At 74.0% G+C, this 57,671-nt stretch carries 46 protein-coding genes, 1 pseudogene and 2 riboswitches (2 of these 49 running past the window's edge); of the genes and pseudogenes, 25 read left to right on the plus strand and 22 right to left on the minus strand.

Features of this window, described 5'->3' with window-relative positions; all coding sequences use genetic code 11:
• On the plus strand, positions 1–1,050 hold the 3' portion of the coding sequence (locus GA0070606_RS01125; protein WP_091094637.1) for a hypothetical protein. It extends 36 nt beyond the left edge of the window; only the last 1,050 of its 1,086 coding nucleotides appear in the window; its start codon lies beyond the left edge, outside the window; the stop codon is at positions 1,048–1,050.
• A 53-nt stretch (positions 1,051–1,103) separates the two neighbouring features.
• On the opposite strand, the gene GA0070606_RS33055 is transcribed toward GA0070606_RS01125, so the two are convergent.
• The gene (locus GA0070606_RS33055; RefSeq protein WP_141721913.1) at positions 1,104–1,340 is read right to left on the minus strand and encodes a BTAD domain-containing putative transcriptional regulator; all 237 of its coding nucleotides are present in this window, start codon (positions 1,338–1,340) and stop codon (positions 1,104–1,106) included.
• 129 nt (positions 1,341–1,469) lie between these two features.
• Between GA0070606_RS33055 and GA0070606_RS01135 the strand changes: the two genes are divergently transcribed.
• On the plus strand, positions 1,470–4,349 hold the full coding sequence (locus tag GA0070606_RS01135; protein ID WP_091094638.1) for an AAA family ATPase: 2,880 nt from the start codon (positions 1,470–1,472) through the stop codon (positions 4,347–4,349).
• A 177-nt stretch (positions 4,350–4,526) separates the two neighbouring features.
• On the opposite strand, the gene GA0070606_RS01140 is transcribed toward GA0070606_RS01135, so the two are convergent.
• Entirely contained in the window at positions 4,527–6,038 is a 1,512-nt protein-coding gene (locus tag GA0070606_RS01140; protein ID WP_141721493.1) for a hypothetical protein, read from the minus strand.
• 791 nt (positions 6,039–6,829) lie between these two features.
• Between GA0070606_RS01140 and GA0070606_RS33065 the strand changes: the two genes are divergently transcribed.
• Positions 6,830–7,096 (plus strand): hypothetical protein, encoded by a 267-nt coding sequence (locus tag GA0070606_RS33065; protein ID WP_245724520.1) that lies wholly within the window; start codon positions 6,830–6,832, stop codon positions 7,094–7,096.
• Positions 7,097–7,246: 150 nt separating this feature from the next.
• On the opposite strand, the gene GA0070606_RS01150 is transcribed toward GA0070606_RS33065, so the two are convergent.
• Both GA0070606_RS01150 and GA0070606_RS01155 read right to left on the minus strand, forming a co-directional pair.
• Entirely contained in the window at positions 7,247–7,705 is a 459-nt protein-coding gene (locus GA0070606_RS01150) for an iron chaperone (protein ID WP_091094640.1), read from the minus strand.
• Between the two features lie 121 nt (positions 7,706–7,826).
• Positions 7,827–8,282, minus strand: coding sequence for a carboxymuconolactone decarboxylase family protein (locus GA0070606_RS01155; protein ID WP_091094641.1), 456 nt, complete (start codon positions 8,280–8,282; stop codon positions 7,827–7,829).
• 163 nt (positions 8,283–8,445) lie between these two features.
• Here GA0070606_RS01155 and GA0070606_RS01160 point away from each other — a divergent pair, with 163 nt between their 5' ends.
• A complete protein-coding gene (locus tag GA0070606_RS01160; protein ID WP_245724521.1) occupies positions 8,446–10,692 on the plus strand; it encodes an ATP-binding protein in 2,247 nt (748 codons plus the stop codon).
• A gap of 105 nt (positions 10,693–10,797) precedes the next feature.
• Here GA0070606_RS01160 and GA0070606_RS01165 read toward each other — a convergent pair whose 3' ends face one another.
• A complete protein-coding gene (locus tag GA0070606_RS01165) occupies positions 10,798–12,030 on the minus strand; it encodes a trypsin-like serine peptidase (protein WP_091094642.1) in 1,233 nt (410 codons plus the stop codon).
• Positions 12,031–12,327: 297 nt separating this feature from the next.
• A complete protein-coding gene (locus GA0070606_RS01170) occupies positions 12,328–14,424 on the minus strand; it encodes a HelD family protein (protein ID WP_091094643.1) in 2,097 nt (698 codons plus the stop codon).
• 101 nt (positions 14,425–14,525) lie between these two features.
• On the opposite strand from GA0070606_RS01170, the gene GA0070606_RS01175 reads away from it, so the two are divergent.
• From GA0070606_RS01175 to GA0070606_RS01195, 5 genes are all read left to right on the plus strand, one after another.
• Entirely contained in the window at positions 14,526–15,173 is a 648-nt protein-coding gene (locus tag GA0070606_RS01175; protein WP_245724522.1) for a TetR/AcrR family transcriptional regulator, read from the plus strand.
• Between the two features lie 236 nt (positions 15,174–15,409).
• A complete protein-coding gene (locus GA0070606_RS01180; RefSeq protein ID WP_218106123.1) occupies positions 15,410–16,237 on the plus strand; it encodes a DUF72 domain-containing protein in 828 nt (275 codons plus the stop codon).
• 328 nt (positions 16,238–16,565) lie between these two features.
• Positions 16,566–17,408 carry a carbohydrate ABC transporter permease gene (locus GA0070606_RS01185; RefSeq protein WP_091094646.1) on the plus strand — a complete coding sequence of 281 codons (843 nt, stop codon included), beginning with the start codon at positions 16,566–16,568 and terminating at the stop codon, positions 17,406–17,408.
• Positions 17,405–18,235 (plus strand): carbohydrate ABC transporter permease, encoded by an 831-nt coding sequence (locus tag GA0070606_RS01190; RefSeq protein WP_091094647.1) that lies wholly within the window; start codon positions 17,405–17,407, stop codon positions 18,233–18,235. The genes GA0070606_RS01185 and GA0070606_RS01190 overlap by 4 nt, the downstream gene beginning before the upstream one ends.
• A gap of 20 nt (positions 18,236–18,255) precedes the next feature.
• Positions 18,256–19,665, plus strand: a complete 1,410-nt coding sequence (locus tag GA0070606_RS01195; RefSeq protein WP_091094648.1) for an ABC transporter substrate-binding protein — start codon at positions 18,256–18,258, stop codon at positions 19,663–19,665.
• Between the two features lie 74 nt (positions 19,666–19,739).
• Here GA0070606_RS01195 and GA0070606_RS01200 read toward each other — a convergent pair whose 3' ends face one another.
• The gene (locus tag GA0070606_RS01200) at positions 19,740–20,642 is read right to left on the minus strand and encodes a polysaccharide deacetylase family protein (protein WP_091094649.1); all 903 of its coding nucleotides are present in this window, start codon (positions 20,640–20,642) and stop codon (positions 19,740–19,742) included.
• A 52-nt stretch (positions 20,643–20,694) separates the two neighbouring features.
• Here GA0070606_RS01200 and GA0070606_RS01205 point away from each other — a divergent pair, with 52 nt between their 5' ends.
• Positions 20,695–21,060: a MerR family transcriptional regulator gene (locus tag GA0070606_RS01205; RefSeq protein WP_091094650.1), complete on the plus strand. Its 366-nt coding sequence runs from the start codon at positions 20,695–20,697 to the stop codon at positions 21,058–21,060.
• A gap of 70 nt (positions 21,061–21,130) precedes the next feature.
• Here the strand turns inward: GA0070606_RS01205 and GA0070606_RS01210 are convergent, their stop codons facing one another.
• Complete coding sequence (locus GA0070606_RS01210; RefSeq protein WP_091094651.1) at positions 21,131–21,616, minus strand: nucleoside deaminase; 486 nt, start codon at positions 21,614–21,616, stop codon at positions 21,131–21,133.
• 328 nt (positions 21,617–21,944) lie between these two features.
• Here GA0070606_RS01210 and GA0070606_RS01215 point away from each other — a divergent pair, with 328 nt between their 5' ends.
• The 8 genes from GA0070606_RS01215 (at position 21,945) to GA0070606_RS33645 (ending at position 30,291) form a co-directional block, all read left to right on the plus strand.
• Positions 21,945–22,652 (plus strand): GntR family transcriptional regulator, encoded by a 708-nt coding sequence (locus tag GA0070606_RS01215; protein ID WP_245724523.1) that lies wholly within the window; start codon positions 21,945–21,947, stop codon positions 22,650–22,652.
• Positions 22,653–22,792: 140 nt separating this feature from the next.
• Entirely contained in the window at positions 22,793–23,686 is an 894-nt protein-coding gene (locus GA0070606_RS01220) for a dihydrodipicolinate synthase family protein (RefSeq protein ID WP_091094652.1), read from the plus strand.
• Positions 23,686–24,687 carry a proline racemase family protein gene (locus GA0070606_RS01225; RefSeq protein ID WP_091094653.1) on the plus strand — a complete coding sequence of 334 codons (1,002 nt, stop codon included), beginning with the start codon at positions 23,686–23,688 and terminating at the stop codon, positions 24,685–24,687. The genes GA0070606_RS01220 and GA0070606_RS01225 overlap by 1 nt, the downstream gene beginning before the upstream one ends.
• Entirely contained in the window at positions 24,684–26,099 is a 1,416-nt protein-coding gene (locus tag GA0070606_RS01230) for an aldehyde dehydrogenase family protein (protein ID WP_245724524.1), read from the plus strand. Before GA0070606_RS01225 ends, GA0070606_RS01230 begins: the two co-directional genes overlap by 4 nt.
• Positions 26,096–27,511, plus strand: coding sequence for an aminopeptidase P family protein (locus GA0070606_RS01235; protein WP_218105921.1), 1,416 nt, complete (start codon positions 26,096–26,098; stop codon positions 27,509–27,511). Before GA0070606_RS01230 ends, GA0070606_RS01235 begins: the two co-directional genes overlap by 4 nt.
• On the plus strand, positions 27,508–28,650 hold the full coding sequence (locus GA0070606_RS01240) for an NAD(P)/FAD-dependent oxidoreductase (protein ID WP_218105923.1): 1,143 nt from the start codon (positions 27,508–27,510) through the stop codon (positions 28,648–28,650). Before GA0070606_RS01235 ends, GA0070606_RS01240 begins: the two co-directional genes overlap by 4 nt.
• Positions 28,637–28,891, plus strand: coding sequence for a (2Fe-2S)-binding protein (locus tag GA0070606_RS01245; RefSeq protein ID WP_091094655.1), 255 nt, complete (start codon positions 28,637–28,639; stop codon positions 28,889–28,891). Before GA0070606_RS01240 ends, GA0070606_RS01245 begins: the two co-directional genes overlap by 14 nt.
• Positions 28,888–30,291, plus strand: coding sequence for an FAD/NAD(P)-dependent oxidoreductase (locus tag GA0070606_RS33645; RefSeq protein WP_091094656.1), 1,404 nt, complete (start codon positions 28,888–28,890; stop codon positions 30,289–30,291). Before GA0070606_RS01245 ends, GA0070606_RS33645 begins: the two co-directional genes overlap by 4 nt.
• Positions 30,292–30,373: 82 nt before the next feature.
• Here the strand turns inward: GA0070606_RS33645 and GA0070606_RS01255 are convergent, their stop codons facing one another.
• The 5 genes from GA0070606_RS01255 to GA0070606_RS01280 form a co-directional block, all read right to left on the minus strand.
• Positions 30,374–31,744: an L-serine ammonia-lyase gene (locus GA0070606_RS01255; protein ID WP_091094657.1), complete on the minus strand. Its 1,371-nt coding sequence runs from the start codon at positions 31,742–31,744 to the stop codon at positions 30,374–30,376.
• A 140-nt stretch (positions 31,745–31,884) separates the two neighbouring features.
• Complete coding sequence (locus GA0070606_RS01260; RefSeq protein ID WP_176737185.1) at positions 31,885–32,751, minus strand: proline dehydrogenase family protein; 867 nt, start codon at positions 32,749–32,751, stop codon at positions 31,885–31,887.
• Between the two features lie 86 nt (positions 32,752–32,837).
• Positions 32,838–33,227 carry a glycine cleavage system protein GcvH gene (gene gcvH, locus GA0070606_RS01265; protein ID WP_091094659.1) on the minus strand — a complete coding sequence of 130 codons (390 nt, stop codon included), beginning with the start codon at positions 33,225–33,227 and terminating at the stop codon, positions 32,838–32,840.
• A gap of 416 nt (positions 33,228–33,643) precedes the next feature.
• Positions 33,644–33,737, minus strand: a riboswitch (glycine riboswitch).
• A riboswitch (glycine riboswitch) is annotated at positions 33,738–33,824 on the minus strand.
• A 90-nt stretch (positions 33,825–33,914) separates the two neighbouring features.
• On the minus strand, positions 33,915–34,871 hold the full coding sequence (locus tag GA0070606_RS01275; protein ID WP_091094661.1) for a LysR family transcriptional regulator: 957 nt from the start codon (positions 34,869–34,871) through the stop codon (positions 33,915–33,917).
• Between the two features lie 125 nt (positions 34,872–34,996).
• Positions 34,997–37,570, minus strand: a complete 2,574-nt coding sequence (locus tag GA0070606_RS01280) for a collagenase (protein ID WP_245724525.1) — start codon at positions 37,568–37,570, stop codon at positions 34,997–34,999.
• 269 nt (positions 37,571–37,839) lie between these two features.
• Between GA0070606_RS01280 and GA0070606_RS33940 the strand changes: the two are divergent.
• A pseudogene (locus tag GA0070606_RS33940) lies at positions 37,840–38,448 on the plus strand (response regulator transcription factor); the annotation flags it as partial.
• Between the two features lie 152 nt (positions 38,449–38,600).
• Here GA0070606_RS33940 and GA0070606_RS01290 read toward each other — a convergent pair.
• Complete coding sequence (locus GA0070606_RS01290; RefSeq protein ID WP_091094664.1) at positions 38,601–40,223, minus strand: L-lactate permease; 1,623 nt, start codon at positions 40,221–40,223, stop codon at positions 38,601–38,603.
• 435 nt (positions 40,224–40,658) lie between these two features.
• On the opposite strand from GA0070606_RS01290, the gene GA0070606_RS01295 reads away from it, so the two are divergent.
• Entirely contained in the window at positions 40,659–41,168 is a 510-nt protein-coding gene (locus GA0070606_RS01295) for a peptidoglycan-binding domain-containing protein (RefSeq protein ID WP_091094665.1), read from the plus strand.
• Positions 41,169–41,254: 86 nt separating this feature from the next.
• Here GA0070606_RS01295 and GA0070606_RS01300 read toward each other — a convergent pair whose 3' ends face one another.
• The 3 genes from GA0070606_RS01300 to GA0070606_RS01310 all read right to left on the minus strand — a co-directional run bounded on the left by GA0070606_RS01300 (position 41,255) and on the right by GA0070606_RS01310 (position 45,205).
• Positions 41,255–41,758 (minus strand): hypothetical protein, encoded by a 504-nt coding sequence (locus GA0070606_RS01300; protein ID WP_176737186.1) that lies wholly within the window; start codon positions 41,756–41,758, stop codon positions 41,255–41,257.
• A 239-nt stretch (positions 41,759–41,997) separates the two neighbouring features.
• Positions 41,998–43,374 carry an FAD-dependent oxidoreductase gene (locus GA0070606_RS01305; RefSeq protein ID WP_141721495.1) on the minus strand — a complete coding sequence of 459 codons (1,377 nt, stop codon included), beginning with the start codon at positions 43,372–43,374 and terminating at the stop codon, positions 41,998–42,000.
• 118 nt (positions 43,375–43,492) lie between these two features.
• Positions 43,493–45,205 (minus strand): glycoside hydrolase family 10-like protein, encoded by a 1,713-nt coding sequence (locus GA0070606_RS01310; protein WP_091094666.1) that lies wholly within the window; start codon positions 45,203–45,205, stop codon positions 43,493–43,495.
• 203 nt (positions 45,206–45,408) lie between these two features.
• Here GA0070606_RS01310 and GA0070606_RS01315 point away from each other — a divergent pair, with 203 nt between their 5' ends.
• Positions 45,409–46,656 carry a glycoside hydrolase family 16 protein gene (locus GA0070606_RS01315; RefSeq protein WP_091094667.1) on the plus strand — a complete coding sequence of 416 codons (1,248 nt, stop codon included), beginning with the start codon at positions 45,409–45,411 and terminating at the stop codon, positions 46,654–46,656.
• A 120-nt stretch (positions 46,657–46,776) separates the two neighbouring features.
• Here GA0070606_RS01315 and GA0070606_RS01320 read toward each other — a convergent pair whose 3' ends face one another.
• Positions 46,777–48,183, minus strand: coding sequence for an aminotransferase-like domain-containing protein (locus GA0070606_RS01320; protein WP_091094668.1), 1,407 nt, complete (start codon positions 48,181–48,183; stop codon positions 46,777–46,779).
• Between GA0070606_RS01320 and GA0070606_RS01325 the strand changes: the two genes are divergently transcribed.
• The gene (locus tag GA0070606_RS01325) at positions 48,182–49,174 is read left to right on the plus strand and encodes a DMT family transporter (protein WP_091094669.1); all 993 of its coding nucleotides are present in this window, start codon (positions 48,182–48,184) and stop codon (positions 49,172–49,174) included. The two genes, GA0070606_RS01320 and GA0070606_RS01325, sit on opposite strands and share 2 nt — an antisense overlap.
• Positions 49,175–49,492: 318 nt before the next feature.
• Positions 49,493–50,023, plus strand: coding sequence for an SRPBCC family protein (locus GA0070606_RS01330; RefSeq protein ID WP_091094670.1), 531 nt, complete (start codon positions 49,493–49,495; stop codon positions 50,021–50,023).
• Between the two features lie 278 nt (positions 50,024–50,301).
• Here GA0070606_RS01330 and GA0070606_RS01335 read toward each other — a convergent pair whose 3' ends face one another.
• A complete protein-coding gene (locus GA0070606_RS01335; RefSeq protein WP_245724527.1) occupies positions 50,302–51,714 on the minus strand; it encodes an MFS transporter in 1,413 nt (470 codons plus the stop codon).
• 85 nt (positions 51,715–51,799) lie between these two features.
• On the opposite strand from GA0070606_RS01335, the gene GA0070606_RS01340 reads away from it, so the two are divergent.
• On the plus strand, positions 51,800–52,405 hold the full coding sequence (locus GA0070606_RS01340; protein ID WP_245724528.1) for a TetR/AcrR family transcriptional regulator: 606 nt from the start codon (positions 51,800–51,802) through the stop codon (positions 52,403–52,405).
• A 249-nt stretch (positions 52,406–52,654) separates the two neighbouring features.
• Here the strand turns inward: GA0070606_RS01340 and GA0070606_RS01345 are convergent, their stop codons facing one another.
• Both GA0070606_RS01345 and mtnA read right to left on the minus strand, forming a co-directional pair.
• Entirely contained in the window at positions 52,655–54,613 is a 1,959-nt protein-coding gene (locus GA0070606_RS01345; protein ID WP_091094673.1) for a bifunctional aldolase/short-chain dehydrogenase, read from the minus strand.
• Between the two features lie 33 nt (positions 54,614–54,646).
• Entirely contained in the window at positions 54,647–55,660 is a 1,014-nt protein-coding gene (mtnA, locus tag GA0070606_RS01350) for an S-methyl-5-thioribose-1-phosphate isomerase (RefSeq protein WP_091094674.1), read from the minus strand.
• Between the two features lie 358 nt (positions 55,661–56,018).
• Here mtnA and GA0070606_RS01355 point away from each other — a divergent pair, with 358 nt between their 5' ends.
• Complete coding sequence (locus GA0070606_RS01355; protein WP_091094675.1) at positions 56,019–56,771, plus strand: SHOCT domain-containing protein; 753 nt, start codon at positions 56,019–56,021, stop codon at positions 56,769–56,771.
• Between the two features lie 185 nt (positions 56,772–56,956).
• Here GA0070606_RS01355 and GA0070606_RS01360 read toward each other — a convergent pair whose 3' ends face one another.
• Positions 56,957–57,671, minus strand: the 3' portion of a protein-coding gene (locus GA0070606_RS01360; protein ID WP_091094676.1) for a multidrug effflux MFS transporter. Its footprint extends 509 nt past the window's final position; only the last 715 of its 1,224 coding nucleotides appear in the window; the start codon falls outside the window, past its right edge; the stop codon is at positions 56,957–56,959.

Raw genomic sequence — 57,671 nt, forward strand, 5'->3', positions numbered from 1 at the left:
TTCGCCGCTCGTCTCGTCGCCACCGCCGCCGCCCCGCTCGATCCCGCGTCGGCGGACGCGCCGCAGGTGCTGCACTGGCCGGGGCGCCGGTTGCTGGTGCAGCGCGCAGACACCGAGCTGGCCGTCCGGGAGTTGGACGGGGACGGTACGGAGATCCGCTTCCCCGCGCCCTGGCCCCGCCGGTACGGCTCGACGGCGGTGTCGCCCACCGGGGACCTCGCCGTGTTCGCCGGCGTCCACGCCCTGCGGGCCGTGGACGCCACCGGAGCCGTGCGGTGGGAATTCCGGCACGCCTGCTGGTCGGCGGCCGTGTGCACCAGGGCCCACTCCTCCTTCGCCGAGTACGCCGACGACCACCACCACGGCCACGCCGACAGCGGCTCGGCGGCCTTCTCACCGGACGGCAAACTCCTCTGGGCCCACGTCCGCACCCTCGTCGGGCCGCGAGCCGAGGAGGAGTGGCTGATCCTCGATCCCGCCGACGGCCGGGTGCTGGCCCGCGCCGAGACGACGACCGTGGGATCCGGCTCGTTCCACCTGCCGCATCCGGACCCGGCCTACATGGGGCTCACCGTCCTCGCGGGCGAGGAGGACTCGCCGGTGCTGTGGGGGCACTGGGACGGCGCGACGCTCACCGTCCAGCATTTCGCCGAGGAGATCCTCCTCGGCGCGAGCCCGTCCGGGGAGCACTTCCTGACCACCGACACGGGGCAGTGGTCCCTCTACCTGCACCGGGCGCAGGACGGCGCCGAGCTGCGGCGGCTGGACGGCCAGGTGGCCGTGCCGCCTTCCTCCGACGAGGACGATCGCGTCCGGTGGGAGTTCGAGGCGGCGTTCCCGTACGACGACGCCGCCGTGGTCGGCACCGAGGACCACGGGAACGTCCCCCGCCACTGGCTTGTCGACCCGCGCGCGATGACGGTACGCGGCCGGATCGAATACCCCTTCTCCGTCGCGGGACCTCCCCGGTCGGCGGGGCCGGGCACCTGGTACACGGTCTCCGAGGACGGGACCCGCATCCACCTGTGGAGCCTCGCGCACCGAGGGTGAGTCGGCCGACGCGACCTGGGCGGGCGCGGTGTCAGGGGCGTGTCAGCCACGTGTCAGGCCGGGTGCCCATCGTTGTCCGCATGGACAGTTCGGTCCGAAATGGTCGTCAGCCGTAGCCCGTCGAGCCGGGTGACCGCCGCCCGGAACGCCGCGCTGTCGGGCAGGCCGACGTCCTGCATGGCGGCGCCGCGCCACAGTGCCAGGGTCTCCCGCAGCCGCCGTAGCCGCAGCGGATCCCCGTCGGCGCGGGCCCGGCCGACCAGATCCTGCCACGGGTGACGAGGGGGCAGCCAACTGTCGACGCCCGCACCGCGGCCGGCGCGGCGGCGTCACCCGATCCTCCGGCGGGCACGTCACGCAGGTGTCGGCGTGCGGACAGGCGCCCCGCCGAGGCGGCCTGGCTGTGTCATCATCCCGCCATGGACGGCTCCCTGGTCGGCCGCGACACGACCGTCGAGCAGGTGTGGCAGGCGTTGGTCGACGGGGCACCGGTGCTCCTGGAGGGGCCAAGCGGGATCGGCCGGACCGCCCTGTGGCGGGCTGTCGTCGCCCGCGCCGAGCGGGCCGGCTGGCTGCTGCTGACCAGCGCCCCGACCGAGGCCGAGACGGCGGTGCCGTACGCGGCGCTCGCCGACGTGCTGCGGCCGTTGGCCGACCAGGTGCCGGCCCTGCCCCGGCCCCAGCGGGTGGCCGCCGAGGTGGTGCTGCTGGTCGCCGAGCACGACGACATCGTCGACGAACGGGCCGTCGGCGCCGCCACCCGCTCACTGATCGAGGCCGCGGTGGCCGGCGACGTGCCGGTGCTGCTCGCCGTGGACGACGCGCCGTGGCTCGACCAGCCCAGTGAGCGCGCCCTGCGCTTCGCGCTGCGCCGCCTCAGCCGTCGGCCCGCCGTCCTGCTCACCCGCCGCACCGACGGCACCGGACCGCCCGACGTCCCGCTCACCCGCCGCACCGACGGCACCGGACCGCCCGACGTCCCGCTCACCCGCCGTTCCCACGACGCCGGACCGCCCGACGCCCCGCTCATCCGCCCCGACAACGCCGGACCGCCCGACGTTCCGCTCGGGCTGGAGGACGGCCACGTCGGCGGGCGGCCGGTCGTCCGCGTCGGTGTGCCGCCCCTGGACCCTGCGGCCCTGCACCGCATCGTGCGGACGCGGCTGGGCGGCACGCCGAGTCGCCCGCTGGTCGCCCGCATCGCCCGCGACGCCGGCGGTAGTCCGTTGCTCGCCGTCGAGCTCGCTCGTGCGGTGCTGCGGCTGCCCCGCCCACCGGCGCCGGACGCGGACCTGCCCGCACCGCCCTCGGCACGACACCTGCTCGCGCAGACCATGCTGACACTGCCCCGCCGCAGCCGCGACGCCGTGCGCCTGGCCGCCCTGCTGACCGTGCCCACGGTGGACGACCTGCGGGCCGCCGGCGTGCCGGCGGACGCGCTCGACCCCGCGGAGGAGTCGGGTCTGCTCACGGTCTCGACGCGGCGGATCAGCTTCGCCCACCCCCTGCACGCCGCCGCGGTGCGCGAGAGCATCCCGCCCGGCGTCCGGCGGCGGCTGCACCGCCTGCTGGCGGACGCCGTCGCCGACCCCGACGAACGCGCCCGCCAGCTCGCCCGCTGCGCCACGACAGCGGACGCCGCGGTCGCCGACGAGCTGGCCGCCGCGGCGGCGCGGCAGCGGGCCCGGGGCGCTCCGGCGGTCGCCGCCGACTGGTACGACCGCGCCGCGGACCTCACACCGCCAGCGGCCGGCGCGGACCGGGACCGCCGCCGCCTGGACGCGGTGCGGTGCCGCATCGACAGCGGCGACTACGCGGCGGCCGGCGTGGCGGCGGAGACCGCCGCCGAGCGGTCGACCGGCGCGGCCCACGCGGAGGCGCTGTTGCTGCGCGCCACGGTCGCCTGGTGCGTCGACGACCTCCCGACGGCGGTCGCCGTCGGGCAGCGGGCGGCGGCCGCCGCCGACGGCCCGCTGGCCGGACGCGTCCACGCGCACCTGACCCTGTTCCAGGACGCGCCGGAACCCGCCCGCCGGCACGCCGAGGCCGCCATCGCACACCTCGACGACACCGACGAGCACCGCCCGTTGCTGACCGCCGCGCTGTTGCTCCTGTTCTTCCACGAGGTACGCGCCGGCCTCCCGGCCCGCACCGGCCTGCTCGACCGGGCGCTGGCGCTGGAGGCCGGGGAACCCTCGTTCCTCGCCGGCTCGATCCCGGCGATCTGGTGGAAGGCCACCGACGACCACCATCGGGCGCGCCGGCGGCTGCACCGGATGCTCGACCTGGCCGTGGCGCGCGGCGACGAGCCGTGGCAGCACGAGATCCTCACCCACCTGGGCGAGGCGGAGTTGCAGGCCGGCCGGCTCGCCGCCGCCGCGACACACGTCGCCGCCGCACGCGACCTGGGCGAACAGCTCGGCACCGGCCTGGTGGGCGAGACCTGGCTGGCCGGCCTGCTGGACGCCGCTCGGGGACGACTCGCCGAGGCCGGCTCGGTGGCCGAGGCCGGGCTGCGCCGGGCCGACGAGCTGGGCGACGCCTGGAGTCGCCGCCTCCACCTTCAGCTCGCCGGATTCGTGGCGCTGTCCGCCGGCCGGATGGACGAGGCGGCGACGGCATACGGGAGGCTCGTCGCGGAACTCGACGGGTCGGGCATCGCCGAGCCGTTGGCGCAGCGCTTCGAGCCCGACTGGATCGAGGCCTGCGTCGGGGCCGGCGACCTGGAGGCCGCGCGGGCCGGTCTCGCCCGGCTCGCCGAGCGGCACGCCCGCCTCCCCCGACCCTGGACCACCCTCGGGCTCGCCCGCAGCCAGGTCCTGCTGCGGTGCGCGGTCGGAGACGACCCCTCCGCGGCCATCGCGGTGCTCGCCGACGCGCGGGCGAGCGTGCCGGGCGACGTGCTGCCGCTGGAGCGGGCCCGCTGTCTGCTGGTCGCCGGCCGGGCGTACCGCCGGTCGCGGCGGCGTCGGGAGGCCCGCGACGCCCTCGACGCGGCGGCCGCCGAGTTCACCGGCCTGGGTGCGGTGGCCTTCGCGGAGCAGGCCCACGCCGAACTGGACCGCACCGGCCGGCGTTCGCCCACCCCCACCGCGCTGACCGCCACCGAGGAGCGCGTTGCCCGACTCGCCGCCCAGGGCCGGACCAACCGGGACATCGCCAGCACGCTGTTCATCAGCCCGAAGACCGTCGAGGCCAACCTCGCCCGGGTCTACCGGAAACTGGCGATCTCCAGCCGCGCCGAGCTGGGCGCGACGATGGGCCGGCCGACCGGGCCTCCCGGGTCACTTCCCCGCTGACGCCGCGCGCCGCGCCACCCGGCGACCCTGCCGGGCGCGGCGCGCGGACGACCCCGAACGGGTGCCCGCTCCCGTCGCGGCGTCGCCGTGGTCGTGCCCGTTCCCGTCGCGGCGTCGCCGTGGTCGTCCCGCTCCCGTCGCGGCGTCGCCGTGGTCGTGCCCGCTCCCGTCGCGGCGTCACCCGCCGGTGCACAGCGGCACGTCCGGCCGCACCTGCGAGCTCTTGTCGACCGTGAAGAGGACCTCGGTCTCCAGGTCGGCCTTGACCTTCGGCCGTCCGGGGATCCGTTGGCTGATCAGCTCGGCCAGCTCGCCGTCCAGGTTCAGGCCCACGCCGCTTCCGATCTTGATGACCCGGTCGACACGCTGGCAGCGGGCCAGCGGAGCTCCGAGCGCCGAGCCGTTGGTCACACCGATGGAGGCGCGCAACTTGACGTACGGTCCGGCGGCGACGCCGGGTATCCCGAAGCCGAGCACGAACCGGAACTCCGAGCCCACGACGAGACCGCTGGGCCCGATGGCGATCCCGCCGATCGAGTCGATCAGCGGGGTCGTGGTGGAGAACCTGGGCGCCACCGGTTCGTTCCCCGCCACCCCGACGGGGCCGTCCAACGCCCATTCGCCCTCGGCCGTGAGGGTGGAGTTGCGGCCGGTCAGCGCGGTCTCCAGGAAGAACTTCAGCTTGAGGATCACCACCATCGGAACGCCGCCGACCACGACCTGCCTGGGCGCCATGTCCACGGGCACCTCGAGGCGCACCTTCGCGTTGTCGCCCACGCCCTCGGCCACGCCGGCCTGCACCTTCACCCGCAGCGACTCGATGCCCCGGATGCTCGTACCCGCGTAGGAGGCCCTGCCGCCGGAGAGGGCGAGATCCGTGGCCAGGGTCAGCCTGGTGAACCTGAGCGTGATGTCCCCGCCGAACTTGAAGTTCTCGCCGCCGGCGTGGAACGCCGACAGGGTCAGTCCCCGCGCGTCCAGGGCGGTGCCGAGCTGCCACTTGCCGACGGTCACCCGGAGCTTGCTCCTGGCCGGTGGCGGCAGTTCCCCGGGCCGCGCCGCCTGGAGCCGCTGCCCGTGCCGGACGCCCGCCGCGAATCGGGTCCGCCCGCCGCCGGCGCGGGCCGGCACCGGTTCGGCGGCCGACGTCGCCGCCGCCGGGCGGACGTCGCGGTCCGCCTCGGCGAGCGTCCGCACGGTGCCGGGCAGGTCGGGGACCTCCTGCACGGTGACGCCGCCCAGGTCGACGTCGCCCGCGTCGATCGGGACGTCGAGCTTGACCGCGCCGTCCCGGATGACCTCGTGCAGTTGCACCGGCACGAGCGTCACCTCGACCTGGCCGCCCCTCCTCTGCTTCACCGCGACCCGCCCGACGGCGCGCGAGGTCAGGAACATGACCTCGCCGACGTCGAGGCGCTCCAGACCCGGCGCGTCGGCGTCGACGGTCCACACCAGACCGTCGCCGCTGACCGACCGGACGGCGGCGGCGCCACCCCCCACCACGACCACGTCCGGCTGGTACGTCAGGCCCGAGGGATCCTTCGCCGGTGCCTGGCCGAACCGGGCCACCAACTCCGGTGACGGCTCCCCGCTCCGCTCGGACTCCGGTGCCGTGCCCAGGCCGGGCGAACACCCGACGAGCACCGCGAGACAGCAGGCCGCGACGACGGCGCGTACCCGCGTTCTCACCCGCGACGGCCGCCGCGTGCCGGCGGATACCGCCGCGACTGCTGATCCTGGCCTCACGTGCTCCCCCTCTGCGACGGGACATGCTCAGGCGGCACCACCACACCGGCCGGCGCGCATCGACCGGGCAGAGGGCGGACCGGATCACCGTAGAGCGCCGGTGACGTGATGGAATCGGGGAATTCCCTACCGTGTTCGCCGGTGGTGGTACGTCCTTGGCGACTGAGGCATCGCCGGGGCGCGCGGCAGGATGGCCTTCACGGGCGCTGACGATCTTCAGTGTCGACGAGATCCGCCGCCTGCTCGCCCGACCGGCTGCGGAAGGTGCTGCTTGGGCCGAGGTGCGTACGCCTTCGGCGAGCCGGCCGGGGTCGGCGACGCCATGCTCCAGCGCGTAGTCGCAGATCTCGGTCCACGCCTCGCCGACGAGCGGGGTCGGCGGCGAGATCCCGGTAGGTGTACCTGCCGTCGGGAGGGTGGCCCGCCACCGCTCGGCGAACGCCCGCTGGCCCCGGCCCCCGCGGAACGGGCCGACGCCGCGGCGAACCGGCGGCGCGTCCTCGCCGCCGCCGAGCGGCTCTTCGCCGAGCGTGGGCCACAGATCTCCATGACGGACCTGGCCACCGCCGCCGGCGTCGGCCGCGCGACGCTCTACCGCCGCTATCCGGACGTCAGGGCGGTCGCCGTCGCCCTGCTTGACGTACCCGAACAGCGGATGCAGCAGCGGATGCTCTCCGGCCCGCCGCCCCTCGGGCCGGGCGCCGCGCCGGCGCCTCGAGGCGTTCTACGACGCCATGGTCGATCTGCTCGAGCAGCACCTGCCGTTGGCGCTCGGCGCCGAGCAGGGCGCCGCCCGCTTCGCGGCCGGGGCCTACGGCTTCTGGCGCACGTTCGTCCTGTCCCTGATCCGCGAGGCCGGCTGGCAGGACGACGCCCTCGCCGACGCCCTGCTCGCGCCGCTCTCCCCCGAGGTGTACCGGTACCAGCGCCACGATCGAGGTCGGACCGTCGCCGAGATCAAGTCGGCGCTCGCCCGCCTCGCGCACGTCCTGCCCGAATGAGGTCCGGCGCGGGCGGTCCGGACGCCGACGACACGGTGGCGGACGGCCGGCGCGGGCGGTCCGGACGCCGACGACACGGTGGCCGACGGCCGGCCCGCGCGCGGAAGGTCGGGACGGCTCGCCCGACGTTCCGCCGCACGGCGCCGGCGCTCAGCTCACCGCCTGCCTCACCAGGGCGCCGATCCTGGCCTCGACGTCGGCGCTCAGCTCGGTCAGCGCGAAGTAGGTCGGCCACATCGCGCCGTCGTCGAGGTTCGCCGCGTCGCTGAAGCCGAGCACCGCGTACCGCGTCTTGAACTTCCCGGCGCTCTGGAAGAAACAGACCACCTTGCCGTCGCGGGCGTAGGCCGGCATCCCGTACCACAGCTTGGCGGTGAGGACCGGCGCGTTGGCCTTCACCACCGCGTGCAGGCGCTCGGCGATCACGCGGTCGGACTCCGACATCTCGGCGATCTTCGCGAGGACGTCGCCCTCCGTGTCGGCCTTGGCGCCGCGCCGGGCGCTCTTCTTCAACTCCCTGGCGCGCTCCTTCATCGCGCTGCGCTCCTCGTCGGTGAAACCGTCGTACTTCTCGCCGGTGGTGTCGGTGGTCTTCGTCGTGGTCGACATGGCGACGTCCTTTCTGACGTGTGACTTCGGGTGATGCTGGTCGGTGGAGCCTGTTCGGGGCCGACTTCCGCCGGTCGTCCTCAGGGCCGGTCGGTCTCTTCGGCGGTGACCGGCGGCGGGGTCACCAGGTGCCGGCCTGCTGGCGGGTCGGCACGTTGAGCCGGTTGAAGGCGTTGGTGAGCGCGATGTTGAGCAGCAGCGCGGCCAACTCCTTCTGGTCGAAGTGCTTGGCGGCCATGTCCCACACCTGGTCCGGCACCGGGTCCGGCCGGTCGGCGAGCCGGGTCACGGCCTCGGTCAGGGCCAGCGCGGCGCGCTCCTCGTCGCTGAACCAGGGCGTCTCCCGCCAGGCGGCGACGGCGTGCACCTGGTCTGCGCTCACGCCGTGCTGGCGGGCCTGGTGCACGCCCCCGGCGACGCACGGGCCGCAACCGTTGATCTGGCTGGCCCGCAGGTGGCTCAGCGCCAGCAGCCCGCCGTCGACCCCGGCGCCCGCAACGGCCCTGTTGACCGCCATCAGGGCCGCCATCGCCTCCGGGACCAGTACCGCCGGGTTCGGCATGCGCTCGGTCGACATCGCCGCTCCTTCGTCGTGGGTGTTTCTGACCGGAGCCATCCGACCATCGGCGTGCCGGTGCCCGCGCCGTCCGTGGGACACCGTGGGACACGGACAAGCCGGTCCAGCAGCGCAGACGCACCGCCGATCCGTCCCGGTGGGCCGGGACGGTACGGTGTTGCGCGTGTCCAGCCCCCACGAGCGACTGGTGACCCAGCTCGCCCGGATCAAGGAGCTGAGCGGGCTCAGCCTGCGCGCCCTCGCCCGCCGGGCCGAGCTGAGCAGCTCGTCGCTGTCGCGTTACCTGACCGGTCAGCTCGTACCGCCGTGGGAGGCCGTCGTGGCGCTGTGCCGCACGGTGGGACGCGACCCCCGGTCGCTGCGCGCGCTGTGGGCCGAGGCGGCCAGGGCCGGCGCGGCGCCCGCCCCGCGCCGCAACGACCTGCCGGCCGACCTGTTCGACTTCACCGGTCGGGAGGCGGAGGCGGCGCTGGTCGAGGAGCTGCTGCGCAGCGCCGGCGCGGTCGCGGTCGACGGCATGGCCGGCGTGGGCAAGACCAGCCTGGCCGTGCACGTGGCCCACCGGCTCGCCCCCGCGTTCCCCGACGGCGGGCTCTATCTCGACCTGCACGGCTTCACCCCGGGCCAGGAGCCGCTGGAGCCGCCGGCCGCGCTGGGCCGGCTGCTCGCCGCGTTGGAGGTGACGCACCCGCCCGCCGGCGTCACCGAGCGCGCGGCGCTGTGGCGGTCGGAGCTGTCCCGTCGGCGGGTGCTCGTCGTGCTCGACAACGCGGCCGACGCGGAGCAGGTGCGCCCGCTGCTCCCCGGCGCCGGGAGGTCCGCGGTCCTGGTCACCAGCCGACACCGACTGGTGAGCCTGGACGGGATCCCCCCGGTGTCCCTGGAGCCGCTGACCGACGACGACGCGGCACGCCTGTTCGGCCGGGCGGCCGGGCTCGCGGCCGGCGAGGAGGACGCGGTCGGCCAGGTGCTGCGGCAGTGCGGCGGTCTCCCGCTGGCGCTGCGGATGGCGGGCGCGCGGCTTCGCCACCGCCCGGGCTGGACGGTCGCGGTGCTGGCCGAGCGGCTGCGCGACGCCCCCGGCCGCTTCGACTCGGTGTTCGGCATGTCGCTGCGGCAGCTCGACGGGATCGAGCGCCGCGTGTTCCGGCTGCTGGGCGTCCTGCCGGGTGCCGACTTCGACGCGTCCATGGTGGGCGCGCTCACCGACCTGCCGCCCGGCCCGGTGGGCGCGGCGCTGGAGGAGCTGGTCGACGCCCACCTGGTGCAGGAGCCCTCGCCCGGGCGGTACCGGATGCACGACCTGATCCGGCGGTACGCGGCGGACCTCGCCGCCGACGAGGAGCCACAGGCCGAGGCCGCTCTGCGCCGGGCCCTGGGGCACCTACTGGCGCAGGCGGTCGCCCACGACCGGACCCTGCCCTCGCCGCACCGCCCGGAGCCCGCGCCGGGAGATCCGGCGAAGGCCATGGCCTGGTTCGACCTGGAGTACGTCAACCTGGTGGCCTGCTTCGACGCGGCCGTGCGGCTCGGCGTGGACGAGGTGGTGGCCGAACTGCCGCAGGCGATGCGGGTCTGGTTCTTCCGGCACCGGGGCAGCGACGACCAGGCACGCATGCTCGAAGCGGCCGCCGCGGCCGCCGCACGTCTCGGCCACCACCAGCGACGGGCCGCGCTGCTGGCGGACCTCGGCTACGCCCGTGCCACCGCCGGGCGCCTCACCGAGGCCGTCGCCGCCTACGAGTCGGCGGAACGGTCGGGGCCGGACGACGAGACCGCGGCCGCGCTGGCGCTGCGCATCGGCCTCGCCCGCCGGGATCTCGGTGACCTGGAGACGGCACAGGCGTGCTTCCGGCGGGCACGCGACCTGTTCGAGGCGCTCGGGCGCCGTGCCGGGCAGTCCCAGGCGCTGGCCTTCGACGGATGGGTGACCCTCCGCCTCGGGCGGACCGGCGAGGCCGTCGACCTCGCCCGGGCGTCCCTTGCCCTGGCGGACGGGCCCGCGCGGATCACCGGGCTGGTCACCCTCGGCGTGGCGCTGGCACCGGACGATCCGGCGGAGTCGCTGCGGGCGCTGCACGAGGCGTTGCGGTTGTCCGAGCAGGACGATCTTCGGCACAACCAGGCGTGGTGCCACAACCACATCGGCGTCGCGCTGCGGATGACCGGTTCGCACGAGGAGGCGCTCGCACACCACCGGCGCGCCCTCGAGCTGCTGGAGCCGCTGGCCGAGGCCCAGCTGGAGCTCGACGTCCTGCGCACCCACGCCGAGACGTGCCGTGCGGCGGGTCGCCCCGACGAGGCGCTGACGTTGCTCGACCGGGCGATCGACATGGCGCGGGAACTGGGCCGGCCGCACGACGAGAAGCTCGCCCGCGCGGCGCGGGAGGCCGTGCGCGCCGCGCCCTGATCGGTCGCCTCGTCCGTACGCTGCGGGCCGCGGTGGCGCGCGGGATGCCGGTGGGGCCGCCGGGAGCGCGACGCGCACCCGGCGGCCCGGCGTGGTCGGCCGTCGTCAGCCGTTGTTGTCGATCAGGCTGGCGATCTGGTTGTAGATCAGGTGCGCCTTCGCGCCCTGGTTGGACGGGCAGCCGCCGAGGTGGTGCAGGGCGATCACCCGGTGGCTGGCGTTCAGCACCGGCGAGCCGGAGTTGCCGCCGGAGGTGTCACAGCTGTAGCTGATGTTCCAGGTGTTGTAGTTGGCGTTCTTGACCGTGCACGCCGCGCCGTTCTGGGTGTCCTCGAAGATCGACAGGCGCTTCGGGCGGCCGTCGCCGTGCCCAGGGATGTACATCCGGGTGCCGGTGGTGGTGGCGGTGGTCGCCAGGTAGAGCGTGCCGAAGCCCTGGATGCTGGTGAAGTTGTTCACCGAGTACAGGGTGTAGTCCAGCTCGTTGGACCCGCCGCTGCTCACCTTGTAGAGCGTCGCGCCGCTCACCTTGGTGCCGGCGCCGGGGTTGTTGCCGCCGCAGGTGGCGCACTGGTAGTTGAACTGCATCTCGCTGCCGCTGACGGCGGACTGCGTCGAGAAGCAGTGCTTGTTGGTCAGCATCCGGTTGGTGTTGCCGACCCGCCAGGTGGTGCACATCCCGCCGCCGCTGATCAGCAGCCGCGCCACGGCCCGGCCACGGGCGTACTCGGTGGGGTGGCTGCTCTGGTAGCAGACCACGTCGCGGCGGGCGTCGGTGCTGCACACGGACTGGGTGGAGAGGTTGTGCTGGGAGATCTCCGCGCGGTCGTAGCCACGCCAGAACCGGTCGATGGTCGCGGCGTTGCCACGGGAGGACCGGCTGCTGTGCAGGGTCACCACCGCGGTGTCGCCCTCCACGGACATCGCCCAGAAGCCCGGCAGCCCGTCGGTGGTGAAGTCCGAGCCGGTCGCCCGGTTCAGGTAGCGGTCGTACCGGTAGCTCTCCCGGCCGTCGGGGCTCGACACGGTGACGTAGTCGCCGTCGGCCAGCCGCAGGGAGCTGAAGTGCACCTTGACGTACGACGCGCCGGGGTGCCGGATGACCTGCGTCCGGCCGTCCCGGGCGTACGACAGCGCGCCGGCGGTGGTGCGCAGCTCGCCGACCGTGGTGACGCCCTCGGCCGCGAACTGCTCCGATTCGGGAGCCCGCTCGGAATGCGGAGCGACAGGTTGCACCGAGTGCGCCTCGGCGGCGGGTACCGACAGCAGGCTCATTCCGAGCGTGCAGGCGCCGATCGTGACCGCCGCCGTTCGCAGGCGGCGTAGGGCGTGTCTCATCGTCGCTCCCTCCCAGAAACCAGCACCCAGACGTGCTTTCAGCCTTCATACACGGGGAGCGAACACATGTAAATACATCGATACGCCGTCCGAGGTCCGGGACTCACCGGCCGGCACGGCGTCCGGGTCGGCTTCGGCGTCCGCGCCCCACGTCGGGACCCGCGCCGGGGACCGGCGCGGGGGGCCGGCGCGGGGGGCCGGCGCGGGGGGCCGGCGCGGGGGGCCGGCGCGGGGGGCCGACGCCCACGGCGACGCGGAACGCCCGCGCGCTGCTCCGCGAGCACCGGTCGGGACGAACTAACGGTAGGTCCGGTCGGCGGTCCCCGGAACGTTGGCGAGCAGCTCGGGCAGCGGCTGGGAATGCAGGACGTCCAGCCGCGAGACGGCCCGGGTGAGGACGACGTACAGCCGGTTGAGGCCGCGTGGCTCGGCGCGCACGATGTCGTCGGGTTCGACCACGATCACGTGGTCGAACTCCAGGCCCTTGGCGAGCACCGCGGGAAGCGCGGTCACCCTCCGGTCGGGGTGGCCCTCCTGGGTCGTGTCGACCTCGACGCCGGCGGCGCGCAGGGCCGTGACGAGCGTCGCGAGCAGTGCGTCGGTCGCGATCACGGCGATGGAGCCCGCCCGGTCGAGGGCGGCGTGAACGGTGGCGACGGTGGCGACCGCCAGGTCGGGCTCCTGCCGCACCCGCAGCGTGCCGTCGACGCGGACGGAGCGGGTCGGGGGTGCCGTGACGTGCAGCCCGGGCAGCAGCCTGTTGGCGAAGGCCAGCACCTCGGCGGGGACCCGGAAGCCCGTGGTGAGGGCTGTGACCGGGGAGTCGTGCTTGCCCAGGTGCGCCATCTGCTCGTGCCAGTCGCTCGCCGCCCAGGGGCTGGTGCCCTGCGCCAGGTCGCCGAGCACGGTCAGCGAGGCGTGCTGACTGCGTCGCGCGAGCACCCGGCACTGCATCGGGGAGAGATCCTGCGCCTCGTCGACCACGATGTGCCCGTGGCTCGCGGGGGGCTCGATCAGGCCGGCGATCTCGTCGAGCAGCACGTGGTCGGCGGCCGACCACCTCGCGCTTCGGACGCTGCGCGGCGGGCGCTGCCACAGGATCGTCTTCTGTTCGTCGGCGGTCAGGATGCCGTCGGCGGCGCGGGCGAGGGCTTCCGGGTCAGCGAGCAACGTGGCGAGCAGTTCCTCCGGGCGCACCTTCGGCCAGGCGTGGTCGAGTGCCGCCGCCACGGGACGGGCGCGGCCGATCTTCTGCGCCCACGTCTTGCCCGGGGTTTCGGCGCGCGTCTCCAGCTGCCGCTGCAGCAGGGCCACGATGCGCGCGCGCAACCGCTCGCGGCCGACGCCGTACGGCACGTCCTCGCCGCGGATCTCGACGACCTGGCGGGCCAGCGCGGTGGCCGAGATCCGCAGTCGGTACGAGCCGTCCGGCACCACGATCGACTCGGCCGGTTCGGTGATCTGGGCGTAGAGCGCCCGACGCAACACGGCCGCCATCCGCACGTCGTGCTTCACGCGGGCGGCCTCGTCGGTGTCCACCGTCGTGGGCGGGCGCTCGCTGAGCACCTCGTCGAGCGTGCGCTGCCGCACGTCCACCTCGCCCAGCGCCGGGAGCACTGCGGAGATGTAGTGCAGGAACGCTCGGTTCGGCCCCACCACCAGGACGCCGTGGCGCCTGAGTTGGCGGCGATGGGTGTAGAGCAGGTACGCCGCGCGGTGCAGGCCGACGGCCGTCTTCCCGGTGCCCGGCCCGCCCTGGACGCACAGCGAGCGGTCGAGGTCCGCGCGCACCATCTCGTCCTGCTCCGGCTGGATCGTGGCCACGATGTCACGCATTGGCCCGACGCGGGGGCGTTCGATCTCCGCGGTCAACAGTCGGCTCCTGACGCCGAGGTCCTCGCCGTGGTCCAGGCGCTCGTCCTCGAAGCCGGTGAGCTCCACGGGATGGCGGGTCGTCCAGCCGAACCGGCGTCGCGAGGCCACGCCCTGGCGGTCGTGGGCGCTGGCCCGGTAGAAGCGCGAGGACACCGGGGCCCGCCAGTCGATGACCAGCGGCTGGCCGCTCTCGTCGGTGATCCGCCGCCGACCGATGTGGTAGCTCTGGTCGCGGTGCTCGCCGGCGTCCGGCCCCGTGCCGAATCGCAGCCGGCCGAAGTAGAGCGGACTGTCGGGCTCCTCGGCCAGTTCCTTGGCGTGGCTCTTGAGCATCCGACCGAGTTGCTCGGCGGCGTACCCGTCCCCGGCCACCTGCTCGCCGGTGGCGACCCGCATCCGGGCGTGCTCCGTCATCCAGGCCAGCGCGCGCCGCGCGCGTCGCAGGAACGCCAACTCGTCGGCGAACTCGCGGTCGAGGTGGGCCGATTCGGTGTGCGGGGTGAGGGACGGCGATGACATTGGAACCCTTCGGAGGCACGCGCGGGCCGATATCTTAACCCGGTCACATTTCTAACCACGGCAGAATATTGACCCGGCGTCAGTCCTGGTACAGTCGACTCGTGGCAGACCCGGTGGGCTTGCGGGAACGCAAGCGGCAGCGCACGCACGACGCCGTGTCCGCCGCGGCGATATCGATGTTCCTGGAGCACGGCTTCGACCAGGTGTCCGTGGCCGAGATCGCGGCGGCCGCCGAAGTCTCCAAGCCCACCCTGTTCCGCTACTTCCGGTCCAAGGAAGACCTGGTCCTGCACCGCATCGCCGATCATCAGGGAGAGGCGGCGAGAGTGGTCCGGCAGCGGCCCGCGCGGCAGAGCCCCCTGACGGCGCTGCACGAGCACTTCCTGGCGGGCCTCGCGCGGCGGGACCCGGTGACCGGGCTCAACGACGACCCCGAAGTCCTCGCCTTCCACAACATGATCTTCTCGACGCCGAGCCTCGCCGCGCGGTTGAACGAGTACACCGTTCGCGACGAGGAGGCGCTGGCCGACGCGTTGCACCAGACCGCGCACATGCCCGACGTGCTCACGGCCCGGCTCGCCGCCGCCCAGATCATCGCGGCGCAACGCATCCTGGCCCGGGAGAACTGGCGCCGGCTGGCCGCCGGGGAGACGGCGGCCGGGTGGCACGACACGGCCCGGGCCGCGGCCGACACCGCCTACCGGCTGCTCGCCACGGGCCTGGGCCCGCTGTCGGCGGGGGCGACGTGACCAGGCACGGCCGCGAGTTCCGCTCCTGCCCCTACGACAAACTCGATCGACCGACCGTCCGCGTCGGCAGGCACCGGCCGGCGCCGTCTCCGCGTCTGCCCTGCCGAGATGTCCCGTCCTCGTCGACGGGGGCGCGCCGACGCGGTCGCCCGACCGGCTACCGTACCCGGGGCCGGTTCCCCGCGCCGGCCGAGAAGGGGTGGGAGGTTCGGATGCGCCTGCACGTGGGGTGCGCGATGTGGACGCACAGGTCGTGGCAGGGGCGCTTCCTGCCGCACCCGTTGCCGGCCCACGAGCGGCTGCGCGCCTACGCCGGCTGGTGCACCGCCGTCGAGGGAAACACCACCTTCTACGCGACCCCGACGCGGGAGACGGTGACGTCGTGGGCGCGGCAGACCGATCCGGCCTTCCGGTTCGTGCTAAAGCTGCCGAAGGTCGTCACGCACGAACGCCGGCTCGCCGGCGCCGACGAGGACCTGCGGGTCTTTCTCGACGCGATCGAGCCCCTCGGTCCGCGAGCCCACGCCCTCTGGGTCCAGTTGCCCGCCTCGTTCGGGCACACCGACGTCCCCGCGCTCGCCCGTTTCCTGCGCGGGCTCCCCACCGACCACCGCTACGCGGTGGAGGTCCGCCATCCGGCGTTCTTCGACGACGCCCGAGCGGCGCGGACGTTGGAGGGCGCGCTCGACGCGGTCGGCGCGGAGTGGGTCCCCTTCGACACCACCGCCTTCTTCCGCACCCCGCCGACCAGCGACGCGGAACGGGACGCGTGGAGCAGGAAGCCGCGTACGCCGCTGCGCAGCCGGGCGCTGACCGACCGGCCGATCGTCCGGTACCTCGGCCGGGACGACCCCGCGCGGACCGTCGAGGGCTGGCAGCCGTGGCTCGACGTGATGGTCGGCTGGCTGCGCGAGGGCCGCTCGCCGACGATGTTCGTGCACACCCCGGACAACGCCGACGCGCCCGACCTCGCCCGCCGGTTCCACGACGAGGTACGGGCGCGCCTGCCCGAGGTCGAGCCGCTGCCCGAGCCGATCCCGGTCGGGCCGTCGACGCTGTTCTGACGGACGCGGGCCGGCCCGGTCAGCGGCACCGACCAGCCCGGGCGTTCGCGGGGCCGGCGCCGCCAGCCGGGCGGCGTGGCCGCCGGTGGCGCCGACCACGGAGGCTCCCGCGACCGTCGCCTGAACAACGCCCGCTGCCGTCGCCGTCCGCCGACGAATCGCCGAGCGAATCATTTCGATCTTTCTATGTTGTTGATATTGTGCGGCGGTGCCTCCCCCTCGCACCGTCAGCGCGCCCCCGGTCCCCTCCCCGGCCGTTGGACCGGCGCGCGCCGTTCCTCGCCGAGGGCAGGGCGCACGCCTCGGCGAAGCCGGTCTCGCGTGGCTGATGCTGCTGCCCTCGGTGGCGATCTTCGCCCTGTTCGTGTTCTGGCCGCTCGGGCGCACCCTCTACCTGTCGGTGCACGGCAACGACATCTTCGGCGCCGCGTCGGAGTACGTCGGCGCGGCGCACTACCGGGACATGCTCTCCGGGGAGTTCGGCAGGGTGCTGGCGACGACCGCGCTGTTCACGCTCTTCTCGGTGGTGCCGGCCGTGCTGGGCGCGCTCTTCGTGGTGCTGCTGCTGGAGGCGCGCATCCGCGGGGTACGCGCGCTGCGGACCGCGTTCGCGCTGCCGTTCGCGTTCTCGGTGGCGACCGCGTCGGTCGTCTTCGCCGTCATCTACAACCCGGCGATCGGGGTGGCGAACGGCCTGCTCGGCTCCGTCGGGATCGACCGGGTCAACTGGCTCACCGATCCGTCGATCGCGCTGCCCGCCGTCTGCGCCGCCACGGTGTGGATGAACTTCGGCTACAACATCCTCGTCCTCTCCGCCGGGGTCTCGGCCATCTCCCCCGAGGTGGTCGAGGCGGCTCGGCTCGACGGCGCGACCGGCTGGCGGCTGGCCTCGCGGATCACCGTTCCGCTGCTCTCCCCGCAGCTGTTCTTCCTCGTCGTGGTGTCCACGATCCACGCGTTGCAGAGCTTCGGGCAGATCCACATCCTGACCAAGGGCGGCCCGGACCAGGCCACGACGACGCTGGTCTACTCGATCTACGAGAAGGCGTTCGCCTTCGGTTCCTCCGACTTCGGCGCGGCCAGCGCGCAGGCGGTCGTGCTGCTGGTCATCATGCTCGGCTGCACGGCCGTCCAGTTCGGCGTCCTCGAACGGCGGGTCCACTACCGATGAAGAAGCTCAGCCTCGGCCAGGTCGCCGTCTACGTCGTGCTCGGCCTGGCCGCGATCCCCGTACTGTTCCCGATCTACTACGGCTTCGTCGGCGCCGTCATGGGCCCCGGCGACCTGGCGACCTACCCGCCCGCGCTGGTACCCAGCGCGCTGCACTGGCAGAACGTCGGCGACGTGTTCCGCTCGGTGCCGCTGGGCCGCTTCTACGTGAACTCCGCCGTCCAGGCCGGGGTCATCACGGTGGCGCAGATCGTCACCAGCATCTTCGCCGCGTACGCCTTCGCGTTCCTCCGCCTGCCCGCGAAGGCGGCGACGTTCGGCCTGTTCCTCGCCACCCTCATGGTGCCGTGGGAAGCCATCATCATCCCCAACTACCTGGCCATCTCCGACTGGGGCCTGACGCGCGGCGGGCTGACCTACCTCGGCCTCGTGCTGCCGTTCCTCGCCTCGGCGTTCGGCACGTTCCTGTTGCGGCAGGCGTTCCTGCAGTTCCCGAGCGAACTGCGCGACGCCGCGGTGATCGACGGGTGCGGCCACTGGCGGCTGCTGTGGCGGGTCATCGTGCCCCTGTCCAGGCCGTCCATCGCGGCGGTCGGGGTCTACGTCTTCCTCTCGGCGTGGAACCAGTACTTCTGGCCGCTGATCCTGATCCGCGACACCGAGTTCCAGACGCTCCAGATCGGCATCTCCCAGCTCAACGACGCCGAGGCGGCTCAGCCGGGTCTCGTCCTCGCCGGCGTCGCGCTCTCCCTGCTCCCCACGCTGGCCGTCGTGATCTTCGGTCAGCGCTACATCGTCCGCGGGCTGACCGCCGGCGCGCTGCGTTGAACCTCGGAGAAGGAGAAGGAATGAGAAGACCTCTGCTCCGCCGCACCACGGCGACGCTCGTCGCCCTCGTGACCGCCGCCGCGCTCACGGCCTGCGGCGACTCCGGGTCCGGCACCGACGGCGGCGGCGACGCGCTCGACGCGCCGGGCGCCGAGGTGCTGGAGAAGGCCAACGGCAAGACCACGATCGAGTTCTGGCACGCGATGAAGGGGGCCAACGCCACCGCCGTCGACCAGCTCGTCGCCGACTTCAACGCCCAGAGCGGCGGCAAGGTCGAGGTCAGGGCGGTCTTTCAGGGAAGCTACGACGAGACGATCGCGAAGTACAAGGCCTCCGTCCAGCAGAAGAGCACCCCGGCCCTGGTCCAGATCTACGACATCGGCAGCCGCTTCATGGTCGACTCCGAGCAGGTCGTGCCGATGCACAGGTTCATCGAGAAGGACGGTTTCAACGCGGCCGACATCGAGCCGAACATCGCCAGCTACTACTCGGTCGACGGCAAGCTGTGGTCGATGCCGTTCAACTCCTCCACGCCGCTGCTGTATCTGAACAAGGAGGCGTTCGAGCGGGCCGGGCTCGACCCGACGAAGCCACCGAAGGACCTCACCGAGCTCGGCGAGCTGGCGAAGAAGCTGACGATCAAGGACGCCAGCGGCAAGACGGTCCAGTACGGCTTCAACGCCGCCATCTACGGGTGGCTGCTGGAGCAGCTGCTCGCCACCGACGGCAAGGAGTACTGCGACAACGGCAACGGGCGCAAGGGCCTGGCCACGAAGGTGCAGTTCGACCAGGAGACGGCCGTACGCGTCGCGCAGTGGTGGACGGACCTGGTCAAGGGCGGCTACGCCACGAACACCGGCCGCAAGACCGACGACGCCCAGGCGGCCTTCAAGGCGGGCACGGTCGCCATGCACCTGGAGTCGACCAGCGTGCTGCGCGGCTACGTCGACGCCGCGAAGGGCAAGTTCACCGTGCTCACCGCCCCGTACCCGAAGGTGAGCAGCTCGTCCACGGGCGGGCCGATCATCGGCGGCGCCTCCCTCTGGATCAACGGTGTCGGCCACAGCGCGGCGGAGAAGCGCGCCGCGTGGGAGTTCGTGAAGTTCGCGTCCACCCCGGTCCAGCAGGCGAAGTGGCACACCAGCACCGGGTACGTGCCGATCAACGCCAAGGCGCTCGACGAGCAGATCGACAAGGACTGGATGGCGAAGTTCCCCCAGTTCCGCACCGCGGTCGACCAGTTGCACGCGCTGCCGCCGTCGGTGGCGTCGGCCGGCTGTCTGCTCGGCGTGATGCCGCAGGCCCGCAAGGCGTCCGAGGACGGCCTCGAGGCGGCGATCGTCGGGAGCAAGCCGGCCGACCAGGCCATGAGGGACGCCGCGGCGAGCGTGCAGGGCGCCATCGACAGCTACAACAAGTCGGTCGGCTGACCGTCGCGCTCCGACGGGGAACGGGGGCCTGCTCCATTCCGAGCCGGCCCCCGTTCCCGCCACCGACCTTGGCGCTACGCGGCAGGCCGACCGGGTGTGACGGTGCGCCGGTAGTGCGCGGCGATCTCGTCGCTGGTCGTCAACCAGATGTCGGGTTGCGCCGCGAGGTACGCCAACGCCTGGTCCAGGTACCTGGCGCGGAACGGCTGACCGATCACGAACGGGTGCAGGGCCAGCGCCATGACGCGACCACTGTCCTGGGAGTCGGCGCGCAGCTGCTCGTACTGGTCTTTCACGATCTGGACGAATTCGGGCCCGGTGACGCCCTTGCCGAACAACAGGAGGTCGTTGAGTTCCACGGAGTACGGGACGCTGATCATGCCCGGCACGTTCAGCGGGTAGGGCTGGTCGTCGTTGGTCCAGTCCAGCAGGTAGCCCAGCCCCAGCTCGGCGAGGAGCGACGGCGTGTGGAACGTCTCGGTCAGCCCGGGCCCCATCCAGCCGCGCGGGCGCCGGCCGGTCGCGGCGGCGATCGTGTCGACGACGTCGGTGAGGAAGCGGCGTTCCTCGTCGAGGGACATCCCGGCCTGCAGGATCGAGTTGGTCCGCCCGTGCGCGAGCCAGGCCCAGTTCCGGCTCAGGCCGGCCTCGATGATCTGGGGATTGTGGTGCGCGACGGCCGAGTTCAGCAGCACGCTCGCCCGGATGCCGTGCCGGTCGAGGCTGTCGATGGTGCGCCAGACGCCGACGCGGGAGCCGTAGTCCCGCCAGCCGTAGTTCAGCGCATCGGGAACCAGGTCGGCGGTTCCCTGCCAGATGCTGGTGGACGGGCGGTCGATCAGGAAGTGCTCGACGTTCAGTCCGATGTAGGCGGCGATTCGGGCGCCACCGGGCCAGTCGATCCGTGGGCGTTCGGTGATCGGGCTGTAGGGGAAGAGCCGGTTCTCGACCGTGTCCGTCAGGGGCGTGTTCGTCATGCCGTCAACGTAAGATCTGACATCGGTGTCAGGTTCAAGTCCGGAGGATGCGATGCGGATCGGCGAACTCGCGCGGCGCACCGGGGTGAGCGAGCGGTCGCTGCGCTACTACGAGAAGCAGGGCCTGTTGACGGCCCACCGCACCCCCGGCGGCCAGCGCGACTTTCCCGAGCAGGCGGTCGACCGGGTCATCCGCATCCAGGAGCTGTTCGCCGCCGGCCTGCACAGCAAGCGGATCGCCCGGCTGCTCCCGTGCATGCGCGACGCCGACGGCCGCCCTTCGGCGATCGCCACGCCGCAGTTGGTCGTCGAGCTGACCGCCGAACGCGACCGCATCGACCGGATGATCACGGAACTCGTCAGCTCCCGCGAGGTGCTCGACGACGTGATCAACACGGCGTCGCAGGGCCACCGGTAGGCGGGCCGGTCACGCCAGGAAAGTCACGGCAACGCTGTTCCTGCCGCTGACGGTGCCGCCCGGCGCGCGATCACCGCGTGCGGGCGAAGCGCTGCCGTTGCAGCGACCTGACCTCGGCCGCCAACTCGTCGACCGGCCCGTCGACGCGGGCACCCGGCACGATCTCGGTGACCGGCAACGCGGCGACGGGAGCGGGTGGCACGCCCCATTCCCGCAGCCAGCCCTGAAGCTGCGCCGACGACGCGGCGTAGACGATACGGCCGAGACCGACCCAGCCGTGCGCCGCCGCGCACATCGGACAGTGCTCGCCGGAGGTGTACACGGTGGCCGCCGCGCGGTCGGCCAGGCTCATGTTCGCCGCGGCCCAGCGGGCGATCTCGAACTCCGGATGCCGGGTCTGGTCGCCGCCCTTCACCCGGTTGCGGTCCTCGAACAGCACGTCACCGGCGCCGTCGACCAGGACCGACCCGAACGGCTCGTCGCCGTCGGCAAGCGCCTCGGCGGCGAACTGGACACAGCGCCTCAGGTGGCGGACGTCGGTCTCCGAGATCGGCACCGCGGCAGCCTAACACCGTCGGTGAGCGCCAGGGGCTGCTCCGCGTGCCGCCGGAAGCCAGGCCGGCACGCCGTCACCCCTGCTCACCGGGCTCGGCCGGTGGCGTCCGTCGGGGTGTACGAGGCAAGCGTGAGCGCCGCACCGGGTAGGCTCCGGGATCGGCGTGCGCTGGCCGGGCGGCGGCGCCCGGCCAGCGTCTGACCCGCTGCGGCGCTCGACGCGCCGGACAGCGGCGCGGGCCGGGTCTGCGGTGGCGCGGGCGTACGGCGACGCGGGACGACGGTCCGAGAGGCGGGGCACCGGCTGACGAGCCGGGGGTGGAGTGGTTGTGACGGCCGACTGGCGGGCGGGCGACGTGCGCCCCACCACGCCCGGACCCGGGCTGGCGGCCCTGCAGAGCCGGCAGAGCCTGCGCGAGGAGGTGGCGCAGGCGCTGCGGGCGGCGATCGTGGCCGGCCAGCTCCGGCCCGGCACGACGTACTCGGCCCCGACCCTGGCGACCCAGTTCGGCGTCTCGCCGACCCCGGTGCGGGAGGCGATCCTCGACCTCGCCAAGGAGGGCCTGGTCACGATCGTCAAGAACAAGGGATTCCGCATCAGGTCCCTCTCGGAGCGGGAACTCGACGAGATCACGGAGATGCGGGAGCTGCTGGAGATTCCGGTGGTCGCCGGGCAGGTCGGCCGGCTCTCCGAGGCGCAGCTGCGGGAGCTGTCCGCCCTGGCGGAGGCGATCGTCACGGCGGCGGGTCGGGGCGACGTCGTGGCCTACATCGAGGCGGACAACGAGTTCCACCTCAGCCTGCTGCGCGCGGGCGGAAACCTGCGGCTGGTGGACACCGTGGCCGACCTGCGCAGCCGCACCCGGCTGTACGGGCTGGACGCGCTGGTCGAGAGCGGGCAACTGGTGGCGTCGGCGAACGAGCACGTCGAGCTCGCGAAGCTGCTCGCAGCGGGTGACCGGGAGGCGGTGGTCGACCTGATGCGGCGCCACCTGCGACACGTCCGGGGCATCTGGGCCGCGCGCCCCGAGCGGTAACGCCGGCCCGGGCGGTCCCGGACCACCGGGTGAGGACGGGGACCCCGGCGTCGTTCCGCCGATCTCACCGGCACCTTCCGCGGTCTTGACGGCGCCACCGTCCCTGCTACGGTGCTATGTAACATATTACTGGAGGTTGCATGGAGACCATGCCGTGGCGGGGCGTCCTGGTGGCGACCGCCCTGCCGTTGCGCCGCACCGACCTGGGCATCGACCACGACGCCTACGCCGCCCACGTCCGGTGGCTCGCCGACAACGGCTGCCACGGTGTCGTCCCCAACGGTTCCCTCGGGGAATACCAGGTGCTCAGCGCCGACGAACGGGCGGCCGTGGTGCGGACGGCGGTGCAGGCGGCACCGCCCGGCTTCGCGGTCGTCCCGGGCGTGTCCGCCTACGGCGCCGACGAGGCTCGGCGCTGGGCGGAGCAGGCCGCCGAGACGGGCTGCCCCGCGGTGATGCTGCTGCCGCCCACGGCCTACCGCGCGGACGACGCCGCGGTGGCGGCCCACTACCGCGAGGTCGCCAGGGCCGGCCTGCCGATCGTCGCCTACAACAATCCGCTCGACACCCGGGTGGACCTCACACCGGCCCTGCTGCGCCGCCTCCACGAGGATGGCCTGATCGTCGCGGTCAAGGAGTTCAGCGGCGACGTCCGCCGCGCGTACACGATCGCGGAACTCGCTCCCGGGCTCGACGTCCTGGCCGGCGCGGACGACGTGGCCCTCGAACTGCTGGTCGCCGGCGCGGTCGGCTGGATCGGCGGCTACCAGAACGCCGTCCCGGCCAGCTGCGTCCGCCTCTATCAGGCCGCGGTCTCCGGGGACCTGGCCGCCGCGACGCCGCTCTACCGCGCCCTGCACCCGCTGTTGCGGTGGGACTCCCGCACCGAGTTCGTCCAGGCGATCAAGCTGTCCATGGACGTGGCCGGCCGGCCCGGTGGCCCCACCCGCCCGCCCCGGCGACCGCTGTCGCCGGCGGACGCCGAGCACGTCCGCACGACCACCGAGCGCCTGATCGCGGCGGGGCACCGCTGATGCGCAGCAACCGCGTCATCCACGTGGTCGACTCGCACACGGAGGGGATGCCCACCCGGGTGGTGACCGGCGGCGTCCCGGTGCTCCCCGGCACCACCATGGCGCAGCGCCGGGAACACCTGATGACCCACCTCGACGACCTGCGGACCTTCCTGATGTACGAGCCCCGGGGCCACGCGGCGATGTCCGGAGCGATCCTGCAGCCGCCGACCCGGCCGGACGCCGACGTCGGCGTGGTCTACATCGAGGTTTCCGGCTGTCTGCCGATGTGCGGGCACGGCACCATCGGCGTGGCCACCGTGTTGGTCGAGACCGGCATGGTGACGGTCACCGAGCCGGTGACCACCGTCCGCCTGGACACCCCGGCCGGGCTGGTGGTGGCGTCGGTCGCGGTGACCGACGGCCGCGCCACCGCAGTCACGATCCGCAGCGTGCCCTCGTTCGTGGTCGAGCTGGACGCCACGGTGGCGATACCCGGGTACGGGCAGGTCCGTTACGACCTCGCCTACGGCGGCAACTTCTACGTCATCGTCGACCTGCCACAGCTGGGACTGCGCCTCGACCGGGCCGACCGGCAACGACTGCTGGACGTCGGCCTGGCGATCATGGCGGCGGTCGACGACCAGGACGCCCCGGTGCATCCGGAGCAGCCGGAGATCTCCGGCTGCCGTCACGTCCACCTGGTCGCCGAGGGGTCGACCGCGCAACTGTCCCGGCACGCCATGGTGATCCATCCGGGCTGGTTCGACCGCTCCCCCTGCGGGACCGGCACCTCCGCGCGGATGGCCCAGCTGCACGCCCGAGGGCTGCTCCCGCTGGGCCGGGACTTCGTCAACGAATCGCTGCTCGGCACCCGGTTCACCGGAAGGCTGGTCGACACCACCACCGTCGCGGGCCGGCCCGCGGTGGTGCCGACCATCACCGGTCGGGCGTGGCTCACCGGCACGGCACAGCACCTCCTCGACCCTGACGACCCCTTCCCGGCGGGATTCCTGTTGTGACTGACCTGATCCAGAGCCGTTCCCCGCAGAACCCCGACGACATCGTCGCGGAGCACGCCCCCGTCCCCGCGGACCGGGTGGCGGACCTGGCCGCCCGGGCCCGCGTGGCGCTGGCCGGATGGCGACGGGAGGGACCCGCCGGCCGCGCCCGCGCCCTGCGGCTGGCCTCGGAGCGGTTGCGCGCCCGCGCCGGCGCGATCGCCGACCTCGTCGTCCGGGAGGTGGGCAAGCCCGTGGCCGAGGCCCGCGCCGAGGTCGCCCGAGCCGCCGCGATCCTCGACTACTACGCGCAGTCCTGTTTCGCCGCCACCGGGCACCTGCTGCCGCCGTCCCTCCCGGCGGACCAGCCCGGCCTGCTGTACACCGAACGACGGCCCCGCGGCGTCGCGGGCCTGGTCACGCCCTGGAACTTCCCGGTGGCGATCCCACTGTGGAAGGCCGCCCCCGCCCTCGCCACCGGCAACGCGGTGCTCCTCAAGCCGTCCCCGGAGGCGCTGGCCTGCGGTGCGGCTGTGCGGGATTTGTTCGACGGGCTGCTTCCCGACGGGCTGCTGCAGGTCGTGCCGGGCGGCGCGGAGACGGGACAGGCCGTGGTCGGGGTGGCCGACGTCGTCTCGTTCACCGGGTCGGCGGCGGTGGGTGCGGAGATCGCCGTCGCCGCCGCCCGCGCCGGCGTGCCGGCGCAGGCGGAGATGGGCGGACAGAACGCCGCCGTGGTGCTGCCCGACGCCGACCTCGCCGCGACCGCCGCGATGCTCGCCGGCGCCGCCATGGGGTACGCCGGTCAGAAGTGCACCGCGACCAGACGGATCATCGTGGTCGGGGACGCCGCCCCGTTCACCGAGGCGCTGGTCGCCGCGGTGGCGGCGCTGCCGTGCGGCGACCCGGCGCGGGCCGACGTCGCCGTCGGCCCGGTCATCACCGCCGCCGCGCGCGACCGGGTCCGCGACGCCGTCGAGGCCGCCCGGTCCGGCGGCGGACGGGTCCTCACGCCCGGCGCGAGCGCGGGTGACGGCTTCTTCGTCGCGCCGGTGCTGCTCGACCGGGTCGACCCGGCCCATCCGGTGGCCCGGGAGGAGACGTTCGGGCCGCTGGCCACCGTCTTCGCCGTGCCGGACCTGGCCGCCGCCGTCGCGCTGGTCGACGACGTGCGGTACGGGTTGGTGACCTCGGTGCACGGTCGTGACGTCGGCCTGCTGCTCGAGGCGGCACGCGGCGTCGACACCGGGCTGATCCGGCTCAACGCCCCGACCACCGGGGTGGACTTCCACGCGCCGTTCGGCGGCGAGAAGGCCTCCAGCCACGGCCCGCGCGAGCAGGGGACCGCGGCGCTGGACTTCTACACCTCGCTGCGAACGGTCACGCTGGCCGCTCCCCCGCCCCCGCCCGCCCAAGCCGAGGAGTCCGTGTGAACCGCGCCGACCTGCACACCGGCAGCCACGACCTGCCGGTCAGCCCCGCCCTGGAGGCGTTCATGCTGTCTGGCTGGGCCGACAGCGAGCAGCACGACCTGCCCGTCGACGACGTCGCCGGCTGGGCCGCGGCCCGCCGGGCCCGGCTGCACGAGCGGTTCACCGGTGAGCGGCTGGTCGTCCCCGCCGGTGGCTACCGGCAGCGGTCCAACGACCAGAACTTCCGCTTCCGGCCGCACTCGGCGTACGTCTGGCTCACCGGCGACCAGTCCTCCGACGGGGTCCTGGTGATCGAGCCCGACGGCGACGCAACCCTCTACCTGCGACCCCGCTCCGACCGGCGCAGCGGAGAGTTCTTCCGGGACCGCGTGTACGGCGAACTGTGGGCCGGCCGACGTCCCACCCTCGGGGAGAGCCGCCGGCGGTTGGCGGTGCCGACCCGGCACGTAGCCGAACTGGCGACGGCCCTGTCCGGGCCGCGCGTGCCGACCCGGGTGCTGCGCGGCGTCGACGGGAGCGTGGACGCACTGCTCGCCGACGCGGCCGGGCCGGGCGACGCGGAGTTCGTTGCCGTGCTGGCCGAACTGCGGCTGGTCAAGGACGCGTGGGAGATCGATCAACTGGAACAGGCCGTGGCGATCACCACCCGCGGGTTCGAGGACGTGGTCCGGGCCCTGCCGACGGCGAAGCGGACCTCCGAACGGTTGCTGGAGGGGGTGTTCTGGCAGCGCGCCCGCCTGGAGGGCAACGACGTCGGCTACCACTCGATCGTGGCCGCCGGCGCGCACGCGGCGACGCTGCACTGGATCGACAACGACGGGCCGGTCCGCGACGGCGACCTGTTGCTGCTCGACGCGGGGGCGGAGACCCGGTCGCTGTACACGGCGGACATCACGCGGGTGCTGCCCGTGTCGGGCCGGTTCAGCCCGTTGCAGCGGGACCTGTACGAGCTGTGCCGACGCGCCAACGACGCCGCCCTGGAGTGCCTGAAGCCCGGTGCCGAGTTCCGGGCCTTCCACCGGGCCGCGATGACGGTCCTGGCGTACGGGCTCGCGGACCTCGGGGTACTGCCCTGCCCGCCGGAGCGGGCCCTGTCGGAGGAGTCCGGTCTGTACCGCCGGTGGACGCTGTGCGGCTCGGGTCACATGCTGGGCCTTGACGTGCACGACTGCGCCGCCGCCCGGGCCGGCAGCTACCTCGACGGACGGCTTGAGGCCGGGCACGTGCTCACGGTCGAGCCGGGCCTGTACTTCCAGCCGGACGACGAGCTGATCCCGGCCGAGTTGCGCGGGCTGGGCCTGCGCATCGAGGAGGACGTCCTGATCACCGAGGACGGGTACCGGCTGCTCTCCGACAACCTGCCGAGGCGCGCGGACGACGTCGAGGCGTGGATGCACCGGATCGCTTCGTGACCGCTGCGGACGTCGTCGTCGTCGGCGCCGGGATGACCGGCGTCGCCTGCGCGTACTACGCGGCCCGGGCCGGGCTGGTGGTGACCGTGGTCGACCGTGGCGGGGTCGCCGCGGGCACCACCGGCGCCGGCGAGGGCAACATCCTGGTCTCCGACAAGCCTCCCGGCCCGGAGCTGGCGCTCGCGCGCCGCTCCGCCGCACTGTGGCGGGAGCTGGGCGACGCCGTGGGCGGGGCGCGGATCGAGCTCGAGCACAAGGGTGGCCTGGTGGTGGCGGCCTCCCCGGCGGAGGACGCCGCGCTGCGGTCGTTCGCCGCCGGCCAGCGCGCCGCCGGTGTCGAGGCGCACGAGGTCGCCGCCGACGAGCTGTGCGACCACGAGCCGCATCTGGCGACCGACCTGGCCGGCGGGGTGCGCTACCCGCAGGACATGCAGGTGCAGCCGATGCTCGCCGCCGCCCATCTGCTGCGCGCGGCCCGGGTGAGGGTGCTGACCGGCACCCGGGTGGTCGGGCTGGACCGGGACACCGCCGGAGCGATCCGGGCCGTACGGACCGACCGGGGGCTGCTGCCCACGAGGGCGGTGGTCAACGCCGCCGGGGTCTGGGCCGGTGAGGTCGCCGCCCTGGCCGGCGTGGACCTGCCGATCCTCCCCCGGCGCGGCTTCGTCCTGGTCACCGAGCCGCTACCCGCGCTCGTCCGGCACAAGGTCTACGCCGCCGACTACGTCGCCAACGTCGGACGCAGCTCCACCGACCTCCAGGTCTCCCCGGTGGTCGAGGGCACCCGGGCCGGCACCGTCCTGATCGGATCCACCCGGGAACGGGTGGGATTCGATCCGGCCTTCTCGCTGCGGGCGCTGCGCGGGCTCGCGGCGGGGGCGGTGCGGCTGTTCCCGTTCCTCAAGTCGGTGTCGGCGATCCGCGCCTACCGGGGCTTCCGGCCGTACAGCCCCGACCACCTGCCGACCATCGGCGCCGACTCCCGGGTGCCGGGTCTGCACCACGCCGCCGGACACGAGGGGGCGGGCATCGGTCTCGCCCCGGCGACCGGTGAGGCCGTCGCGGCGTTGCTGACCGGCGCGCCGCCGCCGCTGGACCTACGACCGTTCGCACCGGAGCGTCACGATGTTCACCTTTGACGGCCGCCCGATCCCCGTCGACGGGGAGCAGACGATCGCCGCCGCCCTGCTCGCCGCAGGCATCCGCTCGTGGCGGCGCACCCGGGTCGAGGGCCGGCCGCGGGGGGCGTTCTGCGGGATAGGCGTGTGCTTCGACTGCCTGGTCCGGGTCAACGGCGTGCCGTCCCGGCGGGCGTGCCTGGTCACCGCCCGGCCCGGGGACGTGGTCGAGCCGCAGGACGAGGGGCGGGAGCGGGCATGACCGGGTACGACGTGGTGGTGGTCGGCGCCGGACCCGCCGGGCTGGCGGCGGCAGCCGGTGCCGCCGACGCCGGCTGCCGGGTGGTCGTGCTGGACGCCGGCCCGCGCCCGGGCGGGCAGTACTGGCGGCACCGGTCCGGCACGGACGGTCGGGGACACCAGGACTGGTCGACTTTCACCGGGCTGCGGGCCCGGCTGCGCCGGATCGAGTACCGCGCGGACGCCGCCGCCTGGTTCGTCGAGGGCCGCACCGGCCCCGCCGGCCCGCGCTTCACCGTGCACACCCGGGCGGGGGTCGTGCACGGTCGGCGGCTCGTCGTCGCCACCGGCGCCCACGACCGGGTCGTGCCGTTCCCCGGCTGGGACCTGCCCGGCGTGGTCACCGCCGGGGGCGCTCAGGCCCTGCTCAAGGGGCAGGGGGTGGTCTTCGCGCGGCGCGTCGTCGTGGCGGGCACCGGCCCGTTCCTGCTGCCGGTCGCGACCGGGCTCGCCGGGGCCGGCGGCACGGTGGTCGGCGTGTACGAGGCCAACGACCCGATCGGGTACGCGCGCCAGGTCCGCCACGTGCTCGGCGCGGCCGGCAAGCTCGCCGAGGCCGGCCGGTACGGGTGGCGGATGCTGCGGCACCGGGTGCCCTATCACCGGCGGAGGATGGTGATCGCGGCGCACGGCGGCGACCACCTGACCGGGGTGACCGTGGCGGCGGTCGATTCGCGCGGCGCCGTCGTGCCGGGCAGCGAGACCGAGGTGGAGTGCGACGGCCTCGCGGTCGGCTTCGGTTTCACCCCTCAGCTGGAGCTGGCGACGGCTCTCGGCTGCGCGACCCGGTTGGACGGCGACGGCAGCCTGGTGCTGGTCGTCGGCCCCGACCAGGCGACCTCCGTGCCGGGGGTGTACGCCGCCGGGGAGGTCACCGGGGTCGGCGGGGCCGAGCTGGCCCTGGTCGAGGGGCAGCTCGCCGGCGACGCCGTCGCCGCGTCCCTGGGCCGTCCGTCGCCCTGGCCCACCAGGCGGCGGAACCGGTTGCTGCGGGCCCGGCGTCGGCTGCGGCGGTTCACCGCGGCGCTGCACGCGGTGCATCCCGTACCGCCCTCCTGGCCGGACCTGTGCGGCGACGACACGCTGGTCTGCCGGTGCGAGGAGGTGCCGATCGGGGCGGTGCGGCGCGCGGTGCGGGAGTTGTCCGCCGGGGACGCCCGGGGCGCGAAGCTGTTGACCCGGGCCGGCATGGGCTGGTGCCAGGGACGGATCTGCGGCTACGCCACCGCCTGCCTGACCGCCCGGGAGGCCGCGCGCCCACCCGGCGTGACGGACCTGTCGGGGTACGCGTCCCGTCCGCTGGCGCAGCCGGTCACGCTCGGCGAACTGGCGGCCGGGGAGCCGGCCGGCGGCGCGGACTGAGCGTGCGACAGGCGGGGCCCCGGACGGGCGTACCGCGCGGGCCCCGACCGTCGCCGCCCGCGCTGACGGTGATCGTGCGCCCTCAGCACTCGATCACGTTGACGGCCAGGCCGCCGCGCGCCGTCTCCTTGTACTTCACCTTCATGTCCGCGCCCGTCTCCCGCATGGTCTTGATGACCTTGTCCAACGACACGTGATGCACCCCGTCACCACGCAACGCCAACCGGGCAGCCGTGATCGCCTTGATGCTAGCCACCGCGTTCCGCTCAATGCACGGGATCTGCACCAGCCCACCAACCGGATCACACGTCAACCCCAGGTTGTGCTCCATCCCGATCTCCGCCGCGTTCTCCACCTGCTCCGGCGTACCACCCAACGCCTCAGCCAACCCCGCCGCCGCCATCGAACACGCCGAACCCACCTCACCCTGACAACCCACCTCCGCACCCGAGATCGACGCGTTCTCCTTGAACAACACCCCGATCGCACCCGCCGCCAACAGAAACCGCACCACCCCCTCCTCCGACGCCCCCGGCACAAACCGCACGTAGTAGTGCAGCACCGCCGGAATGATCCCCGCCGCCCCGTTCGTCGGCGCCGTCACCACCCGCCCACCAGCCGCGTTCTCCTCGTTGACAGCCAGAGCGAACAACGTCACCCAGTCCATCGCCCGCAGCGGATCGGCGGGGTCGGACTCCATCGCCAGGCTGCGCCGCAACTCGGCGGCACGACGGCGGACCTTCAACCCGCCCGGGAGCACCCCGTCCCGCGAACAACCCCGCTCCACGCACTCCCGCATCACCCGCCAGATCTCCAACAGACCCGCCCGCACCTCACCCCCGCTGCGCCAGGACAACTCGTTGGCCAGCATCACGTCGCTGATCGACAACCCGGTCGCCGAGGTGACGCCGAGCAGTTGCGCGCCGGTGAGAAACGGATACCGCACCCGCGTGACATCCGACTTGATCCGGTCGACCCCGGCCGCCGCCTCATCCACCACGAACCCGCCACCGACCGAGTAGTACGTCCGCACCCGCAACTCCACACCCCGCTCGTCGAACGCCACGAACGTCATCCCGTTCGGATGAAACGGCAACGACCGACGCCGATGCAACACCAGATCCCGCTCCGGATCAAAGTCGACCTCGTGCACACCCAACAGCCACAACCGCCGCTCCGCCCGCACCCGCGCCACCCACGCGTCGACCCCATCGGTGTCCACCGTCTCCGGCGCCTCACCCGCCAACCCCAACAACACCGCCCGGTCACTACCGTGCCCACGCCCCGTCGCACCCAACGAACCGAACAACTCCACCTGCACCCGCACCGTGCCCGACAACAACCCGTCAGCCTTCAACCCCGCCACGAACGCACGCGCGGCCCGCATCGGCCCCACCGTGTGCGAACTCGACGGCCCGACACCGACACTGAAAAGATCGAAAACGCTGATCATGATGCCTGCTCCTGTCGCGGTTGCTGGTTGTCGCTGCCGGCGCGTGGGGACGTCTCCCCGCCCTTCCGAGGTGGTCGCGCCCCGGTCCGCCGGGGCGGGAGTCGCCCCTCGGCGTCCGCCCCGCCCCGGGCGGCCCGCGGTCAGTTCGCGGCGCCGGGCGCGAAGGATCGGGCCAGGAGCAGCAGGTTGGCGGGCTTCTCGGCGAGGCGGCGGGTGAAATAGCCGTACCAGTCGTGGCCGTAGGGCAGGTAGACCCGCATCCGGTGCCCCTCCCCCGCGAGCCGGGCCTGCTCGTTGGCGCGGATCCCGTAGAGCATCTGGAACTCGAAGTCGCCCGCGCCGCGGCCGTTGTCGCGAGCGAGGCGGATGGCGCTGTCGACCAGTCGCGGATCGTGGGTGGCGACCATCGGGTAGCCGTCTCCCGCCATGAGGACCCGCAGGCAGTGTTCGAAAGCGTCGTCCACCTGTCGTGATCGGACGTGCGCCACCGAGGCCGGCTCCGCGTAGGCCCCCTTCACCAGCCGGACCCGGCTGCCCGCGTACGCGAGGTCGCGGCAGTCGGAGACCGTGCGGTGCAGGCACGCCTGGAGGGCGACGCCCACCCACGGAAACTCCGCGCGCAGGTCGTGGAGCACGGCAAGCGTCGTGTCGACCGTGCTGTGGTCCTCCATGTCGATCGTCACGGCGCAGCCGGCTGCGGCTGCGGCGGCGCAGATGTCGCGGGTGAGCCGGTACGCGTGGTCGCGCCCGTCGACCGGCAGGGAGCCGCCCAGCGCGGAGAGCTTGACCGACGCCTCCGCGGACGCGGCCAGACCCGCCCTGCCCAACGACGCGAGCAGGGCCCGGTAGGTGTCGCGGACGCCCTCGGCCTGGCTGAGCGTCGTCGTGTCCTCCCCGAGGTGGTCGATCGTGACGTGCATCCCCGCCGCGGTGAGCCGCCGGGCCACGGCGACGACCTCGTCGTTCTCCTCACCCGCGACGAAGCGTCGCACCACCTGCCGGGTCATCGCGGATCCCGCCACGAGCCCGCGCAGACGGTCACTTCCCGCCGCATTCAGCAGCAGCCTGTTCGGCACGGCATGTCCTCTCTCGGTTACGGCGTCGGGGAACGGACGTCGTCGACGAGGGCGCGGTACTCGTCCGCCGTCATCAGCGGCGGCACGTCGGCCAGGCGGACCCGCAGCAGCCAGCCCTTCCCGTACGGGTCGGCGCCGATCAGGCCCGGGTCGGCGAGTACCTCGCGGTTGACGTCGACGACCTCTCCGCCGACCGGCAGGTACAGCTCGGCCACCGACTTCGTGGACTCGACCTCGCCGCAGACGTCGCCGGCCGCCAGGCGGCTGCCGGGCTCGGGCAGTTCCGCGTAGATGACGTCGCCGAGCGCCGCCGCCGCGTAGGCGGTGATCCCCACCGCTGCCGGCTCGATCGACTCGTCGACCCACTCGTGGTTCTCGCTGTACCGAAGGTGCGCCGGTACGTCCATGTCTCGTCTCCTCGGTGAACGGAATCGCGTCAGCGCGGGCGGCGAGCCGGCAGCGGGGCGCGTGCCATCGGCTCGCCGCCGTCTCGGACGGCGGCGAGCCGGCCGGCGGCGGCCCGGGCACGGGTGTGGGGGTGTCGGGGACGCGCGGGTCCGGCGCGGTGGGGACCGCGTGCCCGGGGTCGCTGTCGGTGCCGACGGCCTTCCACCGGTCGCGGCGTCCGCTCAGGGCGGGCGACGCGGTGTTCGGCGGCGGTCTCGCTGTCGTCGCGCGGCGGCATCGGCCAGCCGGCGGTGGCGGTGGACCGGGCTCCGATCGCCCGGTGCACGGTGTGCGGGAGTGGGTGGCGCAGAGTCGTCTGGCCCTGGTGCACGGAGGCGCTCCTCGTCCCGACGCGCGCGGCGTCGTACGGTCGGTTGCCTCCCGCTCTGTCATTGACCTGAGAGCTTCACCGCCGAGGGGCGGTTTGCACCGTGGGTGAGACGATCGGTCGTCTGCTTTCCAGAGTCCACCTCGCCTGTGCGGTAATGGTGCCTGAGAGTTTCTTGGGAGTTTGCTCCTTCGGCGCCCCGTTCCGGGGTCTCTCCCGCACAGGTTCGAACGGTGTCTATGTAGTTGTCGGCTGTCGGGGCAGACAGTAGGCGATCGGCGGAGACGCCGTCAACATCAACCACCGACCGCCCCGGTCGTCACACCACCGGGTGCGCGTGGGGGTGCTCCCGCCACCATCGGGCGAACACCGGGTTGTCGTGGACGTGCTCGAGGTAGGCCCGGGCGAGCGCCCGGAACAGGCCGGCGCTCTGCTCGTGCGTGAAGGCGTCCCGCCGCCAGACCACCGCGAGCCTCGCCACCTGCGGCTCGCCGTCGAGGGGAAGGACCTTCGTGCCGGGGGCCGGCGCCCAGGTCGGGTCGACCAGGCGGACGCCGTCGCCGGCCGCCACCAGCGGGTACGCCGCCCCGCTGGGCGCCTCGTAGCGGATCTTCGGTTCGAAGCCGGCGACGCGGCAGGCGCGACGGAACGAGGCGAGGGTGCCGTCGTCGGGCCCGGGCGGGCACACCCACGACTCCTCGCTGAGGTCGGCCAGCCGGACCGTCTCGCGCTCCGCGTGGCGGTGCGTCGCGGACAACGCGACGAAGATGGGGTACCGGGGCACCATCGTGCGGCTGGCGAGCGCGGCGCCGATAGGCAGGTCGAAGCCCTCCATGTTGCCCACCAGGGCGGCGTCCAGCTGACCGCGGGCGACCGCCTCGACCAGCAGGCGCGACGACGGCTCGATCTGCAGCGCGATCTCCGCGTGCGGGAACCCCTCGGCGAGCCGGGGCACGACACTGCTCAGGCAGGCGACGTGGACGGTGCCGACCCGCAGCAGCCCGGCGGCGCGGTGCTTGTCGGCGAAGTCGTCGACGAGCGCGTCGACCTCCGCCAGCACGACGCGGGCCCGCCTGAGCACCAGCTTGCCGAGTTCGGTCGGCTGGCTGCCGGTGCGACCGCGGACGAACAGCGCGCCTCCCACCACGTCCTCGATGCGGCGCAGCTGGGCCGTCAGTGCCGGCTGGGACAGGCCCAGCTGGGCGGCGGCCCGCGTCACGCTCCCCGCCTCGGCGACGGCACAGATCGCCCGCAGGTGCCGTACATCGATGTCCATGGCGAGGGATTATGCCGGCACCGGGGCGCGCCGCCCGCCGGCGTCGGCCCGGTCCGACGGCGCGGACGCGCCGCCCGGCGCCTGGCCGGGCGACGCGTCCTCTCGGGCAGGCTCGCGGTCGGGCGTCAGTAGCGGGCGCTGACGGTGGCTCCCGCGCAGGACGTCTTGCCGTAGAGGCTGACGTAGTGGTAGCCGGCGGACGGGTCGGTGACGGTCAGGGTCTCGGCGTTGCCGGCGCCGGTCGAGGATCGGGTGGCGTTGCCGGTCGTCGCCCAGGTGGAGGGGCTGTAGTACAGGTCGCAGTCGCCCGTCCCGCCGGCCACGCTGATCGTCATGGTGGTGACGCCGGAGGGCAGGTGGAGGTACAGGTAGTCGTAGTTGCCGGCCGTCGCCGAGCGGCCGCTGCGTTGACAGTCGCGGTCGAGCGCCCGGGTGTCGGCGCCGGCGCACTCCGGCAGCGCGCTTCCGCCGCCGGCCGCGACGGAGATCGTCTGTGCGGTGGTCGCGGTGGCCCCCTGGTCGTCGGTGACGGTCAGGGAGACGGTGTAGGTGCCGGCCGACGCATAGGTTCGCGTCGGGTTCGTCGCCGACGACGTGGTGCCGTCGCCGAAGCTCCACCGCCGGGCAGCGACGCTGCCGTCGACGTCGGTGGACCGGTCGGTGAAGGTCGCGGTGAGCCCGCTCGTCGTCGCCGTGAACGAGGCGGAGGGCGGCCGGTTGGTCGGGGGCGTCACGCCCCCGCAGTCGCCGGCCGCGCAGCGGGTCAGCCAGGCGTCGAAGTCGGCGTCGTAACGGGTGCCGATGGTGCTGGTGAGGTGGGTGCGCGCGGCGCCGAAGGCGCCCGACCGGTAGTGCCCCAGGACGGTCGTCACGTCGGAACGGTGCGCCTGGAGCATGTGGCGGACGGCCAGGTAGCCCCAGTTGTAGACGCGGGTCTGGTCGTTGCCGTACGTGGTGTCGAAGAGCGTACGCAGCGTGTAGGTGTGGTTGCCGGCCTGGTTCTGGGCGCTGGTGTAGGGCACGTTCCGGTACGAGTAGGAGACGTACTCGGCGAATCCCTCGATCCACCAGATGGTGGGCGTGGCGATGTTGGCGGCGAAGTCGCCGTACATGTTGAACCGGCCGTCGAGGTAGTGGGTGTACTCGTGGTTGAGGTTCCAGATCTGGAAGGTCGGCCGGACCCACTCCGCCTCGTACGCGATGAACCGGGCCTGGTTCGCGGCGTCCGACGGGTTCCCCTCCAGGTACATGCCGCCGTTGTTCGTGTCGATACCGTAGATCGCGCCCGCGTACGTCTGGTAGTCGGTGCTGGAGTCGAAGACGACGACCTCGATGTCGGAGTTGACGTCGCCCGGCACCGGGCCGCTGTCGGCCACGAGATCGTGGAAGTAGGCGTCCTGCCCCTTGAGGCTGGTGCAGGACTGGCTCAGTTCGGCGGCCGTCATGCTCTGGGCCACGATCCGGATCGAGGCGTTGCAGGTGTGGTTGATCGTCAGAACGGATCGGGTCAGCTGCGCGGCGAGGTCGCACGTGGCGTAGTGGGAGCAGTTGGCGGCGTCGTAGGCCTGGGTCATCTCCGCGACGCCCACCCACAGCGGCGCCGTCGGGCCGGTCATCCTGCTGCGCGAGAGCAGGGCCGACGCCATCGGTCGGACCGTCGCCCGCAGCGGCTCGTGCTGGAGGAAACGCGCCAGTTCGCGGCCCGCGTTCGACGTGAGGTAGCTCCGGTCGGTGCCGAGCAGGTCGGTGTGCGCGCTGGCGAAGTCGCGGAGGGTGGTGAGCACCGTCCGGTCGGCCTGCACCGCGGCCACGAACGCCGGCAGCTGGTGACCCCGGAACAGCACCGTGTAGACGTTGTTCACCGCGTTGAGCATGTGCCACGAGGCGGCGTAGGAGGAGTCGAAGTCGGTCAGCAGCCGCTTGACGACGTAGAGATGGCGGGCGTTCTCCTGGGCGCTGTCGACGAGGGTCACCGCCTCCGCCAGGGTCTCGCCGTTGGCGTCGGTGACGTCCCACGCGCGCGGGCTGGCGAAGAAGGCGTCGAGGGCCGCCCGGATCGCGGTTCGCAGCGTCGACCCGTACGACCCGACGGCGGGGTCGCACCACTGCACGTAGTAGCCGGCGCGCAGGTACAGCACGAGCTGCGTCATGCCGGTCGACGGGTTGCCGGGGTAGCTGGCGGCGCCGTCCCGGACGGCGTACGCGACGCTGACCATCTGCGCCTCGCGGAAGGCGGCGTGGGCGGCGTCTCCGGTGAGGCCGAACAGACCGTTGACGCAGTCGACGGTCGAGGCCTTGATCTGGCTCACCAGCGCGGCTCCCGTACGGCCGGTGAAGTCGGCGGCGTCGCACGCGGCGGCGGCCCGCGGTGAGCTGCCGTCCGACGGGCGGGTGCGGCGCTTCGGGGTGGCCGGGTGGTCGTAGTCGGCGCGGGCGGCGTCCTTCGCCGCCGGCTGCGGTGCCCGCTTGTGGACGGGCAGCGGTCTTCTGCTGACGTGGTCGTCGGCGTCGTCGCGTCGGGCGATCCCGTCGGAGGCCGCCGGTGGCGCCTGGTCGCTCGTCGTGGCCGGCCGGCCGGCCGGGGTCGGTGTGGTGGGGCCGGCGACGGCAGGTGGCGCCGCCACGGCGCAGGCCAGCGTGAGCGCCGTCAGGGCACCGCACAGCCTGGCCGTCGCTCGGCGCATCGGGTTTGTGGACACGCACACTCTCCTAAGGGGCGAGGGGACGCGCATGCCAACGAAGACGATTACGGCCTTCGATGGATGCTCGGGCGGTGGACGCTAGCCACGCCGCTCGGAGCACCACAACGGGCCCACAGCGGCCGGTCAGGTTCGCCGGTACTGGGCTTACCGGAGCCTGTCGGCGGGCCGCCACGATCAGCGGACACTATGGGCGTTCGCTATGAAAGCCCACCGTCCGTTCATGCGATCGTGCGAGGTGTTCACCGATGGGACACCGGACGGTAAGAATGGCGAGCATCCTGCTGATCGACGACGACCCCGGTTACCGGCGGCGGCTCGGCGACCGGTTGGCCCGGTTCGGTCACGTCGTCACGGACCTCGCGGTGCACCAGGCCGGACGAGCGTTGTCCGACCTGACCTGCCACACGCACCAGCGTCCGGACGTCGTACTGGTGGATCCCTTCGTCCCGGCCGTCGACGGACTCCTTCTGCTGCGCCTGCTGTGCATCAGTTCGCGTCGGCCCGTGCTGGTGCACGCCGCACGGCGTGACGACGACGAGATCGTGCGGGTGCTGCGCGCCGGAGCCGACGGGTACCTGCCCAAGCCCTGTCGGCCGCACGTGGTCGACGCCCGCGTCGGCGCCCTGCTGCGCCGCGTGCCGGCCGCACCTCCCCCGGCGCCCTCCGTGGTGGGCGGCCTCCGCGTCGACGTCGCCGGACGCAGCGTCACCCTCGGCGGTGAGCCCGTCATCCTGACGCGGGCCGAGTTCGATCTGCTGGCGTGCCTGGCCGAGCACCCGGGCAGGGTCGTGCCGCGGTCACAACTGCGCACGAGGGTGGGGCGCGGCGGATGCGCCTCGCCGGGCTCCATCGACGTCCTGGTGCACCGGCTGCGACGCAAGCTCGGCGAACTGGCGGCCGACGACCGGTATCTCCACACGGTTCGGGGCAAGGGGATATCGCTGCACCTGGAGCGAGCGGTCGGCACGGGGGCGCCGCGCCTCGGGCGGGGGCGTGAGCCACGAGCGCCGCCGTCACCCGCGCCGGCCTACGGCACCATCCAGGACAGCACGGGCGTGGCCTGCAGGCCGACCAGCACACACATCAGGGCGAGCAGCAGCACGCTCCAGCCGAACATCCGCCGGAACAGGTCGCCCTCCCGGCCGTTGAGTCCGACCGCGGCGGCGGCGATCGTCAGGTTCTGCAAGCTGATCATCTTGCCGAGCGTGCCGCCGGAGGCGTTGGCCGCGGCGAGCAGGACCGGATCCAGTCCCGCCCGCTGCGCCGCCGCCACCTGCAGCGCGCCGAACAGCGAGTTGGACGAGGTGTCCGACCCGGTCAGGGCGACCCCCAGCCAGCCGAGGACGGGCGCGAGGACGGCGAAGAGACCGCCCGCGCCGGCCATCCAGAAGCCGAGGGTGGCGACCTGTCCGGAGGCGTTCATGGTGAACGACAGCGCCAGCAGCCCGACCACGGTCAGCACGGCCCACCGCAGCTCGGACAGGGTGCGCCCGTAGAGCCGTACGGCCACGCGCGGCGACACCCGCAGCAGCGCCATCGTGACCACACCGGCCACCACCAGCAACGAGCCCGGGGCGGCGAACCAGGCGAAGCGGAAGGTCGTCAACGGCGACGGGGCGCCGGACGCCGTGAGCACGTGCAAACCCGGCCAGGAGACCGTCACCGTACCGGCGTCGAGCAGCCGCTTGACGGCCGGCACCTGGGAGACGGCGAAGACCGCCACGATCGTCAGGTACGGCGCGTACGCCCGCCACCGCGAGCCGCGCGGCGGCGCGTCGCCCTCCGGACGCGGCGCGTCGCCCTCCGACGCGCCGCCGGCCGCCACGGGAACCGCCTGCCGCACGGCGGGCCGACGGGTGACGAGCAGCAGGACGCCCGCGCCGGCGAACGCGGCGACGATGTCGGCGAGCGCCGCCGCCAGGAAGTTCGTGGTGACGAACTGGGCCACCGCGAAGGCGGCGCCGCACGCCAGCGCCGGCCGCCACAGCTCCCGTACGCCCCGGCGGCCGTCGACGACGACGAGCAGGACCAGCGGGACGACGACCGCGACCACCGGGACCTGCCGGCCGGCCATCGCGCCCAGTTCCGCCGCGGGCAGCCCGGTGACGCCGGCCAGGGTGGTGATCGGCAGGCCGAGCGGCCCGAAGGCGGCCGGCACCGTGTTGGCGACCAGCGCCACGGTGGCCGCCCGGACCGGGGTGAAACCGAGCGCCAGCAGCATGACGGTGGTGACGGCGACCGGCGTGCCCTGCCCGGCGAGCGCCTCGAGCAGCGACCCGAAGCAGAACGCGATCACCATGGCCTGCACGCGGCGGTCGTCGCTGATCAGGGCGAAGCCCCGCCGCAGGGTGTCGAAGTCTCCCGTGTGCACGGTCATCCGGTAGATCCAGATGGCCGTGCCGAACGTCCAGACCAGGGGGAAGAGGGCGAAGGTGGCGCCCTGACCGGCGGCCAGCAGCGTCTGGGACAGCGGCATCCGCCACAGCGCCCACGCCAGCACGACCGCCACGGCCAGCGCGCCGAACGCGGCCACCCAGGCCCGCGTCCGCACCACGCCGAGCAGGACGAAGAGGGTGAGCAGGGGCAGCGCGGCGCAGGCGGCGCTCAGCGCGAGAGACCCGGCGACCGGGTCCAGGGACTGCTGGTACATCGAGACCGCCTCGGCTGCGGGCGCCCCCGGTCTCCGGCGGCGTGGGTACGGCCCATCTCACCGGACGCGGCCCGGCGACGCGTCTCCCAGCTTGCGGGGTCCCGCCGCCTGCGCACTCTCGAAGAGGGTCCGGCGCGGCACCGCCGGTGGGAGCGGTCGTGGCGGCGCGGCGACCGCGGCCGATGATTCGGCGGATCGGCCGGACGGACGGGCGACGGTTGTCATGCGGACGGTCGAAAGATCCGGACCCCGCGTCCGGGCAGCCCGGGACGGCGAGCCCTGTCGCCGGTACGCCCCGGGTCGACAGACTGTGCGACGAGACGACCGGCGGTGGGGAGAGAGAATGCGACAACGTGCGTCCGTCCTGATCCCTCCGTCGGAGACGGCGTCCCGGCGGGCATCGCCGGCTCCGACACGCCCTGCGGGAGGCGCGCCGTGACGCTCACCGTGCCGGCGGTCGGCGTGGCCACCGGGATCCCGGCGCCGGCCCGCCCTTCCGACGCTCGGGTGTCGGCCGGCGGCCGGCCGTACGGGGGCTGGATGCTGCGGGCCGACGACCGGGACGCCACCGCGACGACGGCGGCGCGCTACGACGGCGTCGAACGGCCCGCGCCGCTGGTCACCGACCGGTGGGTACGCCGGCTCCAGCAGGACCTGGCGACGCTGGGCTTCCTGACGCCGGACGCGGTCGACGGGGCGTACGGCATGATCACCTACTGGGCGGTGCTGGAGTTCCAGACGTACGCCCGCCGGGAGCGCGCGGCGGTCGAGCCCGCCGACGCCACCGCCACCCGACACGCCGACCGGCTGCGACCGGTGGACGTGCCGGAGCCCGAGCGGTACCGGGGCCCGGTCAGCGGCATGGCCGACGCGCCCACCCAGGTGGCGGTCCGGCACTGGCTGGACAGGCGTTGGCGCCGGCCCGGGCCGCGCCCTGGCTGGTGACCCGCGGGGTCCGGCCCGCCGGTGCAGGTCCGAGGCGGTGGCGGGCAGCGGGCGGGGTCACCCCGGAACACCGACCTCGACGACTGTCACTGCTTCCATCGAGCGGCCAACTGGTCGTGCCGGGCGACGAGTTCCTCGCGGGTCGCGCCTCCGCCGTAGACCGAACTCCACAGCAGGTCGCGGAAGCGCAGGTAGTCGTTGTCCTCCGCGGTCGCCCTCAGGTCGTCGTCGAGCGGCCAACCCCGGCTCGCCATGTACAACTCGCCCGCAGCCCTGAGGTCGGCCATACGAATCACCCGTCGGTGGTCACCAAACGCCGCGTCGTCGGGGTCGATGACGGGCAGCACCTCAGTGCCTGCGGGGAAACCCAGGGCCGCGAACAGCGCCAGCACGGCGCGCTCCAGCACCGGCAGCTCTCCCTCGCCGCTGGTGACGAGGGCTGCGATGGCCTCCGCCGAAGGCGTCCGGCCGGCCTCCATCGCCCAGGTGCGCAACGCGTCCACCGCGAGATCCGGGGCGAGAGGGCCGGGCCTGCCTCCGACATGCCGGTAGCCGCACGGCTCATCGGTGTTGCGCAGATGCAGCTCCATGCTGGCGCCCCGCCGGAGTGCGGGCCTCCAGGTGGGCGCAGGCGCTGTTGGAGTGGTCGGCCTCGCCAACAGCAGCGTCCCGAACCAGCCCATGGGGCCGAACTCTACGGGGCCGCTCGCTCAGACGGTCTGCACGAGCCGGAAGCGCTGGGCCGCCACCACCAGGGTGCCGTCGTCGACGGTGAAGTCGGTGTCGCCCGGATCCGCTCCGCCCCGCTGCCGGGTCCGCGCGGCGGCTGTCAGCGTGCCCGGCGGTTGGCGCGGAGGGCGCCCAGGATCACGCCGGGCGTGGCCAGCGACCGCGGGTGCGCGCGCAGGGAGACGACCTCGTTGAACCGCCGCGCGATCGTCACGTCGGTGACGGCCGCGGCGATGATCTGGCCGCTGACCCAGTTGGAGAGGCGGTAGCCGCGCGGGTAGGGCCCGTCGACGTGGGGCAGCGCCAGGTCGGCGGACGTCGACATCGCCCAGGCGGCGTCGACGACGACCTTCTGCAGGGCGAGGAACCGGCGCGCGGGCAGGCCCGGCTCCGGGCTCGACCTCAGGTGCGTCGACAGGCAGGCCGCGTGCAGGGCCGCCGCCGTGATCCCCTGCCCGTACACGGGGTTGAACGACGCGACCGCGTCGCCGACGCCGACGAGCCCGGCCGGGAACCGCCGCAGCGCGTGGAAGTCCCGCCGCAGGCTCTCGGCGTGGCGGTAGGTCCGGACGTCGCCGAGCATCTCGTTGCCGGCGAGCTCGCCGAACTCCGGCGGGAACTGCTCCCGCAGGCGGCGTACGAAGTCCTCCGGGGTGCGTCCCGGGCGGTTGTTCCCGTAGCCGGCCATCATGGCCATCCACCGGCCGTCCTCGACGGCGAAGAACGCGGCGCCGGCCACGTCCGACGAACTGCTCGGGCTGTGCAGCGCCATGACCACCGCGGGGTCCGGGTCCGGCTCGGCGCGTCGGAACAGGGCCGTCGCGTAGTTCAGGTCGACGGTCATCCGCCGGGTCGTGGGCCGGTCCCAGCCGGCCCGCGCCAGCCAGTCGGACAGCCTGCTCGAGCGTCCCATGGCGTCCACCACGAAGTCGGCGGACTCGACGCCGGGGGCGCCGTCGACCTCGCAGCGGACCCCGATGGTCACGGCGCCGTCGAAGACCAGGCCCGTGGCGCGGGCGGTCAGGGTCTTGACGTTGGGCAGTCGGAGCACCCGCTGGCGGATCAGCCGCTCCAGCAGTGGGCGGGTGCCGGCGAGGGTGTCGGCGTCGTCGGGCACGACGACCTTGAGGCGGCCGTCGAAGTAGGCCCTCCTGGCCGCCGGCGGAGCCTCGACCGCGCCCTGGGCGACGGCCTGCTCGCGGAATCCCGGGAACAGGCGCTCCAGGTGGAGGAGGCCGCCGGGCAGCAGCGCGTGCAGTTGCGTCCCCTGCGGCACGCCCGGTCGGCCGCCGGGCGCGTGCAGGTCGTCCCGGTCGAGGATGAGCACGCTCTGCGCGTGGTCGGACAACACCCGGGCGGCCAGCAGCCCGGCGACGCTGCCGCCGACGACCACGGCCCGGCCCAGGGTCGGGGACGCCTCGTCGGGGGGACGCACCGCGTTCAGCGCGGCGAAGACCCGGGCCGCAGAGATGGCCATCGCGCCCTCCAAGGGGTACGGGGGTGCCTCCCGCGTGCCCGCCGGCTGACCGGTGCGCGGGCGAACCGGCGGTCGGCTGACGCCCGTCGATCGTCGCACAGGCGCGGCCGCTGGCCGGTCAGGTCGGGCGGTCGGATTTGCGCGTCGACGGTCGGGCGTCCGGGGCACCGGCCGGGTCTCGGCGCGGTTCCTCCCGGTCGCCGACGGATGCCGCCGCGCTGAGACGGCCCTCGTTACCGCTGCGGTCCACGCCCGAGACGCAGTAGGACAGGGGGCGGCCGGCCGGCGCGGTGCGGTCGACCCAGCCCGTGTCCCGGGTGGTGCCGACGAGCCGTGCCACGTCGCCGTCCACCCGGTAGACGGCGAAGCTGGTGGCGCCGTCGCCGCGCCAGGTCAGCGCCACCCAGCCGTCGCCGCGTCGGGCGTCGGTGACCGTGGGGGCGGCCGGTGGCGCGGCCGGCAACTGCGCCATGGTGGGCACCAGGGCCGGGCCGGCGTAGTGCGCCCGGCGGTAGCGGCTGACCGCCCCGAGCTTGTCGGCGCGTACCTGGCGGGCGCTGAAGTGCACGCTTCCGCGCACGCCGTGCCGCCGGTTGAGGGCGAGCTGGCGGTCCAGCTCGGCCGGGTCACGCCAGGCGCCGCGCTCGCCCACCCGGTAGTCGGCCTGGCCGATGTAGAGCTGCACCCGCGTGCCCTCGACCGTGGCCGCCCACCAGGGCAGCAGCGTGGCGTAGTCGGCCTTGTCGAAGCCGATGTGCCAGTAGAGCTGCGGCACGACGTAGTCCAGCCACTGCCTGCGCACCCACAGTCGGGTGTCGGCGTAGATGGCGTCGTAGCTCTGCAACCCGGCGGTCGCGGAGCCGGCCGGGTCGGTGCGCGCGTTGCGCCAGATGCCGAACGGGCTGATGCCGAACTTCACCCACGGCTTGATGGCCTTGATCCGCTCGCTCATCTCGCGGACGAGGGTGTTCACGTTGTCCCGTCGCCAGGCGTGCTTGTCGGCGAACCGGCCGCCGTACCGGGCGAACGCCGCGCCGTCGGGGAAGTCCTGACCGGCCTCCGGGTACGGGTAGAAGAAGTCGTCGAAGTGCACGCCGTCGACGTCGTAGCGCCGGACCGCCTCCAGCATCGAGTCCTCGACGAACCTGCGTGCCTCGGGGATGCCCGGGTTGAAGTAGAGGCGGCTGCCGGGCCGGTCGGCGCTGGGGTAGGTCACCACCCAGTCGCGGTGGCGCCGCAGCGGGTGTGTCGGTGCGAGTTGGTCGAGCTTGGGGCCCGGTCCCCCCACGGTGGCCGGCTGCCCGCCCCGGTACGGGTTGAACCAGGCGTGGAACTCCAGGTTGCGGGCGTGCGCCTCGGCGACCATGAACGCCATCGGGTCCCAGCCCGGGTCGCGGCCGTCGCGGCGCCCGGTCAGCCACTCCGACCAGGGCGCGTACTCCGACGGCCAGAGCGCGTCCCCGCTCGGCCGCACGTGCACGAAGACGGCGTTGTGGTGGTGCCGCACGGCCAGGTCCAGCCAGCCCAGGTACTCCGCCCGCGCCTGCTCGGCCGGCAGCCCGCGGCGGCTCGGCCAGTCGATGTTGTTCACCGTCGTGATCCACATGCCGCGCAACTCGCGGGGCGCCAGGGCTGGCCGGCCCGCGCAGCCGGGCGCCGCGCCGGCGACGGCCACGCCTTCCGGCCCCGGTGCGCCGGCGTCGCCGACGCCCGCGTCCCGCAGCGACCACGCGCCGCCCGCGGCCACCACGGCGAGCGCGACGACCACCGCGACGATCCCCTGGGTACGGCGGCGGCGGGCGGCGGGGGCGGGTGGCGCGGCGGCGGACATCGCCCCAGTGTGCACAGTGCGCCCCGTGCGGGTGAACCACTCGGCCGGTTACTTAACGGTCAGCTAAGTCGAGCATCCGGCCGGGGCGGCCGGGGCGACTACCGGAAAGAGCGTTGACAATTACTCTCGACATCGACACACTTCGCTCTTGAGAGCGCTCTCCGAGCTTGCGGAGGAGGCTCGCGCGTCGGAGGAGGAACCAAATGGGCATCACCTACGCCCGCCGCGCGGCGGCCGTCGTCTCCGCGGTCGTCGCGCTCGCCGCGACCCTCGCCCTGCCGGGCAGCGCCGGCCGGGCCGAGGCGGCCATCGGGGCGATCACCTGGCAGGACGAGTTCAACGCGCCCGCCGGCGCGCCGGTCGACCGGAGCCGGTGGCGGTTCGACATCGGTGGCGGCGGCTGGGGCAACAACGAGCGGCAGTACTACACCGACAGCACGAGCAACGCCGCGCACGACGGCCAGGGCAACCTCGTCATCACCGCCCGTCGGGAGAACCCGGGCAACTACCAGTGCCACTACGGCCGGTGCGAGTACACCTCGGCCCGACTGCTGACGGCGGCGACGTTCACCCAGGCGTACGGCCGCTTCGAAGCCCGGATCAAGATTCCCCGCGGCCAGGGCATCTGGCCGGCGTTCTGGATGCTCGGCAACGACATGGGCAGCGTGGGCTGGCCGAACGCGGGCGAGATCGACATCATGGAGAACATCGGCAGGGAGCCCAACACCGTCTACGGCACCATCCACGGCCCCGGCTACTCGGGCGGCGGCGGCATCACCGGCAGCCGCACCATCGGGCAGCCGCTCGCCGACGGCTTCCACACCTACCGGGTGGACTGGGAGCCGAACTCCATCGTCTGGTATCTCGACGGTGTCGAGTACCACCGGGTCGACCCGGGCCGGCTGGGCGGCAACCGGTGGGTGTTCGACCACCCCTTCTTCATGATCCTCAACGTGGCGGTGGGCGGGAACTGGCCCGGCTACCCCGACGCCACCACGCAGTTCCCGCAGCAGATGCTCGTCGACTACGTACGCGTGTCGGGCTACACCTCGGGCGGCAACCCGCCGGGCGCCTCCGCGATCAGGGGCGCGCACAGCGGTCGCTGCATCGACATCCCCGGCGCCGACCCGGTCGACGGCGCCAAGCTGCAGATCTGGGACTGCAACGGCACCGCCGCGCAGGCCTGGACGTTCGCCTCCGACGGCACGATCCGGGCGATGGGCAAGTGCATGGATCCGGCCTGGGCCGGCACGGCCAACGGCACCGAGGTCAACCTCGTCACCTGCAACGGCAACCCGGCGCAGCGGTTCACCCTGAACGCCGCAGGCGACCTGGTGAACCTCAGCGCCAACCGCTGCGTCGACGTGCGGGACTGGAACCCGAACAACGGCGGCAAGCTCCAGCTGTGGGACTGCTCCGGCGGCGCCAACCAGAAGTGGTCGCGCGTCTGACCGCGCTGCCCCACTCCCCCGGCCCGCCCGCCCGGGCCGCTCGACCGAGCCACGATTCGGCTCAGGCCCATCGGTCGGACACGTGTCCCTGCTGTTCGCTCCCTCCCCTGGGCGCCGGGGTCACCGGACCGTGGCCCGGCGGTGCAGGGCGCGGGAGAGCCGGCGGACGGCCTCGTCCATGAGCTCCGGTGCCGCGGCCGCGTAGGTGAGGCGCAGGTGCGGCGCCGGAGGCTCGGCGGCATGCCACGGTCGTCCGGGAAAGACCACGACGCCTTCGTCCGCCGCGGCGGCTGCCAGTGCGACGTCGTCGGTGCCGTCGGGCAGGCGCGCCCACAGGTGCAGGCCGCCGCGCGGAACGGGGTGTGGGGCGAGCTGGGGCAGGTGCCGCCGCAGCGCTGTCAGCAGTGCCGCGCGCCGGGCCTGCAGCGCGGCGCGCACGGCGCGGCGGTGACGCGCCCAGGCCGGGGAGGTGACGAACTCGATCGTGGCCTGCTGCAGGGGGCCGGCCACGAAGAAGTCGTCGAGCAGCCGGGCCCCCCGCAGGCGGGCGCCGGCCGGGCCCCGGGCGCCGACGGCGGCGACGCGCAGGCCGGGCGCGGCGGACTTGGTCAGGGAGCGCAGGTAGACGACGTGTCCGTCGGGGTCGGTGGCGGCCAGCGGGGGCGGGGCCTCGCCGTCGATGGTGAGGTCGCGGGCGTAGTCGTCCTCGACCAGGAAGGCGCCGGCGTCGTGGACGGCGGCCAGGACCTCGGCCCGACGGTGGGCCGCCAGGGTCGCGCCGGTGGGGTTGGCGTGCAGCGGTTGACAGTAGAACAACCGTGCCCCGGTGCGGGTGAGGGTGGCGGCCAGGTGGTCGGGCCGCACGCCGTCGGCGTCGGCGGGCACGGGCACCACCCGCAGTCCGGCCGCGCGGGCCGTGGCCAGCGCGCCCAGGTAGGTCGGCGACTCGACGAGCAGGGTTTCACCGGGCGCGGCGAGGGCGCGGAACGCGGAGGAGAGCGCGGCCTGCCCGCCCGGGCAGATCACCACGTCGCCGACGCCCAGCCCTCCCCCGGCCTCGCGGGCGAACCAGGCGCGCAGGTCCTCGCGCCCCTCGACCGGGCCGCGCTGCCACGAGGCGGGCTGCCGGGCGGCTCGGGCGAGCGCGGCGCCGAGCGCGGCAGCCGGCTGGAGGTCGGGGTCCAGATAGCCGCCGGACAGCGGGATGGCACCTGCGGGTGGTAACGCCAGTAACGCCTGCATGTCGTCCTCGCCGGCCGGGCGGGGCCCGAGCGCCACGGTCTGCCAGGACAGGTCCGCCGCGCGCCGGGGCGCGGGCGCGGCGGCCACGAAGGTGCCCCTGCCCGATCGGGCCTCGACCAGCCCTTGGGCTACGAGCTGGCGGATCGCCTCGGTGACCGTGACCGGGGAGGCGTGATGGCGCACGGTCAGCTCGCGCACGGACGGCAGGCGGTCTCCCGGCGCCGCGGCGGCCACGAGACCGCGCAGATCTTGGACGATCCGATCGACTGCGTTACCGTGGTCCATGAAAGACAAGAGTAGCGTTACTGCCGCCGACGCGGTAACAGCCGATCGGAGCGCCGGGCTCGCCCTCGGCGCGCTGGGCGTGCTGGCCTTCAGCATGTCGTTGCCCATGACCCGCGTCGCCGTGCAGGAGCTCGACCCCTGGTTCGTCGCCTTCGGCCGGGCCGTGGGCGCGGCGCTGCTGGCGTGGGCGTACCTGAGGTTCACCGGCGCGCCGCGCCCCGACCGGAGTCAGTGGCGGCGCCTGACGATCGTCGCCCTGGGCGTCGTCGTCGGCTTTCCGTTGTTCACCTCGCTGGCCCTGACGACGCACACCTCCGCGCACGGCGCGGTCGTCATCGCCGTGCTACCCGCCATGACCGCGGTGTTCGCGGTGCTGCGGGCCGGAGAGCGTCCGTCGCCGTTGTTCTGGTTCGCGAGCATCGGCGGGCTGCTGGCGGTGCTGGCGTTCCTGTTCCTCAGCGGCACGGTGGGCGGCGCCCTGTCCCCCGCCGACCTGCACCTGCTCGCGGCGGTCGCGCTGTGCGGCCTCGGCTACGCCGAGGGCGGTGCGCTCGCTCGCGAGTTGGGCGGCGCGCGCACGATCTGCTGGGCGCTGCTGCTCTCGCTGCCCGTCACCCTGCCGGTCACGGTCGTGGCGACCGCGACCCACCCGCCGCGCGCCGACGCCGCCGCCTGGGTGGCGTTCGGCTACCTCACCGCGGTTTCCATGTTCCTGGGCTTCTTCGCCTGGTACGCGGGCCTCGCTCGCGGCGGCATCGCGCGGATCGGGCAGATCCAGCTCGCCCAGCCCGTCCTCACCCTGGCCTGGTCGGCGCTGCTGGTCGGCGAGGTCGTCACCGCGTCGTCGGTCGGCGCGGCGTTCGTGGTGCTCGGCTGCGTCGTCCTGACCCAGCGTTCCCGCGGCGCGGTGGCGCCCACCGGGCGGGAGCGGGCCCTGCCACGCGTCGGCGAGGGCGAACCGCTGGCCGCCCGCGGCGACGCCCGGGCGTGACCACCGTGACGGTAGCCGTGGCCCGGGAGCTGCCGCGGTGCCGCGGGATCGGCGTGACGACCAGCCCACCGCTCCGCCGAGGGCGGGCGCGACGTCGCGCCCGCGCGGACGACCCCCGCCGGTCGTGACGGGTTTCGCCGTCGTCGAGGCCTTCCCCGACGGCCTCGCCGGCGCCGGTCCTCGCGCACCGGGCCCGCGAACCGCTGGACGAGGCGGCCCGGTCGACGCGCCCGTCCGTGTGACGTCGCCGGCCTCGACTTGCCCGCGGCGACGGGCGCGGTGGGAGGATCCGCGGGAGGGACCACAAAGGAGGGTGCCATGCGTTACGTCGACGGCCCGACGGTCGAGTGCGACCTGCACGTGGCGGCCGATCCCGCCCGGGTGTGGAAGCTGGTCACGGATGTCGAGCTGCCCACGCGGTTCAGCCCGGAGCTACGCCGGGTGCGGTGGCTGGACGGCAGCTCGGGGCCGGCGCTCGGCGCGCGGTTCGAGGGGCACAACCACAATCCGGCGCTGGGCGAGTGGCGGACCATCTCGCACGTCGTGCGGTTCGACGAGCCACGGGTCTTCGGCTGGCTGGTGCTAGACCCCGACAACCGCTTCGGCGGCGGCCCGGCCGACCCGGAGCACCCGGCCGCCACCTGGCAGTTCCGGCTCACGCCGGAGCGTGACGGGTGCCGGCTGTCCCAGTGGGTGCGCATCGGCCCGGGTCGCACGGGGCTGAGCCTGTTCATCGACCGGGCCCCCGAGAACGAGGAGAAGATCATCGAATTCCGCCTGGCCGCCCTGCGCGAGGCCATGACGACCACCCTCCAGGGCATCCGGAACCTCGCCGAGCGGCCCCGCTGACGACGGCGGCGGCGCCGAACGGCCGCCACCGTGGCCCGGGCCCGCGCCCGCCGCCTCGGACGAGGCGTCCGAGGCGACGGGCGGCACCGGCATCCCCGTGATCGACCAGGCGGCACGGTGGCGACGGGCCGGCACTCGCATTCCCGCGACCGGCCGGGCGGCACGACCACGACCCGCCGATGATCCGCGCGGCACGGTGCCGCCGGTGGACGGCCGGGATCCGCGGGTCGGGCGGCCGGCGCGACTTCCGCGTTCCGCCGCGTCGACTCGCAGCCTGCTCAGTGCGCGTGGGCCCGTGCTCCCGCAGGGGGTTTCCCGGTCGGGACCATGAGCAGGGCCAGGAGGGCGGAAACCGCAGCCGCGATCGCGGCGAAGGTGAAGCCGCGAGTGAAGCCCACGCCGCTGCTGCCGGCGATGCTCGCCGCCGCGACGCTCGACACCACCGCCACGCCGAGGGCGGCGCCGAACTCGTGGAAGGTGCTGAGCAGGCCGGAGGCGAGCCCCGCCTCGTGGTGGGCGACCTGTCCCAGGGCGGTCGTGGAGGAGGCGACGAAGGCGGCGCCGATCCCCGCCGCACCGAGACTGATCCCGGTCACCACGGGTGCCGCACCCGTCCAGAACACCGGCACGGCGGTGCCCAGGGCCGCGATCACCAGGCCCGCCGTCGCGACGGACCGGGCCCCGAGGCGACCGACGACGTTGCCGGCGACCTGCGCTCCGACGATCGTCGCCACGGCGACCGGCAGGAACAGCAGCCCGGTGTGCAGGGCGCCGTAGCCCTTGTGGTGCTGCAGGTAGAACGACCCCAGGAAGAACACCGCGATCATCAGCGCGGTCGCCACCAGGATGAGGAACGTGCCGGCGGCCACCGGCCGGCGGGTCAGGATGCGCAGGTCCATCAGCGGCGACCGCACGGCGCGCTGCACCACGGCGAACAGCGCGTACAGGGCGGCGGCGCCGGCCAGCGTCCCGAGGGTGACGGCGCTGGCCCAGCCACGGTCCCCGGCGTTGATCAGCGCGTAGATCGCCGTGCCGGTGGCGGCCGTGACGAGGACGGCGCCGGGAACGTCCAGGCGGGCCCGGGTCCCCTGGGACAGGTGCGACGGCAGCATCCGAGCCAGTGCCACCAGCACGACCAGGCCGATGGGGACGTTGATGTAGAACACCCACTGCCAGCCGGGGCCCGCCGTCAGGACGCCGCCCAGCAGGACACCGATCGCGGACCCGCCGCCGCCGAGGGCCGACCAGACGCCGAGCGCCTTGTTGCGTTCCTCCTCGGGGAAGACCCTCATCACCGCCGACAGCGCCGCGGGCGACAGCATCGCCGCGCCGACACCCTGGGCGACCCGGCCGCCGAGCAGCGCGGCGGCGCCGCCGGCCAGGCCGGTGACCAGGGACGCCACGGTGAACACGAGCAGCCCGAGCAGCACCACCCGGCGGACGCCGAACAGGTCCGCCGCGCGCCCGCCGAGCAGCATCAGACCGCCGAACATCAGGGTGTACGCGCTGACCACCCAGGTCAGCGTGTCGCGTTGCAGGCCGAGGTCCGCGCCGATGTGCGGCAGCGCGATCGCCACGACGGTGACGTCCAGGATGAGCATGAACTGGGCGATGCCCAGCAGTGCCAGCATGCGCCAGCGGCGCGGATCGACGGCGGTGGTTTCCGGTTGGTCGACGGCCTGGGTGGACACGGCGTCGCCTCCAATTCGAACAGCGTTGTATGAGTTGTGCTGGGGTACAGTAACTCGTACAGCACTGTTCGACAAGGGAGATCGGGTGACGGTACCGACGCCGCAGAAGTCGCCGGCAAGGCGAGCGGACGCACAGCGCAGCATCTCGGCGATACTCGAGGCCGCGGTGGCCGCCCTCAGCCGCAACCCGGACGCCAGCGTCAGCGAGATCGCCAAGGCCGCCGGCGTCGGGCGGGTCACGGTCTACGGCCACTTCCCCAACCGCACCGACCTGGTGGATGCCGCGCTCGCCCGCGCCATCGCCCAGGGACACGCCGCACTCGACGCGGTCGACCTGGTCGGCGACGCCCGGCAGGCGCTCACCCGGCTGATCGAGTCCAGTTGGCAACTGGTCAGCCAGTACCAGTCCCTCCTGCTCGCGGCGCAGGGCGTCCTACCGCCGGGCCGGATCCGTGACCTGCACGCCGGCCCGGTCGCGCGGGTCGAGGGCCTGGTGAGGCGCGGCCAGGACGAGGGGGTGTTCCGCAGCGACCTTTCCACACCGTGGCTGGTCGGCGTCATGCACAGCGTGATGCACAACGCCGCCGACGAGATCAACGCCGGCCGCCTCGATCCCGACCGGGCCGCCTCCTTCATCACGGCGACCGTGCTGGCCGCCTTCACTGCGCCGGGAAGGCGCGTTCCCGGCTGAGGCACGCCACGGGCGCAGGCAGGCGTCGGCCCTCCAGGCCGGCGCGCCAGGGTGACGGGCGGTGGTCGCCCGCCACCGGGGCCCGGTGGCGGGCAGGCAGGCCAGGATGGCCGGCGTGCCAGGGTGACGGGCGGTGGCCGCCCGCCGGGCCCCGGTGGCGGGCAGGCAGGCCCGGTGGTGGGCAGGCAGGCCAGGTTGGCCGGCGGGCGGGCCGCGGTGGCCGGCCGACGGGCCGGCGGGCCGCGACGCTCAGATCACCCGCTCGTTCCCCCCGTCCACGGTGATCTGTGCCCCGGTGGTGGCCGCGAAGGTCTCCCCGCACAGCGTGGCGGCCACGTCGCCGACGCGGGCGCTGGTGATCTCCGTACGGAGGAGGTTGCGCCGCTTGTACTCCGCAACGGTCAGCCCGTAACGCCGGGCCCGGGCCTCCAGCACCTCCGCGCTCCACAGCCCGGTGTCGAAGACCGCGTCGGGATGCAGGACGTTGACCCGGACGCCGTCGGCCGCCCACTCCAGCGCCGCCACGCGGGCGACCTGCGTCACCGCCGCCTTCGACGCGGAGTAGGCGACCGCGCCGGGCCCGGGGGCCAGGGCGTTGCGGGAGGCGACCACCACCACCCGGCCGCCCCGGGGCGCGAGCGTCAGCAGCGGGTGCGTGCGGGAGAGCAGGTACGCCACCGACTCGGCGTTCACCGCCATCGTGCGCCGCCAGTCGGCCTCGTCGAGCCCGGCGATCTCCCGTGTCGCCGGGAAGACCCCGGCGGCCGCGACGACGATGTCCACCCCACCGAACCGGTCCACCGCCGTGTCGAGGGCGGCGTCGACGGCCGCGGAGTCGGTCACGTCCACGGTCAGGCCGAGCCGGGCCGGCCCGTCCGACCCGCCCACCGACGGGTCCCGGTCCAGGGCCACCACGCACGCGCCCCGGGCCAGCAGCGCCTCGGCGCAGGCCCGGCCGATGCCCGAGGCCGCCCCGGTCACCACCGCCACCTCGCCGGCGAACTCCGGCGCCGGGCCGCCGCGCCGCAGCTTCGCCTGCTCCAGCTCCCAGTACTCCAGGTCGAAGATCTCCGGTGCCGAGAGTGCCCGGTAGCCGCCGACCGCCTCGGCCGCCTCGATCACGTCGACGGTGTGCCGGTAGATGTCCCGGGCCATCATGGCCTCGGCCGCCCTGCGGCCGGCGGTGAGCATCCCCAGCTCCGCGTCGAGGATCACCCGGGGCGCGGGGTCGAGCATGGTCAGCGCCGTGCGGGCCCGGGAACGGTTCTGTTCGACGTAGTCGCGGTAGGCGTCGGCGTACCCCGCCACGTCGGTGCCGACCAGCGGGATCCGCTTGGTGCGCAGCACGTGGTCCGGGGTGACCGGGCCGCGGGTGGCGACCGCCGCCAGATCCGGCCGGTCGAGGAACGCCCGCACCGCGGGGTCCTCGTAGCGGCTGAGCAGCATCGGGGCGCCCGCCGCGGTGGAGACCTCCCGGCGCAACCGGGCCAGCCGCAACCGGTCCACCGGCCGGGGCGCGGCCGGCGCGACCCGGGGCCGCGGCATGCCCATCCGCTCCTCCGCCCGGCCGACGAGCTCGATGTGCCGGCGGTACGCCTCCTCGGCGTCCGCACCGAAGGTGAACAGCCCGTGGTTGAGCAGGACCATGCCGACCGTCCCGGCGTGGGCGCGCGCCGGATACAGCTCCGCGCAGAGCCGGGCCAGGTCGAAGCCCGGCATGACGTACGGAACCACGACGACGCTGTCGCCGTAGACCTCCTCGACCAGCCGGGCGCCCTCGGGCTGGTTGGTCAGGGCGAGCAGCGCGTCGGCGTGGCTGTGCAGCACCGCCGGGTGCGGCAGCAACGCGTGCAGCAGCGTCTCGACGCTGGGGTCCGGCGCGGTCGCGTCGAGGCGGGCGCAGCGCAGCTCGTTCATCATGTCGCTGTCGCCGAGCCGCTCCAGCCGCAACAGCGCCCGCAGCCGCTCCAGCCGCAGGGCGGTGAAGCCGGACGCGTCCATGGTGGCCAGGTCGGAGCCGCTGCCCTTGACGTGGAGCACCTCCACCGGCTCACCGGTGAGGTCGGTGACGGTCGTCTTGACCGAGGTGTTTCCGCCGCCGTGCAGCACCAGGCCGGTGTCGGCGCCGAGCAGCCGGGACGCGTACACGAGTCGCGCGATCGCGTCCGAGCTGTCCGGGGCGTCGGCGGCGGACCAGCGGTTGAGCATTCGGGGGTGGCTCCTCGGGAAGGTTCGGGCGGGTCAGGCCCGGCCGGTGGGGTCGTCGGGGCGGCCGCCGTCGGCCGGGAGGATGACGCGGCTCTCGGTGACGATGGCGGTGACCAGGTCCGCCGGGGTGACGTCGAAGGCGTAGTTCAGGGTTTCGGTGCCGGCCGGCGCCACGGCCGCCGCACCGAGGGCGGTGATCTCCTCGGGGGCGCGTACCTCGATGTGGACGTCCCGGCCGGTCGCGGTGGCGAGGTCCACGGTCGACTCGGGCGCGGCGACCACCATCGGCACACCGGCGCGGGCCGCCGCCAGCGCGAGCGGGTAGGTGCCCACCTTGTTGATCACGTCGCCGTTGGCGGTGATCCGGTCCGCGCCGACCACGACCGCGTCGACCAGGCCCGCCGCCAGCACCGACGCGGCGGCCGAGTCCACCACGAGGGTGTGCGGCGCGCCGATCTGCGCCAGCTCCCACACGGTCAGCCGCGCGCCCTGCAGCAGCGGGCGGGTCTCGGAGGCGTACACGTGGGTCAGCGCGCCGTGCTCCTGGAGCGAACGGACCACACCGAGCGCGGTGCCCCACTCGACGGTGGCCAGGGCGCCGGCGTTGCAGTGGGTCTGCACCGCCACCTGTGGCCCCACCGTCTCGACCAGCCAGCGGGCGCCGCGCTCGCTGAGCGCCCGGCAGCAGCGGACGTCCTCCTCCAGCACCGCCAGGGCCTCGGCGAGGGCCGCCTCCGCGCCCTCGGCGTCGAGCCGGGCGCGCACCCGGTCGACGCCCCAGGCGAGGTTCACGGCGGTGGGGCGGGCGGCCCGGATCGCGTCCACGACCCGGCGCAGCCGCGCCGGGTCGTCGGGGTGCAGGCGGGCGGCGAGGGCCACCCCGAGCGCCCCGGCGACGCCGATCGCGGGCGCGCCCCGGATCGCCAGCGACCGGATCGCCGCGATCAGCTCGTCGACGGTTCCGATCCGGAGGAATTCGACCTCGTGCGGCAGCCGGGTCTGGTCGATGGCGACGATCAGGCCGTCCTGCCAGTCGATGGTCCGCATCACGCCCCTCCCCTGTCCGGCTCCATAACCTACGGGGGCGCCCCGCTCCCCCGCTACCTCCCGGCGGCTGGCCGGAGGATCGGGCGCGGGTCAGCGGCCGGGTCACGGGCACGTCGACCTCGGCCTGGCCGAGCAACTGCGCCGGCAGTGGTTCAGCCCGCGCGTCGAGCAGTTCCACCACCGCCTCGTGGTCCATCTGCCACCACCCGACGAGGCGTGCCTGCGCAACGTGCTCGACAGCGTCCTGTCCGCACCCGGTCGGGCCGCCGACTGACTCCGCGGCGACGACCGCCGGGCGGGACGTCCGTGGCGCCAGCGGGGAGTCCGGGCGGAGGCGGGCGGCGTCTACCATGCGGCCATGTCGATCCGAAAGATCATCGCGCACGTCGTCGGGGCGACCGGCTGCGTCGCCGTCGGCTGGGCCGTCCACGGCCTGCTGCTGATCGGCACCTGCGGCGACTTCGGCCAGCCGGCGTGCCCGCCGCAGGCGCCGGGATACCTGGGCGCCCTGTTCGGTGGGGTCGTCGCGGTCGTGGGCGCGGTGATCGCCGGGGCGGGCCTGGCCCTCCCCGGCCTCTTCCTGGCGCTCACCGTCGCGGCGCTCCGGGCCGCCGCGGAGCTGCCCCCGGCCGAGCGGACGACGCCGTTCCTGCTGGCCGGCATCTTCGGCCTGCTGATCCTGGTGCCGCTGGCCCTCCTGCCGTTCGTCCTGCACCGGCGCAGGGCGGCGACGCGGCTGGCCGCCGAGGGCGACGAGGCGATCGGCACGATCACCCGGGTGCAGGACACCGGGGTGACGATCAACGACGACCCACGGGTGCGGTTGACCCTGCACATCAGCCCCTCCGACGGCTCGCCGTCCTTCACCGGGGAGACCGCCCTGGTCGTCTCCCGGCTGGGCGCGCCGAGCCGGGGCCAGCGCTTCGCCGTACGGTACGACCCCGCCGACCGGCGCCGGTTCGTCCTCGGCGACCCACTGGACGTCGCCGATGTCGGCGACGCCGATCCGCTGGACCGGCTGGCGAAGCTGCACCAACTGCGCCTGGCCGGGGCGTTGACCGACGAGGAGTTCGCGGCCCAGAAGCGCAGGATCCTCGCCGACCTGCCCTGAGCGCTCGCCCGCCCGACCCGGCCCCCCGCCGGCGCTGCCGCTGGGCGGCCCTGGCACCGCGGCCGGCGGCGCCGGCACCGTCCCGCCGCGCGACCCGCGCGGGCCGGAGCTGGTCACAGTGGTCCGCCCCGGCCCCGGTCGGGCCGGGAACCGGGCGGCGCGCCCGTAGGTGGCGCCGCCGGCCGTCAGTGCGCCGCCACGACAACCGCCGTCGGCGCGAGGTCGGCCAGCCGGGACGGCCGCACCACCACGAGCAGGACCGCCATGGCCGCCACCATGCCGCCTGCCACGACGACGGCCATCGCGACCGCGCCGGTGCCCAGCACGCCCACCAGGGGCGCGGCCAGCGCCCCGACGCCGAACTGCACGGCGCCGAGCAGGGCCGAGGCCGTTCCGGCCGCCTCGCCGTGCCGCGACAGCGCCAGGGCCGGCGCGTTGGGCATGGCGAGGCCCGCCGCGGCGAGCACCACCCACAACGACACCAGCAGGCCGGGCAGCCCGCCGAGCCCGGTGGCGGCGAAGGCGAGCAGCACCAGGCCGGCGCCGGTCCCCACCCCCAGGGCGGCGACGAGGATCCGCTGCGGCGAGTGGCGCCGCAGCAGCCGTACGTTGAACTGGGTCGCCGCGATCAGCCCGACCGCGCCCGCGCCGAAGGCCAGCCCGAACTGCTGCTCGTCCAGGCCGTACTGGTCCTGCAGCACGAACGAGGAGCCGGCCACGTAGGCGAACAGCGCCGCCATGGCCAACCCGGCGACCAGCACGAGGCCCACGAACGTGCGGTCGCGCAGCAGCGTGCCGTACACGACGAGGGTCGCGACCACGCCGCCGGAGCGACGCCGCTGCGGCGGCAGCGTCTCGCGCAGGCCGAGCGCGGCGACCACGATCAGCAGGGCGCCGAGG

This window comes from Micromonospora citrea (assembly GCF_900090315.1).
Taxonomy (GTDB): domain Bacteria; phylum Actinomycetota; class Actinomycetes; order Mycobacteriales; family Micromonosporaceae; genus Micromonospora; species Micromonospora citrea.

Bases quoted from the DNA above. Each gene is read 5' to 3' on its own strand.
- GA0070606_RS01260 (WP_176737185.1), bottom strand. From the start codon at position 32,751: ATGACCCGGCAGGTGGTGCGACGCTTCGTCGCGGGTGAGGAGAACGAC.
- GA0070606_RS01315 (WP_091094667.1), top strand. From the start codon at position 45,409: ATGGGCATCACCTACGCCCGCCGCGCGGCGGCCGTCGTCTCCGCGGTC.
- GA0070606_RS01310 (WP_091094666.1), bottom strand. From the start codon at position 45,205: ATGTCCGCCGCCGCGCCACCCGCCCCCGCCGCCCGCCGCCGCCGTACC.
- GA0070606_RS01170 (WP_091094643.1), bottom strand. From the start codon at position 14,424: ATGTCATCGCCGTCCCTCACCCCGCACACCGAATCGGCCCACCTCGAC.
- GA0070606_RS01320 (WP_091094668.1), bottom strand. From the start codon at position 48,183: ATGGACCACGGTAACGCAGTCGATCGGATCGTCCAAGATCTGCGCGGT.
- GA0070606_RS01185 (WP_091094646.1), top strand. From the start codon at position 16,566: ATGCTGCTGCCCTCGGTGGCGATCTTCGCCCTGTTCGTGTTCTGGCCG.
- GA0070606_RS01180 (WP_218106123.1), top strand. From the start codon at position 15,410: ATGTGGACGCACAGGTCGTGGCAGGGGCGCTTCCTGCCGCACCCGTTG.
- GA0070606_RS01245 (WP_091094655.1), top strand. From the start codon at position 28,637: ATGTTCACCTTTGACGGCCGCCCGATCCCCGTCGACGGGGAGCAGACG.
- GA0070606_RS01300 (WP_176737186.1), bottom strand. From the start codon at position 41,758: ATGGAGCTGCATCTGCGCAACACCGATGAGCCGTGCGGCTACCGGCAT.
- GA0070606_RS01190 (WP_091094647.1), top strand. From the start codon at position 17,405: ATGAAGAAGCTCAGCCTCGGCCAGGTCGCCGTCTACGTCGTGCTCGGC.
- GA0070606_RS01345 (WP_091094673.1), bottom strand. From the start codon at position 54,613: ATGCTCAACCGCTGGTCCGCCGCCGACGCCCCGGACAGCTCGGACGCG.
- GA0070606_RS01325 (WP_091094669.1), top strand. From the start codon at position 48,182: ATGAAAGACAAGAGTAGCGTTACTGCCGCCGACGCGGTAACAGCCGAT.
- GA0070606_RS01225 (WP_091094653.1), top strand. From the start codon at position 23,686: ATGCGCAGCAACCGCGTCATCCACGTGGTCGACTCGCACACGGAGGGG.
- GA0070606_RS01150 (WP_091094640.1), bottom strand. From the start codon at position 7,705: ATGTCGACCACGACGAAGACCACCGACACCACCGGCGAGAAGTACGAC.
- mtnA (WP_091094674.1), bottom strand. From the start codon at position 55,660: ATGCGGACCATCGACTGGCAGGACGGCCTGATCGTCGCCATCGACCAG.
- GA0070606_RS01305 (WP_141721495.1), bottom strand. From the start codon at position 43,374: ATGGCCATCTCTGCGGCCCGGGTCTTCGCCGCGCTGAACGCGGTGCGT.
- gcvH (WP_091094659.1), bottom strand. From the start codon at position 33,227: ATGGACGTACCGGCGCACCTTCGGTACAGCGAGAACCACGAGTGGGTC.
- GA0070606_RS33645 (WP_091094656.1), top strand. From the start codon at position 28,888: ATGACCGGGTACGACGTGGTGGTGGTCGGCGCCGGACCCGCCGGGCTG.
- GA0070606_RS01220 (WP_091094652.1), top strand. From the start codon at position 22,793: ATGGAGACCATGCCGTGGCGGGGCGTCCTGGTGGCGACCGCCCTGCCG.
- GA0070606_RS01200 (WP_091094649.1), bottom strand. From the start codon at position 20,642: ATGACGAACACGCCCCTGACGGACACGGTCGAGAACCGGCTCTTCCCC.
- GA0070606_RS01330 (WP_091094670.1), top strand. From the start codon at position 49,493: ATGCGTTACGTCGACGGCCCGACGGTCGAGTGCGACCTGCACGTGGCG.
- GA0070606_RS01255 (WP_091094657.1), bottom strand. From the start codon at position 31,744: ATGATCAGCGTTTTCGATCTTTTCAGTGTCGGTGTCGGGCCGTCGAGT.
- GA0070606_RS01165 (WP_091094642.1), bottom strand. From the start codon at position 12,030: ATGAGACACGCCCTACGCCGCCTGCGAACGGCGGCGGTCACGATCGGC.
- GA0070606_RS33065 (WP_245724520.1), top strand. From the start codon at position 6,830: ATGGTCGATCTGCTCGAGCAGCACCTGCCGTTGGCGCTCGGCGCCGAG.
- GA0070606_RS01355 (WP_091094675.1), top strand. From the start codon at position 56,019: ATGTCGATCCGAAAGATCATCGCGCACGTCGTCGGGGCGACCGGCTGC.
- GA0070606_RS01275 (WP_091094661.1), bottom strand. From the start codon at position 34,871: ATGGACATCGATGTACGGCACCTGCGGGCGATCTGTGCCGTCGCCGAG.
- GA0070606_RS01155 (WP_091094641.1), bottom strand. From the start codon at position 8,282: ATGTCGACCGAGCGCATGCCGAACCCGGCGGTACTGGTCCCGGAGGCG.
- GA0070606_RS01205 (WP_091094650.1), top strand. From the start codon at position 20,695: ATGCGGATCGGCGAACTCGCGCGGCGCACCGGGGTGAGCGAGCGGTCG.
- GA0070606_RS01195 (WP_091094648.1), top strand. From the start codon at position 18,256: ATGAGAAGACCTCTGCTCCGCCGCACCACGGCGACGCTCGTCGCCCTC.
- GA0070606_RS01135 (WP_091094638.1), top strand. From the start codon at position 1,470: ATGGACGGCTCCCTGGTCGGCCGCGACACGACCGTCGAGCAGGTGTGG.
- GA0070606_RS01290 (WP_091094664.1), bottom strand. From the start codon at position 40,223: ATGTACCAGCAGTCCCTGGACCCGGTCGCCGGGTCTCTCGCGCTGAGC.